This window comes from Pseudomonas sp. NPDC099000, assembly GCF_044759925.1.
GTDB lineage: Bacteria > Pseudomonadota > Gammaproteobacteria > Pseudomonadales > Pseudomonadaceae > Aquipseudomonas.
Genome location: NZ_JBIWAF010000004.1, coordinates 284,115 through 341,625, shown reverse-complemented (window position 1 = coordinate 341,625; position 57,511 = coordinate 284,115). Strand labels below are relative to the sequence as shown.

At 61.1% G+C, this 57,511-nt stretch carries 46 protein-coding genes and 1 pseudogene (2 of these 47 only partly in view); 27 read left to right on the top strand and 20 right to left on the bottom strand.

Annotated elements, in window-relative coordinates; translation table 11 throughout:
- From ACIQV9_RS08360 to ACIQV9_RS08330, 7 genes are all read left to right on the top strand, one after another.
- Nucleotides 1-1,112, top strand: the 3' portion of a protein-coding gene (locus tag ACIQV9_RS08360) for a DNA glycosylase AlkZ-like family protein (protein WP_403100008.1). It extends 7 nt beyond the left edge of the window; only the last 1,112 of its 1,119 coding nucleotides appear in the window; its start codon lies beyond the left edge, outside the window; the stop codon is at nucleotides 1,110-1,112.
- A 33-nt stretch (nucleotides 1,113-1,145) separates the two neighbouring features.
- Nucleotides 1,146-6,641 carry an amino acid adenylation domain-containing protein gene (locus tag ACIQV9_RS08355; protein ID WP_403100007.1) on the top strand — a complete coding sequence of 1,832 codons (5,496 nt, stop codon included), beginning with the start codon at nucleotides 1,146-1,148 and terminating at the stop codon, nucleotides 6,639-6,641.
- Nucleotides 6,638-7,963: a phenylacetate--CoA ligase family protein gene (locus tag ACIQV9_RS08350; protein WP_403100006.1), complete on the top strand. Its 1,326-nt coding sequence runs from the start codon at nucleotides 6,638-6,640 to the stop codon at nucleotides 7,961-7,963. The genes ACIQV9_RS08355 and ACIQV9_RS08350 overlap by 4 nt, the downstream gene beginning before the upstream one ends.
- Nucleotides 7,960-9,363, top strand: coding sequence for an anthranilate synthase component I family protein (locus ACIQV9_RS08345; protein ID WP_403100005.1), 1,404 nt, complete (start codon nucleotides 7,960-7,962; stop codon nucleotides 9,361-9,363). The genes ACIQV9_RS08350 and ACIQV9_RS08345 overlap by 4 nt, the downstream gene beginning before the upstream one ends.
- Nucleotides 9,360-9,944 carry an aminodeoxychorismate/anthranilate synthase component II gene (locus ACIQV9_RS08340; protein WP_134660331.1) on the top strand — a complete coding sequence of 195 codons (585 nt, stop codon included), beginning with the start codon at nucleotides 9,360-9,362 and terminating at the stop codon, nucleotides 9,942-9,944. The genes ACIQV9_RS08345 and ACIQV9_RS08340 overlap by 4 nt, the downstream gene beginning before the upstream one ends.
- Before the next feature lie 74 nt (nucleotides 9,945-10,018).
- On the top strand, nucleotides 10,019-11,443 hold the full coding sequence (locus ACIQV9_RS08335) for an MFS transporter (RefSeq protein WP_403100004.1): 1,425 nt from the start codon (nucleotides 10,019-10,021) through the stop codon (nucleotides 11,441-11,443).
- A gap of 9 nt (nucleotides 11,444-11,452) precedes the next feature.
- On the top strand, nucleotides 11,453-12,724 hold the full coding sequence (locus ACIQV9_RS08330) for a condensation domain-containing protein (protein ID WP_403100002.1): 1,272 nt from the start codon (nucleotides 11,453-11,455) through the stop codon (nucleotides 12,722-12,724).
- 72 nt (nucleotides 12,725-12,796) lie between these two features.
- On the opposite strand, the gene ACIQV9_RS08325 is transcribed toward ACIQV9_RS08330, so the two are convergent.
- Nucleotides 12,797-12,943, bottom strand: coding sequence for a hypothetical protein (locus tag ACIQV9_RS08325; RefSeq protein WP_248804211.1), 147 nt, complete (start codon nucleotides 12,941-12,943; stop codon nucleotides 12,797-12,799).
- A gap of 233 nt (nucleotides 12,944-13,176) precedes the next feature.
- Between ACIQV9_RS08325 and ACIQV9_RS08320 the strand changes: the two genes are divergently transcribed.
- From ACIQV9_RS08320 to ACIQV9_RS08305, 4 genes and pseudogenes are all read left to right on the top strand, one after another.
- Nucleotides 13,177-14,103 carry a LysR family transcriptional regulator gene (locus ACIQV9_RS08320; protein WP_403100001.1) on the top strand — a complete coding sequence of 309 codons (927 nt, stop codon included), beginning with the start codon at nucleotides 13,177-13,179 and terminating at the stop codon, nucleotides 14,101-14,103.
- Between the two features lie 106 nt (nucleotides 14,104-14,209).
- Nucleotides 14,210-14,836, top strand: coding sequence for a glutathione S-transferase family protein (locus tag ACIQV9_RS08315; protein WP_403100000.1), 627 nt, complete (start codon nucleotides 14,210-14,212; stop codon nucleotides 14,834-14,836).
- A gap of 63 nt (nucleotides 14,837-14,899) precedes the next feature.
- Nucleotides 14,900-16,930, top strand: a complete 2,031-nt coding sequence (locus ACIQV9_RS08310; RefSeq protein ID WP_403099999.1) for a pyridoxamine 5'-phosphate oxidase family protein — start codon at nucleotides 14,900-14,902, stop codon at nucleotides 16,928-16,930.
- Nucleotides 16,931-17,378: 448 nt separating this feature from the next.
- A pseudogene (locus tag ACIQV9_RS08305) lies at nucleotides 17,379-17,757 on the top strand (DUF6124 family protein).
- Nucleotides 17,758-17,857: 100 nt separating this feature from the next.
- Here the strand turns inward: ACIQV9_RS08305 and ACIQV9_RS08300 are convergent.
- The 8 genes from ACIQV9_RS08300 to ACIQV9_RS08265 are packed head-to-tail and all read right to left on the bottom strand — an operon-like array spanning nucleotide 17,858 to nucleotide 26,844.
- Nucleotides 17,858-18,988: a glycosyltransferase family 4 protein gene (locus tag ACIQV9_RS08300; RefSeq protein ID WP_403099998.1), complete on the bottom strand. Its 1,131-nt coding sequence runs from the start codon at nucleotides 18,986-18,988 to the stop codon at nucleotides 17,858-17,860.
- Between the two features lies 1 nt (nucleotide 18,989).
- The gene (locus tag ACIQV9_RS08295; RefSeq protein WP_403099996.1) at nucleotides 18,990-20,120 is read right to left on the bottom strand and encodes a glycosyltransferase family 4 protein; all 1,131 of its coding nucleotides are present in this window, start codon (nucleotides 20,118-20,120) and stop codon (nucleotides 18,990-18,992) included.
- Nucleotides 20,104-21,471, bottom strand: a complete 1,368-nt coding sequence (locus tag ACIQV9_RS08290) for a glycosyltransferase family 4 protein (protein WP_403099994.1) — start codon at nucleotides 21,469-21,471, stop codon at nucleotides 20,104-20,106. Before ACIQV9_RS08290 ends, ACIQV9_RS08295 begins: the two co-directional genes overlap by 17 nt.
- Nucleotides 21,468-22,718: an ABC transporter ATP-binding protein gene (locus ACIQV9_RS08285; RefSeq protein WP_403099993.1), complete on the bottom strand. Its 1,251-nt coding sequence runs from the start codon at nucleotides 22,716-22,718 to the stop codon at nucleotides 21,468-21,470. The genes ACIQV9_RS08290 and ACIQV9_RS08285 overlap by 4 nt, the downstream gene beginning before the upstream one ends.
- Nucleotides 22,718-23,515: an ABC transporter permease gene (locus tag ACIQV9_RS08280; protein WP_403099991.1), complete on the bottom strand. Its 798-nt coding sequence runs from the start codon at nucleotides 23,513-23,515 to the stop codon at nucleotides 22,718-22,720. Before ACIQV9_RS08280 ends, ACIQV9_RS08285 begins: the two co-directional genes overlap by 1 nt.
- The gene (locus tag ACIQV9_RS08275; protein WP_403099989.1) at nucleotides 23,516-24,958 is read right to left on the bottom strand and encodes a mannose-1-phosphate guanylyltransferase/mannose-6-phosphate isomerase; all 1,443 of its coding nucleotides are present in this window, start codon (nucleotides 24,956-24,958) and stop codon (nucleotides 23,516-23,518) included.
- 3 nt (nucleotides 24,959-24,961) lie between these two features.
- Nucleotides 24,962-25,933: a GDP-mannose 4,6-dehydratase gene (gene gmd, locus ACIQV9_RS08270; RefSeq protein WP_109626923.1), complete on the bottom strand. Its 972-nt coding sequence runs from the start codon at nucleotides 25,931-25,933 to the stop codon at nucleotides 24,962-24,964.
- Nucleotides 25,930-26,844, bottom strand: a complete 915-nt coding sequence (locus ACIQV9_RS08265) for a GDP-mannose 4,6-dehydratase (RefSeq protein WP_403099986.1) — start codon at nucleotides 26,842-26,844, stop codon at nucleotides 25,930-25,932. Before ACIQV9_RS08265 ends, gmd begins: the two co-directional genes overlap by 4 nt.
- A gap of 428 nt (nucleotides 26,845-27,272) precedes the next feature.
- Between ACIQV9_RS08265 and ACIQV9_RS08260 the strand changes: the two genes are divergently transcribed.
- From ACIQV9_RS08260 to ACIQV9_RS08235, 6 genes are all read left to right on the top strand, one after another.
- On the top strand, nucleotides 27,273-28,850 hold the full coding sequence (locus ACIQV9_RS08260; protein WP_403099985.1) for a glycosyltransferase: 1,578 nt from the start codon (nucleotides 27,273-27,275) through the stop codon (nucleotides 28,848-28,850).
- Nucleotides 28,844-30,142, top strand: a complete 1,299-nt coding sequence (locus ACIQV9_RS08255; protein WP_403099984.1) for a glycosyltransferase — start codon at nucleotides 28,844-28,846, stop codon at nucleotides 30,140-30,142. Before ACIQV9_RS08260 ends, ACIQV9_RS08255 begins: the two co-directional genes overlap by 7 nt.
- A gap of 52 nt (nucleotides 30,143-30,194) precedes the next feature.
- Nucleotides 30,195-31,352 (top strand): acyltransferase family protein, encoded by a 1,158-nt coding sequence (locus ACIQV9_RS08250; protein ID WP_403099983.1) that lies wholly within the window; start codon nucleotides 30,195-30,197, stop codon nucleotides 31,350-31,352.
- The gene (locus tag ACIQV9_RS08245) at nucleotides 31,346-32,173 is read left to right on the top strand and encodes a class I SAM-dependent methyltransferase (RefSeq protein ID WP_403099981.1); all 828 of its coding nucleotides are present in this window, start codon (nucleotides 31,346-31,348) and stop codon (nucleotides 32,171-32,173) included. The genes ACIQV9_RS08250 and ACIQV9_RS08245 overlap by 7 nt, the downstream gene beginning before the upstream one ends.
- A gap of 180 nt (nucleotides 32,174-32,353) precedes the next feature.
- Nucleotides 32,354-33,550 (top strand): DUF3142 domain-containing protein, encoded by a 1,197-nt coding sequence (locus tag ACIQV9_RS08240; protein WP_403099980.1) that lies wholly within the window; start codon nucleotides 32,354-32,356, stop codon nucleotides 33,548-33,550.
- Complete coding sequence (locus ACIQV9_RS08235; protein ID WP_403099978.1) at nucleotides 33,537-35,657, top strand: hypothetical protein; 2,121 nt, start codon at nucleotides 33,537-33,539, stop codon at nucleotides 35,655-35,657. Before ACIQV9_RS08240 ends, ACIQV9_RS08235 begins: the two co-directional genes overlap by 14 nt.
- On the opposite strand, the gene ACIQV9_RS08230 is transcribed toward ACIQV9_RS08235, so the two are convergent.
- A complete protein-coding gene (locus ACIQV9_RS08230) occupies nucleotides 35,658-36,287 on the bottom strand; it encodes a LysE family translocator (RefSeq protein ID WP_403099977.1) in 630 nt (209 codons plus the stop codon).
- Between the two features lie 145 nt (nucleotides 36,288-36,432).
- On the opposite strand from ACIQV9_RS08230, the gene ACIQV9_RS08225 reads away from it, so the two are divergent.
- The gene (locus ACIQV9_RS08225; protein WP_010465412.1) at nucleotides 36,433-36,906 is read left to right on the top strand and encodes an Lrp/AsnC family transcriptional regulator; all 474 of its coding nucleotides are present in this window, start codon (nucleotides 36,433-36,435) and stop codon (nucleotides 36,904-36,906) included.
- 134 nt (nucleotides 36,907-37,040) lie between these two features.
- Here ACIQV9_RS08225 and lpdA read toward each other — a convergent pair whose 3' ends face one another.
- Complete coding sequence (gene lpdA, locus ACIQV9_RS08220) at nucleotides 37,041-38,441, bottom strand: dihydrolipoyl dehydrogenase (RefSeq protein ID WP_403099975.1); 1,401 nt, start codon at nucleotides 38,439-38,441, stop codon at nucleotides 37,041-37,043.
- 217 nt (nucleotides 38,442-38,658) lie between these two features.
- On the opposite strand from lpdA, the gene hflK (ACIQV9_RS08215) reads away from it, so the two are divergent.
- From hflK (ACIQV9_RS08215) to cfaB, 5 genes are all read left to right on the top strand, one after another.
- Nucleotides 38,659-40,617, top strand: coding sequence for a protease modulator HflK (gene hflK, locus ACIQV9_RS08215; protein WP_403100026.1), 1,959 nt, complete (start codon nucleotides 38,659-38,661; stop codon nucleotides 40,615-40,617).
- Nucleotides 40,614-41,654, top strand: coding sequence for a protease modulator HflC (hflC, locus tag ACIQV9_RS08210; protein WP_403099973.1), 1,041 nt, complete (start codon nucleotides 40,614-40,616; stop codon nucleotides 41,652-41,654). The genes hflK (ACIQV9_RS08215) and hflC overlap by 4 nt, the downstream gene beginning before the upstream one ends.
- Nucleotides 41,651-42,709, top strand: coding sequence for a protease modulator HflK (gene hflK, locus ACIQV9_RS08205; RefSeq protein ID WP_403099971.1), 1,059 nt, complete (start codon nucleotides 41,651-41,653; stop codon nucleotides 42,707-42,709). The genes hflC and hflK (ACIQV9_RS08205) overlap by 4 nt, the downstream gene beginning before the upstream one ends.
- Nucleotides 42,706-44,616 carry a cation-translocating P-type ATPase gene (locus ACIQV9_RS08200; protein ID WP_403099969.1) on the top strand — a complete coding sequence of 637 codons (1,911 nt, stop codon included), beginning with the start codon at nucleotides 42,706-42,708 and terminating at the stop codon, nucleotides 44,614-44,616. Before hflK (ACIQV9_RS08205) ends, ACIQV9_RS08200 begins: the two co-directional genes overlap by 4 nt.
- Before the next feature lie 214 nt (nucleotides 44,617-44,830).
- Nucleotides 44,831-46,012: a C17 cyclopropane fatty acid synthase CfaB gene (gene cfaB / locus ACIQV9_RS08195; RefSeq protein WP_403099967.1), complete on the top strand. Its 1,182-nt coding sequence runs from the start codon at nucleotides 44,831-44,833 to the stop codon at nucleotides 46,010-46,012.
- Here cfaB and cls read toward each other — a convergent pair.
- Complete coding sequence (gene cls, locus ACIQV9_RS08190; RefSeq protein WP_403099966.1) at nucleotides 46,009-47,448, bottom strand: cardiolipin synthase; 1,440 nt, start codon at nucleotides 47,446-47,448, stop codon at nucleotides 46,009-46,011. The genes cfaB and cls overlap by 4 nt on opposite strands.
- Nucleotides 47,449-47,579: 131 nt before the next feature.
- Between cls and ACIQV9_RS08185 the strand changes: the two genes are divergently transcribed.
- On the top strand, nucleotides 47,580-48,101 hold the full coding sequence (locus ACIQV9_RS08185; RefSeq protein WP_403099964.1) for a DUF3617 domain-containing protein: 522 nt from the start codon (nucleotides 47,580-47,582) through the stop codon (nucleotides 48,099-48,101).
- 79 nt (nucleotides 48,102-48,180) lie between these two features.
- On the opposite strand, the gene ACIQV9_RS08180 is transcribed toward ACIQV9_RS08185, so the two are convergent.
- From ACIQV9_RS08180 to folE2, 7 genes are read right to left on the bottom strand one after another with little or no spacing between them, the layout of a single operon-like run.
- Nucleotides 48,181-49,086: a His/Gly/Thr/Pro-type tRNA ligase C-terminal domain-containing protein gene (locus tag ACIQV9_RS08180; protein WP_403099962.1), complete on the bottom strand. Its 906-nt coding sequence runs from the start codon at nucleotides 49,084-49,086 to the stop codon at nucleotides 48,181-48,183.
- Between the two features lie 30 nt (nucleotides 49,087-49,116).
- Nucleotides 49,117-50,454: a dihydroorotase gene (locus tag ACIQV9_RS08175; RefSeq protein ID WP_403099960.1), complete on the bottom strand. Its 1,338-nt coding sequence runs from the start codon at nucleotides 50,452-50,454 to the stop codon at nucleotides 49,117-49,119.
- Nucleotides 50,455-50,456: 2 nt separating this feature from the next.
- The gene (locus ACIQV9_RS08170) at nucleotides 50,457-51,017 is read right to left on the bottom strand and encodes a carbonate dehydratase (RefSeq protein ID WP_403099958.1); all 561 of its coding nucleotides are present in this window, start codon (nucleotides 51,015-51,017) and stop codon (nucleotides 50,457-50,459) included.
- Nucleotides 51,014-51,889 (bottom strand): metal ABC transporter substrate-binding protein, encoded by an 876-nt coding sequence (locus tag ACIQV9_RS08165; protein ID WP_403099956.1) that lies wholly within the window; start codon nucleotides 51,887-51,889, stop codon nucleotides 51,014-51,016. The genes ACIQV9_RS08170 and ACIQV9_RS08165 overlap by 4 nt, the downstream gene beginning before the upstream one ends.
- Nucleotides 51,890-51,900: 11 nt before the next feature.
- Entirely contained in the window at nucleotides 51,901-52,767 is an 867-nt protein-coding gene (locus tag ACIQV9_RS08160; RefSeq protein ID WP_403099955.1) for a metal ABC transporter permease, read from the bottom strand.
- Complete coding sequence (locus tag ACIQV9_RS08155; RefSeq protein ID WP_403099953.1) at nucleotides 52,767-53,435, bottom strand: metal ABC transporter ATP-binding protein; 669 nt, start codon at nucleotides 53,433-53,435, stop codon at nucleotides 52,767-52,769. The genes ACIQV9_RS08160 and ACIQV9_RS08155 overlap by 1 nt, the downstream gene beginning before the upstream one ends.
- On the bottom strand, nucleotides 53,432-54,328 hold the full coding sequence (gene folE2, locus ACIQV9_RS08150; protein WP_403099951.1) for a GTP cyclohydrolase FolE2: 897 nt from the start codon (nucleotides 54,326-54,328) through the stop codon (nucleotides 53,432-53,434). Before folE2 ends, ACIQV9_RS08155 begins: the two co-directional genes overlap by 4 nt.
- Nucleotides 54,329-54,577: 249 nt before the next feature.
- Between folE2 and zigA the strand changes: the two genes are divergently transcribed.
- Both zigA and ACIQV9_RS08140 read left to right on the top strand, forming a co-directional pair.
- Entirely contained in the window at nucleotides 54,578-55,786 is a 1,209-nt protein-coding gene (gene zigA, locus ACIQV9_RS08145; RefSeq protein ID WP_403099950.1) for a zinc metallochaperone GTPase ZigA, read from the top strand.
- On the top strand, nucleotides 55,786-56,436 hold the full coding sequence (locus ACIQV9_RS08140) for a DUF1826 domain-containing protein (protein ID WP_403099948.1): 651 nt from the start codon (nucleotides 55,786-55,788) through the stop codon (nucleotides 56,434-56,436). The genes zigA and ACIQV9_RS08140 overlap by 1 nt, the downstream gene beginning before the upstream one ends.
- Here the strand turns inward: ACIQV9_RS08140 and ACIQV9_RS08135 are convergent.
- Complete coding sequence (locus ACIQV9_RS08135; RefSeq protein WP_403099947.1) at nucleotides 56,433-56,789, bottom strand: NADH:ubiquinone oxidoreductase; 357 nt, start codon at nucleotides 56,787-56,789, stop codon at nucleotides 56,433-56,435. The two genes, ACIQV9_RS08140 and ACIQV9_RS08135, sit on opposite strands and share 4 nt — an antisense overlap.
- 27 nt (nucleotides 56,790-56,816) lie before the next feature.
- On the opposite strand from ACIQV9_RS08135, the gene ACIQV9_RS08130 reads away from it, so the two are divergent.
- Nucleotides 56,817-57,511: the 5' portion of a CobW family GTP-binding protein gene (locus ACIQV9_RS08130; protein WP_403099946.1), read on the top strand. The gene runs 271 nt beyond the window's last position; only the first 695 of its 966 coding nucleotides appear in the window; the start codon lies at nucleotides 56,817-56,819; its stop codon lies beyond the right edge, outside the window.

Genomic DNA, 57,511 nt, shown 5'->3' with positions numbered 1-57,511 from the left:
TTAGAACTGCCTGCAATGGCCTCACCGACACTCTCCTGCGGGAATGGATGGTGTCGGAACACTTCGAGCGCCTGGCACAAGCAACGGTGGCACAGATAGCACAGGCCTATGTCGGCGTTTATTCGGCGCGGCCCACCAGTTGGCTGGCAGTCATGGCACGCAATCAAAACCTCGATCGCAAGAGCGTACTGGCGAAAGAAAACGACAGCGAGTTGTTGCGTATCCCGGGTATGCGGCGCTCCAAGTTCCTGCTGCCCGGCGAGCTGGCAGGCAACGTCTTTGCGGCCACTCGCCTGCCGTTGGCCAACCACGAGTGGCGGCTACGGGACGTCGGGCTTGGCCTGGACGATTACCGACGCCTGCTGCCGGCGCTGATCACTTTGAGCACAGGCGCCGCCGTGCGTCTGCAAGACATCGCCAGTGCCCTCGAACTGCCGGCGCCCCAGGCGCGGGCGTTGACGTCAGTTGCGACCTATGACGGCGCGTTGGTTCGCATACCGGCGGCCAATCATTGGTCGAATCGCTGGCTGTATTCGGCTGCACCCGAAGGCCTGTTGCCGGGTGACGGTGTGCCACTGGACCGCGACTCGTTGCTGCGTGACATCGCTGGGCGCTACGTCGAGCACTACGGACCGGTCACGGTCGATGACCTCGCCTGGTGGCTCGCGGTTTCAAAGGACACCGCGCGCACGCTGCTTCAAGCCTGCGCAGCCTGCCAGGTCGCCGATCAGATGTGGCATAGCGAGGCCGGGAAAGCGCGTCTTGAGCAGTTCCTGCAACGCGAGCAGAAACCCGCGAGCAAGCAGATCCGCTTTCTGCCGGCCTGGGACCCGTTGGTCATGGGCTATGCGCCCGGTTCCAGGCAGCGCGACTGCCTTGAACTGGAACGCATCGGCGGCTACGACCCGGCCGGTAACGGCCGGCCGGTAGTGCTCATCGGTGGCCGGGCTGCCGCAACCTGGCACACGGCGGCCAAGGGCAGCAAACGCGTCATCGCAGTCGATGCCTCGACACTGACTGACCAGGAACGTGCAGCCGTGCTTGAGGCTGCCACGGTTCTGGCGGAGCAGATCGGGGCTATTCACCAGATCGAAAACGAACTCACAGCGTGAAAACAGGGAAGCATGAAAAAGATGAGGGACGACATGACATCAGTACCCCAAGCGCCACAGCTGTCAGGGAGTGAGCGCAGCCTGTGGGACGCGTTTGCGCAGCCACAGGCCGGGCAATCAGCGGACAACACCCGAGAACAGCAAGAGATCGTCTTGCCCGCTGGCCTGACGGCCACCATGAATGACCTGGTCACGGTCGCCGCGGTTCTGGGCTACCTGCTCAGTCCGGAAGGCCGGCTGACGTTGGCAATCCATGATGACGCCAAGCCGTCACTGCTCAGCGTCGATTGCATGACATTGAACCTTGCAGAAGACGCTCGCGACTACATCTCGCAATTGCGCAACAGTGCCGAAGCGTCCCATGGCGAGCCGCAATTGCGGGCCGATATCGAGATCAGCGATGGCAAGCACCTGCCAGCGGCGCAAACACCGGTCTGGCTGTTGGTGCACGAGGGCCGCTGCCAACTGTCGGTACGCAGCGATTACATGACCCCGGCGGTAAGCCTGGAATTACTGGAGTTGGTGGCCTTCGCCTGCGCCCGTGTGCTTGATTCCAAGGCCCTGCCGGCGCCCGCGCTCCAACCGGGCTGCCCGGCCCCGGCCGAAGCCGTCGAGCGCCAGTTTCTCGTGGAGCGCATTTACCGGCATGTGCAGAGCAAACCCTCGGCTGCGGCAATCGTCGATGACAACAGCGATCGCACCCTGACTTACGCCGAACTCTGGAACGCCTCCGAGGCATTGGTCCAGCACATACGCGAGCGCGTCACCTCCCGCCGTTCGAGCCCGCGCCTGGCGTTGTTCCTGGAACGCGGCTGGCAGCATCTGGCCGCGATCATCGCCGTGCAACGCATGGGCGGTACCTGCGTGCTGATCGACCCGGCGCATCCTGATGAACGCATCCGTGCCTTCATCGAAGAGTGCAGTCCGCATGCGGTGTTGACCGCCGGCAGCACCACCGAACGCGCACGCGAGCTGCTGACCTTTCCGCTGCTGGATATCGATAAGGTGCAGGTCCGTCCTACCCTCGTCGATTGGGAGCACGGCAAGTGGGTCGACAGCACCAATGAAGCCTGTTTTATCGCCGGGACTTCCGGCAGTACCGGACGGCCCAAAGCCGTTTGCCTGTCCTATCGGGGGATGGCCGCGACCCTCGACGCTGTCATCGAGCAGGCCGGACTTGGCGAGCATAGCCGCGGCTCATGGCTGTCGTCGCCCGGCTACGGGATGGTCGAAGTCGACCCGCTGCCGGTTCTGTGTGCCGGCGGCACGGTATGCATCCCTGCGCCCCAGGTGCTGCAGGACGTCAACCTGCTGGCACGCTGGCTGCTTGAAGGCGACATGAACCACACACTGGCCATGACTTCCATTGCCGAAGCATTGTGGGCCACGAGCACCCGAACCGGTCTGCGCACCATGCTGATCGCCGGTGAACGCTGCAAGCAATGGCCGCCGAGCGACCTCGGCTACCGGGTGATCAATGTCTACGGCTCCGCAGAAGCCGCCGTAGTCTCCATCGAAGACCTGAGCGCCCCGCGCCGCACCTTGCTGCCCTCGGTAGGCCGCGCGATTCCTGGCGCCCGGATGTACGTGGTCGACCGCAATGGCCAACAACTACCGGCCCGTTGTGTCGGTGAGTTGATCATCACCGGCGAAACGCTGTCGGTGGGCTATGTCAATCCCGAGGACACCAGGAAAGCCTTTCGTGGCAACACTCTGGACGCCACGTCGGCCTTGCAATACAGCACCGGCGACCGGGCGCGCATGGCGGCCGATGGCACCGTGGAAATCTTTGGCCGTACCGACTCCGTGGTCAAGATCCGCGGCCATCGGGTCGACCTGACTGAACTGGAGATCACCGCGCTGCAAGTTCCGGGCGTGGTGAAGGCCGCGGCCAATTGCTTGAGCAATGACCTCGGCGCGACGCTGGCATTGTTCCTGGAGCTGGCTCCCGGTGCCAAAGAAGTGGTCGCCCGGGTTCGCCAGCACTTGGCCGCGCGCTTGCACCCGGCCGCCCAACCCGGCCAGATCGTGACCGGCGCCCTGCCCCTCGGGCGCAATGGCAAGGTGGACTACAGCGCGTTGCAGGTCAGCCCGATCGAGCGCGATGCGAACCAGACCGTTTTTGTCCCGCAGAGCCCGGCAGACCACGCGGTACGTTACTGCTGGCTGGCCTGGACGCTCTGTGACGAAGCCATGCTGGAGGCGAGCTTCTTCGACGCCGGTGGCGATTCCCTGCGCGCCTTGCGCATGGTCGGCGAAATGGCCTGCAAGCATGGCATTCATGTGCAAATGGGGGCGTTCCTCGAGGAGCCGGTTCTGGCGAATCTGGTGCGCCTGGCCAATGCCTCGCACAACACTCAGTTGCCGACGTTCGAGCACTTACCGGCAGAGCAGCAATGGCTGCCGTTCGAGCTAAACGAAAGCCAGCAGGCGCTGTGGATCGGTCGTGGTTCGTTCTACGACTACGGCGGCGTCGGCTGCCAGGGGTATTTCGAGTGGGAAGTGCAAGCCCTCGATAGCGAGCGTTTCACCCGTGCCGTGGGATTGCTAGTGCAACGCCATCCAATGCTGCGCATGACCATCGATGCCAGCGGCCGCCAGAGCATCGGCGACGTCGACGGCACGCAAGCGGTGAAATATGTCGATCTCAGTGCTCTGGACGGCGCGCAGATCGAGCGCGAGATCGATGCGGTTCGCGACCGCATGGCCAACGAAGAAATCGGCACCACGCAATGGCCGCTGTTCCAGTTCCGCATCAGTCGCATCAGTGCCAGCGCCAGCCGGGTGCATCTGTGCATCGACATGTTGATCGCCGACGCCTGGTCGATTTTCCAGGTGATCATTCCCGACCTGATCGATCTGTATCTGGAAGATGATCCACAACTGCCGGTGCTGCAGACCAGCTTCCATGACTACGTCGCCTATCGGCAAAAAGTGCTCAAGAGCGCCCAGTACCAGGCCGACCGCGAATACTGGCTGGAGAAGATCAATCACCTGCCGGCAGCCCCGCGCCTGCCTCAACTGGAGCCTGGAGAGTTCAGCGGCACGTCGCACTTCGAGCGACACGAAGGCACCCTCGCCGTCGATGCCTGGGAGCGACTGCAGGCCCGGGCGCAGGCGCGCAACATCTCTCCGTCCGGCGTGGTCGCGCTGGCCTTGTGCGAAGTGTTGCGCTGCTGGGGCGAAGAAGACCGCTTCACCCTGAACTTCCCGGTCTCCGACCGGATGCCCGTCACTGCCGATATCGACCAGGTTGTCGGTGACTTCACCAACACCTTGCTGGTGCCCTATGAAACCGCGGCCGCCGACACCCTCGAGGTTCGTGGCCAGCAACTGCAGGGCGCCATATGGCAGGCACTGGATCATCGCCTGTTCAACGGTGTCGAGGTGCTGCGCGAGCTGGCCCGGGTCCGGCGCAGTGGCGGCGCGCCACTGATGCCGATCGTCCTCACCAGCCTGCTCGGGCACCCAGGACGCCATGATGCGGCGCTGCTTGGGCCAGAGGTTTACGGCGTCTCGCAGACACCGCAAGTCACCCTCGATGTGCAACTGCGCGAATCCGAAGGCACGTTGTACTTCAAATGGGATTACCTCACCGGGGTCATTCGTCCCGAAGTCGTGGAGTCGATGTTCGGCGCATTCAGCACATTGCTGCAGCAACTGGCCGACGACAGCGAGATCTGGCAACGCACCTGGCTTGACCTGCGCCCCGCCGCGCAGATTGACGTACGCCGCGCCGTAAACGCGACTCAGGCCCCCGTGCCGCAGGTTCACTTGCGTGACCTGCTACTGGCACGGATTGCCGAGCGCGCCAGGGAAACCGCAGTGATCGATACCCGGCGCAGCTACAGCTGGGGTGAAATCGGCCGGGCCGCAGCACGGATCAGCAAGATGATCCAACACACCCGTAACCCTGATGAACGTTTTGTCGGCATCGTCCTGCCCAAGGGCAGCGGCCACTACGCGGCTGTCTATGGCTGCCTGCTGGCCGGGGTCGGTTATGTGCCGGTGGATATCGATCTGCCGTCCGAGCGTATTCGTTCAGTGCTGTCGCAGGCCGGAGTGCACACGGTTATCGCCGGTATCGATACCCCGTTGCCGGAGCAGATCCAGCGGCTGGTACTGACCGATGAGGACCTGCATTACTGGACTGCCGAGCACACGGAGCTGACTCTCGCACCTCTGGCTGCGGACTACTCGCCGTATGTGATCTTCACCTCCGGCTCTACCGGTAATCCCAAGGGTGTCGAGATCCCGGAGGCCGCAGTAGTCAACCACGTTTATGACGTCGTCGAGCGCTTTGGCCTGGATGCCTCCACTCGCCATCTGGCCACTGCCGCCCTGCATTTCGACATGTCGGTCTTCGATATCTTCGGCCCCCTGCTGCACGGCGGCTCGGTGGTGGTGGCAGCTCAGGCGGCGGGCCCGGACCCCGATGCCTGGCTACGACTCCAGCGGCGTCACGGCGTGACCTTCTGGGCCTGCGTTCCGGCGATCATGGACCTGCTGTGCAGTGTTGCGGAAACTGCACGGAGTTTCTGCGCGGTGGATTCGCTGGCCAACATCGTCATGGCGGGCGACTGGATTCCACTGCCACTGTTGCCACGCGCCAGGGCGCTGTATCCGAACGCGCGATTGTATTCCTGCGGAGGTCCCACCGAGACCACCAACTGGTCGGTGCTGCACGAGATCGACGAACAAGAAGGCCAGCGAGTGCGTTCGGTGATCTACGGCGCGCCCATGCGTAACTCTGCCTACCACATCGTGGCCGACGACTGGACCGATTGCCCGGATTGGGTGCCCGGGGAAATGCTGGTGGAGAGCGATGTTTCCCTGGCCTGTGGCTACATCGGCCAGCCGGAACTGACCGGCAAGGCCTTTGTCCAGCACCCGCGCAGCGGGCGGCGCATGTACCGCACCGGCGACCTTGGGCGTTACCTGCCTAACGGCGAAATCGAGATCCTCGGACGTATCGACAACCAGATCAAGCTCAATGGTCTGCGCATCGAGCTGGGAGAAATCGAGGGCGTCGCCGAGTCCTGCGCCGGCGTCTCGCGGGCCTGTGCGATAGCACTGCCGGGGCCCGACGGGCATCCCAAACAGATTGCCCTGGTGTATGTCGGCGAGCCCGGACTGGCGCCTGCAATCACGTTGACCTTGAGCCAACGGCTGCCCGCGTACATGGTGCCGAAAACTGTCCAGTCGTTGCCCCGCTTGCCCCTGTCGAAGAACGGCAAGGTGGATGTGCTGGCCCTGCGAGAAACCATGAGGAATGACATGAAAGAACCCAATGGCAAGGCTTCGCAATCCACCCTGCGCATCGTGATTGGTGTGATCAGCCAGCATCTCGGACAGCCAGTACTGCCCGACGACAACTTCTTCGACATGGGCGGCGACTCGCTGTCGGCAATGAAGATCAAGGTCGAACTTGGCTCCAGGTTGTCACAGCCCATTGAGCTGGAGGACCTCATGCTCACCGAGACCATCGGTGAGTTCGCCAAGTGCCTGAACGCGGAGACCCAGTCATGATCAGAGACAACCTGCACCAGCAATGGCTGGATGATGTGGACGCCTACCTGGATGGACGCACGACGCCGCAGACGCTGCAGGCCAACGGGCAGCAACGGGCCGGGGAAGTCTTGCGCTATGTCGCGCAACGCTCGGCGTTCTATGCCGATCACCTGCGCTCGCAAGCGGGCAGTCCGAGCGCCTTGCCGGCGCTGGACGGCGTACCGTTCACCACTAAGGACGACCTGCGCGCCGTGGGCCGCTCGGTCTGCAGCCTGCCGTTCGACCAGATCGCGGTGTACTACGAGACCACCGGGACCACCGGGCTGCCAACCCCCTGCCCGCGCGCGGCGATCGATGTCGAAACCAGCGGCGCCTATGTGCAGAAGGCTGTTGCCGACCTGTATCAGTCGACCTTCGGCACCACTCATGCCCTCACCGCGATCATGGGGCCGTCGGAGCTCTACGCGTTCGGCGATACCTATGGCGAGGTCTGCCGCAATCTGGGCATTCCTTACGTACGGCTATGGCCGGAAAGCCCTCGGGTCGGCCTGGTCAAAGCCGCCCAGTTGATCAACGACCTCGGTGTCCGCTCGCTGATCTGCTCACCCGCCGTCGCGCTGGCCCTGGCCCGCCTCTATGTGAGTCAGGGGATCGATCCGCGCGCGACAGCAGTCGGGCAGATCATGGTGTTGGGCGAACTGTGCACGCCGCAGATGCTGAGCAATATTGCCCGGGTCTGGGATGCGCATTGCACCCATGGCCTGTATGGCTCTCAGGAAGCCCACGCGGTGGCCACCGGTTGCCCGAACGGCAACCTGCACTTTTCCGAGACCAACTATCTGGCGGAGATTCTTCCGGTGCCCGGGATGGACGGCGATATCGGCGAGCTGTGCCTGACGATGCTCGTACCCGGCGCCAAACCGCTGATCCGCTACCGCACCGGCGACCTGGCGCGCCTGCATTCTGCCGAAGAATGCGGATGCGGCAATCGTTCGCGTTGCCTGCGGGTCTTTGGCCGGGTGAGTGATGTGATGACCCTGGCCGGTCGCCAGGTACTCCCGGCTCTGATCGAGTCGGCGGTGCTGACGGCGGCCGAGTGGGTCTCCGGCTACGAGGTCAGGATCTGTTCCGCCAGCGACGGCAGCGACCATGTCGAGGTGTCGATGGTGGCAGGGATCGGTGAGCGTTCGCTGGCCGAGGTACAGGAGCAGATGGCCGGCCATTTCGGCACCTCGGTCCAATTGCAACTGGCACAGAACCTGGACCCGAGGACCGAGACCGGTGCCTACATTTCCTGGAAGCACGCACGTATCCGCGATCAACGGGAGCCCGCCCTGTGAGCTCATTACAACCCATCCCCCTGTGGAGCGTGGAGCACCACGAAATCAGCGATGCGGCGCCGCTCGCCCAGGTGCGGCGAGGCCTGCTGGGGCTGTATCCGTGCCCGGCATTGTTCGAGACCGGTGCGGGTTTTCTGCCGGTCGACGGCAACCAGACCACCTTCATGATCGACCTGTTGTTGGAGTTGAAACTGGTCAACGACACCTGGCACTTGTCGACCGGTGCGCCGTTCCAGTGGGCCCTGGCCGCGTGCGAGCAGTTGCTGAACAATTCGCAGGCGAGCCTGTGCGAACGCCTGCGACGCGTCACTCAGACGCTGGCCCTGCCGGAGGGCTTTCCGCTGGTGCTGGCGCTGGGCTACAGCGCCGCGCGGTTTGTCGAAAACCTGCCGGAGATTGCCATCGAGCCAGATGTCCCGGAGGTGGTGGTGCGGGTCTATCGGCATGTCGTCCGCTACGAAGCTCCCGAAGGTCCGGCGCGGATCGACGTACTCAATGCCGGCGACAACGCGGCAGCGCAACTGGATGCCCTGCTCGCCGTGCTGCGCAATCCGCCGGTGACGGCACCTGTTGCAAGACTCGGCACTGAAGTCGCGGTGATCGAGGACGTCACTGATCGCGAGGACTTCTGTGCCGCCGTTTTAAGGGCCAAGGAGTACATCCGCGCCGGTGACATCTATCAGGTGCAGTTGTGCCGGCGTGCCGTGTCCAGCGCGACGATTGCTCCGGTCGATCTTTACGAGCGTCTGGCAACGGTCAATCCGGCGCCCTACATGTACTACCTCGACCTTGCCGACCTGCATGTCGTGTCATCCAGTCCTGAACTGATGATCCGCCTGCAGGACGGCGTGGCCCAGGTCCGGCCCATCGCCGGCACCATGAGCCGGGAGGATCAGCGCGGCAGTCCGCTGGACAAGATTCCCAAGGAAGCCGCCGAGCACTTGATGCTCGTCGATCTGGCGCGCAACGACCTGGCCCGGTGCGCGGTTCCCGGGGGCGTCCAGGTGAGTTCGTTCATGCAGCAGGACACTTACGGGTCCTTGCTGCACCTGGTGTCCACTGTGGAAACCAGGGTACGCGAGCAATGCGATGTCTGGGATCTGATCGTGGCCAATTTCCCGGCGGGAACCATGACCGGCGCACCCAAGGTCCGCGCAATGGAAATCATCGCCGAGCTGGAAGGCACCGCACGCGGGCTGTACACCGGTTGTGTCGGCTATATCACCGGGCCCAACAGCGCGGTGCTGGCACTGACGATCCGCACCATTGTCGGCAACGCCGGACGCTATGTGTTGCAGTCGGCGGCGGGAGTCGTCGCTGACTCCGAGGCCGAGGATGAATGGAATGAAGCGGGAGCGAAGATCAAGTCGTTTTCCCGAGCGATGGGAGCCTGCGCATGAAAGTGATGTTGATCGACGCCTTCGACAGCTTTGTGTATGTCATCGAGCAGTATTACTCGGCCGTGGGTGCAGAAACCCGGGTCGTTCGCGTCAACGATGATCCGATCGCCCAATACCGACAGTGGCAACCGCAGTTGTTGGTTCTGGGTCCAGGGCCGGGCACTCCCGAAGATCATGGCTACCCGCAGATCATTCGCGCGATGGATGAGCAGCAGGCCATTTTCGGTGTCTGCCTGGGGCATCAGGCACTGGGCGAACATTTCGGCTGGAAGCTCAGCCGTGCACCGACCACCCAGCATGGCAAATACGCCCAGGTGCATCATGACGGCCGCGGCGTTTTCCAGGATGTACCGTCGGCCGTCACTGTGGTGCGTTACCACTCGCTGGCCATCACCGAGCCGCAAACATCAAGCCCATTGGTGGCCACGGCGTACTCGGACGATGGCGTCAACATGGCGGCGCGGCACCGTACCCGGCCGATCGAAAGCGTGCAGTTTCACCCCGAGAGCGTCGGCACCGCCCACGGGATCAAAATGATCCGTAACTCATTGGCGTTGGCCAACGTCCACGCCATGGGCTGATCGCTCAAGAAGAAAGCCCTGGGTGCCGACCGGAAGCCGGTCGACACCTCTTTAAATCTAAGGATTGGATAAACATGATGCACACACCAACCAACACAACGCTGCACGAAAAACGATGGCAGGCACTCGCTGTCATCTCGATCATCCAGTTGATTCTGCTGCTGGATGCCACCGTGGTGAACGTCGCCCTGCCACGGATCAAACACGACCTGGGACTTACGGACGGATCCCTGACCTGGGTCGTCAATGCCTACCTCATTACCGCAGGTTCGCTGTTGCTGCTGGGCGGACGGATCGGCGATGCCTTCGGGGTGCGCCGCACCTTTCAGGTCGGCGTAGTGATTTTTGGCGGATTTTCCTTACTGGCAACCTTCGCCCAAGACGCCACCGTGCTGATCATCAGCCGTGCCGGTCAGGGGCTCGGTGAAGCCCTGGCGTCAGCCACCGGACTGGCAATGGTGTCACTGCTGTTTCCTTCCGGCCCCGAACGCGGCAAGGCGTTTGGCATCTGGGCAGCACTGGGCGGCCTGGGCTCGATCATCGGCGTATTGCTCTCCGGTGTACTGACGCACTATCTCTCGTGGCGCTGGGTCTTCGGGATCAACGTACCGATTGTCATGCTCCTGATCGTGGCTGCCGCCGTCATGATTCCCAAGTTCAGCCACCGCAGTTCCACCTCTCTGGATCTGGGCAACGCGCTGATCCTGGTCGTGGCCGTCGCCGCGACCGTCATGGCCGTGATGGGTTCTGGCATTGAGCATCTTCCTGGCCAGCGCATGGCGCTTCTGCTGCTGGGCGTTTTGGGCATCGCGGTGGTACTGCGTCGTTGCAAGCGTTCGGAAAACGGCATTATTCCGGCACGCCTGATGACGCGCTCTCCGCGCATGGCTGGTTACGCCATCGTCGCTATTCTCGCAGCGACCTCCGGCGCCCTGTTCTATCTGGGCGTGCTGTTGCTGCAAGACTATCTCGGCCTGACGCCGATGCAGACGGGCCTGGCGTGGCTGCCCTTCTGCCTGGGTTTCTTCCCTGGGATCTTCCTTTCGCAGTTCGTCATGCAGCGCTGGAATCCGCAGGCCGCCGCCGTGGTCGGCCTGGCAATTTCGGCTATGGGTTTCGCCTTGTTTGCCTTCGGCGTGCCCCTGCACAGCTACTGGCTGGGAATGCTTCCGGCGATGCTGGTGACCTCCATCGGCTTCGGCTGTGTCGCCCCGGTCGCCCAGTCGTTGGCCACCAGCGACCTTAGCGAGGCCGACGCCGGTGCAGGGTCGGGCATCACCACCACCCTTCAGCAACTGTTCCAGGTGTTCGGGGTCACCCTGCTGGCAGCCGTGGCGCTGGCGGTCTCTGACAACAGTGGCGTGCCGACCATCGCCGCGAACGGTTTCGTGGCCGCCTTCGCCGTGTCGGCGCTGGCCATGCTCGGGGGCGCCTTGCTGATATGGGCCGGACGCAATGCCCTGGCGCTCGAGCCAGCCCCGTCGAGCCCCCAGCCTTAGGAAACCGTCATGCATCAGAACTACCTGATCCCGCCCTTCAAGGGCCCCCTCACGACGCTGTCCAGCGTCGCGGGACTGCGGGAAAAATGGACCGGGGCGATGCTTGACCAGACAGGGCGCGCCTATTGCGGCGCCCTGCGTCTGGACTTCAGCGCAGAGTGTGACCAGGCACAAGTATTCGATGCCGTGGCCCAGACCCTGGCGCGACATCCAATCCTCGCGGCCCGGTTCGAGCTGGAACAGGAACACCTGATCGGCCGAGCCCCCACTGAGCAGGCATTGCGTCAGGCGTTGCGTGAGCAATTGGGCCAGGTGCAGGCCACGCTCAGCGATCAGGACTTCCTCGCCTATCGCGCCCGGCACGCCGGCGAACCCGGGCTGCGCATCGCCTCGGCGGTCGACGCGGCTGGCATGCATGTCTGGATCGGTTTCTGGATCTATACCTGCGATGGCGCGTCGATTGATCTGTTGATCAACGACATCACCCGGTATTACCGGGGCCTGCCCCCGGTTTCCTGCACGAAATGGAACGACTATTGCCAGGGGCTGCACCTGCCGGAGCAGCCCGTGACCACAGCGCAGCAGCTGGAGATCTACCCGGGAACAGGCCCCTACGGACTTGATGCAGTGCGCAGCAAAAACACAAGCGGCAAGGGGCGCATGCAGAGTCTGAAGTTCACCGCCCCCGTTGCCCGCAGCCGGGTGTTGGACTATGCCAAAACCTTGCGCGTGACGCCGTTTGCGCTGCTGCTGGCCATCTATCAACGGGCAATCAGTGCCGTCAGTGGGGTCGCGACCGTGGTGACGGGAGTGCCCTTCGCCAATCGCCCGGATGCTGCCGCTCAGACTGCGGTGGGGCCGTTGTCCAATACCATCCCGGTCAGTACCCGGCATGAACCCGACGAACCGCTGGCAACAGTGGTCAAGCGGGTGCAGCGGGCGGTGATCAATGCCGCGACGCGGCAGCACATCGAACCGGCAGCGTTGTATCCCGAAGGCATGTCTACGCGTACCGCCGGCTTCGAACTGCCGTTTCCCCAGTTGTTCAACGCCTGGAACTCACGCAGCGAAGGCAGTCGCATCGACCTGGGTGACAACCAGTGGATGAGCCTGCAGCTATTGCCGAACGATACCTGCCGGGTCGCTTTCGAGATCACTCTGGATGAGCATAACGAGCATATTTCAGGGCGGATCGACATGGACGCCGATGGCTATGGCGAACACGCAGGACAGGTCATCGAGCAGATGATCCGCGACCTGCAAAGCATCCCCGAAGCTTGATCGGTAACGCGTGTAAAGCAATCAGGGCGGTGTCACACCGCCCTGATTCAATTGCCGATGTAACTTGCTTGCTCAGAAGTCCACAGTCGCCGACAGCAGATAAGTCCGAGGTGTAGACAGCGTCAACCCCGGTTCGCTGTCATCGGAAGCGCCGGCGGAACTCCAGTAACGCTTGTCCAGCACGTTCTCGACATTGGCGCGCAAACGCCTGGGTCGCATTGGAGCCTACACGCGAAAGCCGCGTCGTTACTGGCTGAGACAGTTTTAATTCTCTATCGTATCCGTCCGGATCGGCATTTTAGGTGGTCGCGACAGTTTTGCGATTCCTCTCAACGAGGCTGCAGGCCGCGAAAACCGTGATGCTCCCGCGACAGTTTTAATGCTCTAAAATCACACAAAAAATCGCAGCCTATGGTTGCGATTTTTTTTATCCGAATGAAGGACATTGCCCAATGGACAGATTCCAGGAAATGCAGGTATTCGCCGCCGTCGCCAAGGAGCAAGGTTTCTCGGCGGCGGCGCGGCGTTTGGGGATGTCGGCGGCTAGTGTCACTCGAGCGGTCGCGGCGCTGGAGAAACGCATTGGCACGCAGTTGCTGACGCGCACCACTCGCAGCGTGTACTTGAGCGAGGCGGGGCAGCGTTATCTGGAAGATTGTCGCAGGATCCTCGCCGAGGTGCAGGAAGCGGAAGATTCGGCGGCGGGCAGTCACGCACAACCTCGTGGGCAATTGACGATTACCGCGCCGGTATTGTTTGGAGAGTTATTTGTCACGCCAGTGATGGTTGATTATTTGGGGCAGTTCCCTGAGGTCAGCATCAATGCGCTGTTGCTTGATCGTGTGGTCAGTGTCGTCGAAGAGGGAATCGATGTGGCGGTGCGCATCGGCGATTTGCCTGACAGTAATCAGCATGCGATTCGGGTTGGCGAGGTGCGGCGGGTGATTTGTGGTTCGCCAGCGCTGATCGCGGCCCATGGCCGGCCTTTGCATCCGCAGGAGCTGGTGCAGGCGCCGATTATTGCGACATCAGCCACGGGCCAATTACGCAACTGGCCGTTCCTTGAAAATGGCGAACCGCTGACGGTGCGCACGGAGGCTCGGTTGGTGGTCACCGCCAATCAGGCTGCCATCACGGCCGCCTGCCTGGGGCTGGGGTTTACCCGAGTGTTGTCTTATCAAGTCGCGGGAAAGGTGGCGGCGGGTGAGTTGCAAATCGTCCTGGCTGAATTCGAACTGGCGCCGTTACCGATTCACGTGATTTATCAGGGCGGGCGCAAAGCCCCTGCGCGGGTGCGCAGTTTTGTCGACTTCACGGTGAAGGCCCTGCGCGAGCATCCAGCCTTGAAGAACGAGGCACTATTGCTCCAGATGAAATAATTGATTGCGTTTGCTGGTTATTCTTTTGTTTCGGTAGCAGGTGGAAGATGACAACCCATCGGCGCCGACTCTTTCCAAATGGCGCCTCCACCCAGCGGAGTCGACCATGCAAGCCATCAAACTCTACAACTTCCCTCGTTCTGGCCATGCTCACCGTGTCGAGCTGATGCTGTCCCTGCTGCAACTGCCGACCGAGCTGATCTTGGTCGATCTGGCCAAGGGCGCACACAAGCAGCCGGATTACCTGGCGCTCAATCGCTTTGGTCAGGTACCGGTGATTGATGATCAAGGAGTGGTGCTGGCCGATTCCAACGCGATCCTGGTTTATCTGGCGCAGAAATACGGCAATGGTCGCTGGCTGCCAAGCGATCCGGTCGGTGCGGCCAAAGTGCAGCGCTGGTTGTCGGTCGCCGCCGGGCCGATTGCCTTTGGCCCGGCAAGAGCCCGGTTGATCACCGTATTTGGTGCGCCTTACAACGCTGAAGAGGTGATCGCTTATGCCCACACCGTGCTCAAAGTGATCGATCAGGAACTGGCCGCCACCCCATACCTTGTCGGCAACGAGCCGACCATCGCCGATGTCTCGGCCTACAGCTACATCGCCCATGCACCGGAAGGCAATGTGTCGCTGGACGACTACGCCAACATCCGCGCCTGGCTGGCACGCATTGAAGCCTTGCCTGGATTTGTCGGCATGCCGCGCACCGTCGCCGGTTTGCAAAAAACTGCCTGATGCTCACGGCCCGATTCAGTCGGGCCGTTCTTGTTGCGCGATCAGCGCAGGGGAGAAGCCGTTATGGACCGTTCACCGTGGCACGCAGGCGAGAAACAGTTGCAGGCCCACGTGGGTGTGGCCGAGCGAATGGACGTATTAGGTCGTAGGGTGATTCGCGGCGAGATGCCGGATCAGCACCGCCAGTTCTATCAGCAACTGCCGTTCATGCTGTACGGCGCGGTGGATGCTGATGGCAACCCTTGGGCCAGTATTCTTGAAGGGCCGCCGGGTTTTGCTCATTCCCCTGCGCCTGCGCTGTTGCAGTTCGACAGTCTGCCCGGCAGCGGCGACCCTGCGCAGTTGCAAGAGGGCGCGGCGATCGGTCTGCTCGGCGTCGAGCTGCACACCCGGCGTCGCAACCGTATGAATGGACGGGTCGGCGCTGTGACATCGAGCGGCTTCGGGGTGGCGGTGGAGCAATCGTTCGGCAATTGCCCGCAATACATCCAGTTGCGCCAGTTTCGCTCGGTGCCCCTGGCGGATCCGGCAACCCGTATTGCGCAGCACCTCGATGGGCTGGATGACGCGGCCCAAGCCATGATCGCCGGCTCCGATACCTTCTTTGTCGCCAGTTATGTGGACGTCGACGGCCAACGCTCGGTGGACGTTTCTCATCGCGGCGGCCAGGCCGGTTTCGTACAGGTGGAAGGTAATCGCCTGACCATCCCGGACTTCGCCGGCAACCTGTTCTTCAACACCTTGGGCAACCTGCTGATCAATCCTCGGGCCGGTTTGCTGTTCATCGATTTCAACTCGGGCGACCTGCTGCAGCTCAGCGGCCGCGCGCATGTCATTCTCGAAGGCCCGCAAGTCGAAGCCTTTCAAGGGGCCGAGCGTCTGTGGACCTTCGACGTGGAGCGCGTGGTGCGTCGGCCTGCGGCGCTGGCCTTGCGCTGGCGCTTTGACGGCGTGTCGCCCACCAGTTTGCTGACCGGCACCTGGGCGCAGGCAAACGCACGCCTGCAAGCCAAGGCTTTGGGCGATCACTGGCGGCCGCTGCGGGTGGCGCGCATCGAACAGGAAAGCCGCCACATCCGTTCGATCTATCTGGAGCCTGGCGATGATGCCGGGTTGCCGGTGTTCCAGGCCGGGCAGCATTTGCCGCTGCGATTCAACATTGCTGGCGAAGTGCATATCCGCACGTACAGCCTGTCGAGCGCGCCGTCCGATGACTTTTTCCGTATCAGTGTGAAGCGTGAAGGGCTTGTGTCGTCGCACCTGCATGAGCAGATCCGTGTTGGCGATGTGCTGGAAGCCCGCGCGCCCCAGGGGCATTTCACCGTGGCGGCCAATGAGCGGCGACCGCTGGTGCTGTTGGCTGCTGGCGTCGGTATCACGCCGCTGCTGTCGATGGTGCGCGAGGTGGTTTATCAAGGGCTGCGCACGCGGGGCATCCGCCCGACCTGGTTTTTCCAGAGTTCGCGAACCTTGGCCGATCAACCGTTTCGCCCGGAACTGGACCGCTTGCTTGATGGCCTCGGTGACGCGGTGCGCGTGCGGCGGTTGCTCAGTCAGCCGGAGCCGGACGCCCGCGAGGGGGACGATTTCGACCTGACCGGGCGCATCGACGCCGACCTGCTCAAGACGATGCTTGAGGTGGAAGACTACGACCAAGTGGACTTTGTCCTCTGCGGCCCGGGCAGTTTTACCCAAGGGCTGTACGACACCCTGCGGGAGCTGAACATTCGCGACTCAAGGATTCACGCCGAAACCTTTGGTCCGTCGACGTTGCGTCGCACGCCGGACCCGGATGCGGTGGTCTTCGAGCAGCCACCGGCCGCTACGGTTTCGGTGCCGGTGGTGTTCCAGCGCTCGGCCAAAGAGGCGCGCTGGCAGCCGGACGGCGGCAGTTTGCTGGAGTTGGCGGAAAGCCGCGGTTTGCGCCCGGAATTCAGTTGTCGCGGAGGTTCGTGTGGCACCTGCAAGACCCGCCTGATCAGCGGCGAGGTGAGTTATCCACAGCCCCCGGCGGAAGTGCCTGATGCGGGAGAGGTGCTGATTTGTTGCGCAGTGCCGGCGCAGGGTTCGCAGCCGTTGGTGCTGGATTTGTAACCAATCCGGAAAGCACAGGCGACCCTCTGTAGGAGCGAGGCTTGCCCGCGAAGGCGGTGTGTCATTCAACATTGAGGTCGACTGACACGCCGCCTTCGCGGGCAAGCCTCGCTCCTACATTGGGGCCGATGTTGGCCTGAAATTTACTGCGAACGTCCTACAGACTTGAGCGGTCCGGAGGACGATTCCGACACGTTCTAGCGGTTGTCGTGTCGGAAGTCGGGGGGATAGGCTTTGGGGGTCGCTGCACATCAGCGATCGGGCGTCGCAGTCCGTTCAGTTCATTTGGTGCATAATCGCCGGCCCCGCTTGATGGCGGCTGTGCGCGGGATACCTTCGGGTATGCCGAGTTTCCGAATGGCTCGGTCTGCGACCCCGCGTACAGCTGCCTCCTTTACATCGCGTCGCAGCGATCAGTGGCAGCCACCCTCTCATTCGGAGTGTCACCATGATTAAAGAAACACCAAATCCCCCGGAAACCGACGACGTTTCCCCCTACGAATCCATCGATTCCAAAAAAATTGAATGACGCCGCCGAGCGCGCGCTGGATCACTACCTCAACCCCTCCGCCCTCAAATCTCCCGCTACCCGCAAACCCAGCACGATGTTCATGGTTGCGCCGGACATCAAAGACGAAGACCTGCTGGCCCACACCTGTGAATCCTTGGCCCAGGCCAATGTGATGGCGAGTGATTTTGCGGGGTATCTGGAGGGGCCGCACCGGCATACGGCGATGGCGATTCAGCAGATCGTCATGCTGGCGGAACTTGCGGTGAACCGGATGCTGGATAACGTCGCCGTACCAAATCCCGCGCCGCACTGCTGATCCTCTGTAGGAGCGAGGCTTGCCCGCGAAGGCGGCATGTCATTCAACATTGATGTCGACTGACACGCCGCCTTCGCGGGCAAGCCTCGCTCCTACAGGTTCAGGCGTAGGACAGGGATTTTTCTTCCAGCAGTTCTTCGTACAACGCCGTCCACTTGCGGCCCATTTCGTCGGCTGTGAATAACTGCCGATACCGTGCCTCAGCCTTCGCGCCCATCTCCGCCGCACGTGTCGGGTTTTCCCACAGCGTGCGCATCGCTTCACGGAATGCCTGTGGATTACTGGGCGGCACCACCAGCCCGGTCTCGTTGTGGATGTTGATGTAGCTGGTGCCGGTGCCGATTTCGCTGGAGATCATCGGTTTGCCATACATCGCGCCCTCAAGCAGCGAGATACCGAACGCTTCGGAGCGTAGATGCGACGGAAACACCACCGCGTAACTCAACTCCAGCAACGCTACCTTGTCCTCGTCACCCAAGCGCCCCAGGAAGTGCAGATTCTGCAAATCCAAGGCCTTGGCCTGGGCATGCAGTTCGGCTTCCAGCGGCCCGGCGCCGACGATCACCACTGGATAATTCAGCCCTTGCATCGCTTCGAGCAGAATGTGCAGCCCCTTGTAATAGCGCATGACGCCGACGAACAGGAAGAACCGGTCTCCCACCTGTTTACGCCAGCGTTCAGTACGTGCTGCTTCGGGCTGTGGATAACCTGACTTGTCCAGCCCGTAGGTGATGACTCGAGTTTTCTCGCGGTAGTCCTGGAGCACATCACTGGTGTGAAAGTAGTTGGGGGAGGCCGCGACGATTCGGTCGGCGCTGTCCAGAAAACGACGCATCAAAGGACGGTAGAGTTTGAGTAAATGGCGCTGGCGAATGATGTCCGAGTGGTAGCTCACCACGCAGGGTTTTTGGGTGGCGCTGAAAAAATGCACCAGGTCCATGAAGGGCCACGGGAAGTGGTAGTTGACCACGTCGGCCTCAGCCGCCAGCTCACGAAACTGCTTGAAGACGCTGTAGGAAAAACCGGTGGAGGCCATCTGAAAATCCATCCGGGCCTGATGAACCTGGTGCTGGCCGATCTGCAATGCGCCAGGTGCCGGGTCGTTGCTCAACGTCAGTACCGTGCTGTCGACCGAGTGCCGCGCACCGCTCTCGCAGAGTTGAAAAATGACCTGTTCGATGCCACCCATCGAATCCGGCAGATAGGTTTTATAAAAGTGCAGTACGCGCATTTTAGTCTCCCATAGCCTGGCGGTAAGCGCGGGCCGTGGCCTTCGCGCAACGCTCCCAGGAAAAAAGCTTCGCTTGTTGCAAACCGGCTTCGCGACAGACCTGCCAATGCAGCGGGTCGTCGATGAGCCGGCTCATGGCATCGCGCAAGGTGTCTGGATCGTCCGGTGCTATGTAGTTGCCGGCTGCGCCTGCGACTTCCGGCATGGCCGAATGCTCGGTCAGGATCACCGGGGTGCCGCTGGCCATGGCTTCCAGGACGGGCAGGCCGAACCCTTCGTACAACGAGGGAAAGATCAATGCCCGGGCGCCGGCCAGCAGTTGTGCAAGCGCTTCATCGGGCAGATACCCGAGCAGGCACACATCGCCGGTGGCCAGGGCTGCGCGCAATTCATCACTGAACTGCTCGCCCTGCCAACCGGCCATGCCGGCGATCAGCAGTGGAAAACGCTGGCGCACGGCTTCCGGCAATCGGGCGTGGGCACGCAGGGCCAGCGTCAGGTTCTTGCGCGGCTCCAGGGTGCCGACGCACAGGAAGTATTCCCGCGCCTCGACGCCGTGGGTCTTGAGCACCGCGTCGATGGCTTCAGGTTCCCGAGGATGGAAACGTGCGGCCACGCCCAGCGGTGCGACGACAAAGCGTTCGGCCGGCAGCGCGAAATACGCCTGGGCTTCGTCGGCAATGTACTGCGAGTCGGTGAGAATCAGACGCGCCCGCTGCACGCCGTCGGCCAGCCGGCGCTCAATTTCCCGCAGACGCGAAGGTGGCTGCGTCTCGGGGTAGTGCAGGTGCGTCAGGTCATGCAGGGTGATGACCGTTGGGCCGTCGAACGACAGCGGCCACAGGCTCGGTTCGTGATAGAGGTCGATGGTCTTCAACCGACCCTGATCGAAGCGTTTCTGCTCCAGCCAGCGCCGTGCCTGATATGCCCCCGGAATCTGTCGCAGCAACGGCGTCAGTCGCGAATATCCGGGCATCGCTGCTTCCGGCAAATCCGAACTCCAGCCCCAACCGTGGAACAGCGTCAGTTCGACATCGGGTTCATCAGCAAGGGCGTTCGCCAGTTCGGCGACGTAATGGCCGATGCCGGTGCGCGGGGCTTGCAGGATCCGGGCGTTAAGGGCAATTCGCATGTTGCCTCTCTTCCACGACCGGCGCGTCTACCAGATTGCGCAGGGTTCGTTCGGCCAGTTGCGCACTGGCTTCACGCCAGCCGATCCACTGCCAGTCCGCCACGTGGCGAGCTGCGGGGAATTGCCCGGAGCGTTCGAAACCGGTGACCAGGTCTGCCAGGCTTTGCGGTTCGGCAAGGTCAAAGTACGCCATGAACTCGCCACCGATTTCGCGAAAGATCGGAATGTCGCTGCCCATGGCCGGCAAACCGCGCTGCATCGCTTCGACCAGGGGCAGGCCGAAGCCTTCGACCCAGGACGGAAACACCAGTGCGCTGGCGTGGGAATAGGCGTGTTCGAGGCTGGTGTCGCTCAGGTCGTTGAACATGAAAAGGTGTTGGTTCAATTGCGGATGATTGCGCACGCGGGCGAGCAGGGCGTCGCACTTCCAGCCGATGCGCCCGGCGATGCACAGCCGGGCTTGCGAACCTGAGGCCCAGGCGCGTTCGAAAGCGTCGAGCAGGTAATCGTGGTTTTTACGCGGCTCGATGGTGCTGACCATCAAAAACACCGGTTCCGGTGTTGTGAACACGCGCGTCAGTCGTGGCTCGACGGCGGCAGTGGCTTCGCTCAGGTCCAGCTCGGAGCCGAGGTGAAAATAGTCGAACCACAGCGCATCGGCTTTGGCCGGGCCCAGCCTACGCTGCAATTCTTCATGCACCTGATCGCGCACCGTGGCGGAGATCGCCACGTAGCCATCGGCGGTTTGGGTGATCCAGTTGAACCACTCGTTGAAAATCTGCACCAGCCGCCTGTCGTAGAACTGTGGGTGAGTCAGCGGGATGAGGTCGTAGATCACCGAAACGATGCCCACGCCTTCACGCTTGAGCTGTTCGGCAAACGGGAAGAAATCGCTGTGCCAGGAAGAGTCCAGCAACACCAGTTGATCGCCCGGCTGATGCTGCAGCGGCGAGCACCGTTTGGGCAGTTGATACTGGTTGATGGCCTCGATCAGACGTATCGGCAGGCTGAAACAGGTAATGGCGGTGAGACGGTAGGCCACGTGCAGCAGACGCTTGATCACTCGCGAGTTGCTGCGATTGTGCAAGCGTTGATGCAGTTGCCAGAAACGATGAGCCAGCCGTCCCAAGCGTCCGCCGAAGGTCATCAAGCCATCGAAAAACGGGATGTTCAACGCGCCGAGTTTCAGCACCCGATAGAGCTTGCCCTTGAGCATCACCACCGGAATGCACTCGACACCGTCGACAGTCTCCGGCAGCTGATTGATGACGTTGCGCACCACTCGCTGAATGCCCGAATTGACTTTGGGGTGCTGGAATACGTGGGTGCATTCCACCAGAAGACGGGTCATGGCGTGCGCTCCGAAACAGTCGACCCGGAGCGGGTAATGGTGGTTTTCGCCGCGAGCCACGAGCAGCCGACGAAGTCTTCATGCCGGTTGTTGATCACATGGAACACCAATCCGTAATCGCGCCATTCGTAGTTGCGATCCAGGTGCGAGTCAAGCCGAGACAGGCTCAGGGACACGGAATAGTTGCCCTTGCCCAGGCCCATGACGAAGGAAAAACGGTACGTGTAGCGTTCCCCGGCGTGCAGATCGGTCAGGGCCTTGTCCTGGCGATGGGTGTTGATGCCATACATCATCTGACCCAGGCGGTCCTTGAGGATGAAGCCGAGCACCAATCGCTCGATGTCCTGACGGACTTCGACCTGGACTTCCAGCACCACGGCCTGACCGACCTCGGCGGCGTCGATGGAACGTTCATTCTCGTCCAGCAACCGCACACTGAGGATGCCCGCTTCACCGGTGCCGGAAATCGTTTGCACTTCCCCGTCCGCGAGCATTTCCTGACGCACGATCTGGCCTTCACGTTCGGCCATCATGGCGTTGTAATAGTCTAGGACCGCTTCGGGTTTGCCGTGCATGGCCATGCGGCCGTCTTTGAGCAGGATGGCCGAATCGCAAATCGCCTGAATGGCCGAGCGGTCGTGGGACACGATCAGCAGGGTGGTGCCGGCCTTGCGGAAGCTGCGGATGCGTTCGAAGCTCTTGTGCTGGAAGTAGGCATCGCCCACGGACAGCGCTTCGTCGACGATCAGGATGTCCGGACGCCGTGCGGTGGCCACGCTGAACGCCAGGCGCATCTGCATGCCGCTGGAGTAGGTACGTACCGGATGGTCGATGGCTTCGCCGATTTCCGCGAAATGTTCGATCTCGGGCATCAGCGCTTCAATGTCATCGACCTGCATGCCCAGCAATTGCCCGGCCATGATTGCATTCTGTCGACCGGTAAAGTCCGGGTGAAACCCCATGCCCAGTTCCAGCAGCGCCGCCACCCGGCCTTCGAGTTCGATCTTGCCGCACGTCGGTTGGGTGGTGCCGGTGATCATCTTCAACAACGTGCTTTTGCCCGCACCGTTGACCCCGACGATGCCCACCGCTTCACCGGGGGCGATCTCGAATTCGACGTCTTGCAGCACCCAGTGCTGGTGGTGACGCTTGGGCGAAAACGGAATCAGCCACTCGGCCAGTCGGCTCCAGCGGTTCGGGTATTGCTTGTAGGCCTTGCCCAGGCCGGTGACGCGAATATGCCCCATCAGAGTTCATCCACCATTTCGCCGACGCGCTGGCGAAACAGACGCAGCCCGATCAGACAGAACACCACGCCGGTGACAAAAATCGGCAGCAGCGAACTCCAGACCGGCCATTGCCCATAGAGAAACATGTTTTGATAGCTGACGATCAGGTTGGTCAGGGGGTTGAGTTGCAGCAGGCGCTGAACCCAGTCCGGCAGAATGCTCATCGGGTACACAATGGGCGTCAGCCAGAACCAGAATTGCAGGCAGATGCCGAAGAGTTGCCCGACATCACGGAAGAAGACGTTCAACACGCCGAGTATCATTCCCAGCCCGGCACAGAACATCATTTGCAACGCCATCAGCGGTATCAACGCCAGCAACGCCATGCCCGGCCAACGTCCCGTGAACAGCAGAAAACCCAGGAACAGGCCGATGATGATCGCGAAGTTGATGCCGGCGTTGATCAAGACAATCACCGGCAGGCAGACCCGCGGGAAGCTTATTTTCTTCAACAGGTTGGCGTTTTCCAGAAACATGTTCTGGCTGCGCAGGGTGATTTCCGCAAACAGTCCCCAGGCGAGCAAGCCGCCGCACAGGTACACGCTGTAAGCCATGCTGTCATCCACACCCGGCAGGCGGGCGCGCATGATGTGAGAAAAAATCACGGTGTAGACGATGATCATCGACAGCGGATTGAGCACGGGCCACAGGGCACCGAACAGCGAATTGCGATAACGCGCCTGAAACTCTCGCTGGACGCTACCGAGGATGAACCCTCGATGGCTACACAGCGAGCGGTAAAGGGAAAGCAGCATTCAAACCGTCCTGCCGTATTGGTCTTCGAAGCGAACGATATCGTCCTCTCCCAGGTATTCGCCGCTTTGCACTTCAATGATCACCAGGTCGATCACCCCCGGGTTTTCCAGGCGATGCTTGTGGCCGGCGGCAATGAAAGTCGATTCGTTCTTGGCCACCAGGTGAGTGCCGGAGCCGTTGTTGGTGACCTTGGCCATGCCTTCGACGACCACCCAGTGTTCATTGCGGTGATGGTGCATTTGCAGCGACAACTTGGCGCCGGGCTTGACCACGATGCGTTTGATCTTGAAGCGCGGGCCTTCCTCGAGCACGGTGTAGGTGCCCCAAGGTCGGCTGACCGTGCGGTGCAGGCGATAGGCCTCGTGTTTTTTATCCTTTAGCTGCTTGGCCACCCGGCGCACATCCTGCGCGCGATCGGCATGGGCCACCAGCACCGCATCGGCGGTGTCGATAATGATCAAGTTATCCACACCCACCGCGGCCACCAGCCGGTCTTCGCTCTGGACGAAGTTGTTGTGGCTGTCGACGAACACCGCGTCGCCCGTGGCGCGGTTGTTTTGTGCATCCGCCGGCACCAGCGCGGCCACCGCGCCCCAGGAGCCGATGTCGCTCCAGTCGAAACCGGCGGGCACCACGACCACTTTGTCGGAACGTTCCATCAAGGCGTAGTCGATGGAAATGTCAGTGATTTCGGCGAACAACGTTGGGGACAATTCCTGTTGCAGGCACCCGGCCGTTTCCACGGGGGCGCTTTGTGCCATGCAGGTTTGCGTCTGCTCCAGCAACTCGGGGGCATGAATCTGCAATTCGGCCAGCACGGTCGCGACCGAGAAGCAGAACATCCCCGAGTTCCACAGGAACTTGCCGCTTTCCAGGTAATGCGTGGCGGTTTGCAGATCCGGTTTTTCGACAAAGCGCAGGACCTTCGCGGCGCCTTTTCCGTCCAGCGCCGCGCCGGTTTCGATGTAGCCGAAACCGGTCTCCGGGGCGGTCGGCACCACGCCGAACGTCACCAGGAATCCATCCTTGGCCAGTGCCACGGCGTGTTCGACCGCAGTCTTGAAGGCGTCTTCGTTGAGGATCAAATGGTCGGCGGGCATCACCACCATGATCGCTTCATCGCCGTGCAGGGCTTGCAGCGACAGGGCCGCGGCAGCGATGGCCGGGGCCGTATTGCGGCCCGTTGGCTCCAGCAGAAAGTGCCCGCGATGGCGACTTAGCTGCGCCTCCTGATAGTGATCCTTGCTCTGGAAGTAGTAGTCGCGGTTGGTCACCGTGACGATATCGCCCCAGCCATCCAGCAGGCCGGCCGCACGCCGATAGGTCTTGCCCAGCAGCGACTGGCCGTCGGGCAGGGTCATGAACGGCTTGGGATGACCCTCGCGGGACACCGGCCACAAGCGAGTACCGGCACCGCCGGAGAGAATCACAGGAATCAGCATGGCCTACTCCTTGGCGACGCGTTTCATGTCCGCATCCATCATCATGCGGATCAAGGTATCCAGATCGGTTTTTGGCTTCCAGCCCAATACACGCTGGGCTTTGGCCGGGTTGCCGAGCAGCACTTCGACCTCGGCCGGGCGGAAGAACGCCGGGTCGATCTTGACGAAGTCGCGGTAGTTCAGGCCCACGTGATCGAAGGCGATGCGGCACATCTCGCGCACGGTGGTGGTCACGCCGGTGGCGACCACAAAGTCGTCAGGCTTGTCCTGTTGCAGCATCAGCCACATGGCTTCGACGTAGTCGCCGGCAAACCCCCAATCGCGTTTGGCGTCGATGTTGCCCAGACTCAGTTCCTGCTGTTTGCCTTGCTTGATGCGGGCGGCAGCGTCGGTCACTTTGCGGGTCACGAACTCGATGCCGCGCAGAGGCGATTCATGGTTGAACAGGATCCCGCTGCTGGCGTGCAGGTTGAAGCTTTCGCGGTAGTTCACGGTGATCCAGTGGCCATACAGCTTGGCGACGCCGTAAGGGCTGCGCGGGTAGAACGGCGTGTTCTCGTCCTGCTGCTCGGCCTGGATCAGGCCAAACATTTCGCTGGTCGACGCCTGGTAAAAACGCGTGTGCGGACTGAACTGGCGAATCGCTTCGAGCAGGTGAGTCACGCCCAGCCCGTCGACGATGCCGGTGGTGACCGGTTGATCCCAGGAGGCCGCGACAAAGCTTTGCGCCGCCAGGTTGTAGATTTCGTCCGGAGCGGACTTGATCACCGCGCGCTGTACAGAGCAGGCATCGGCCATGTCACCGTCCAGGTAAACGATGTCGCCCTCGACCCCCATTTCACGCAGACGCCAGCGCGCATCGCTGCTGCGCCGCGCCACCAGGCCGTGGACTTTATAACCCTTGTCGAGCAGCAGTTTGGCCAGATAAGCGCCGTCCTGACCGGTGATCCCTGTGATCAATGCACTTTTTGTCATTCTTCTTTTACTCGCTTCTCCCAGTCGGACAGGATCGCCCGCAGGGATTGTTGTGTTGTGATTTCAGGCGTCCATCCTGTGGTCTGGGCGAGCTTGGCAGAGCTGCCACAAACGCGACGCTGATCCGCGCGGCGAAGACGCGCCGGATCCTGAATCAATTGCATGTCGACCTGGGCGAGGTCCCCCAACTGTTCGATCAAACTGCGGATGCTCTGCTCGCGCCCCGAGCAAATGTTGTAGACCTGCCCCGGCGCGCCCTTTTCCAGCAGCGCCAGATAGGCCGACACCACATCGCCGACATCGAGGAAATCGCGTGTGACGTCGATGTCACCGACTTCCAGTTGCGGGGCTTGCAGGCCTTGTTTGATGCGGTTGATCTGGCGCGCGGCGCTGGCGATGACAAAGCTGTCTTTCTGGCCGGTGCCGATGTGGTTGAACGGGCGGGCGACCAGTACCGGCCAGCCTTCGCTCAGGCCCCATTGCAGGCTGAGGAACTCGGCTGACAGTTTGCTCACGGCATAGGGGTTGCGCGGGCAGGGTGGCTGGAGCTCGGTAATCGGCAGGTCTGATTCGATCACTTGCCCGTAGACGTCGCCTGAGCTGACGTACAGAAAGGTCCCGTTGAAACCGCGGGCCTTGAGTGCCTGAAGCAGGTTCAAGGTGCCGAGCAGGTTGATAGTCAGCGTGCGCGCGGGATCGCGGAAGGCTTCGGGCACGAAGGTCTGGCCGGCCAGGTGAATGACCGCGTCGGGCATCTCGGGCCAGAGGCCGTCGAGGGTGCCTGGCTCAGCGAGATCGTAACGGGCGGCGACAGGCAGAAGCGCCCATTCCGAGGCGTCAGCCTTCAGGCGAGACTGGATGTGTTGTCCTACGAATCCACTGAGACCCGTAACGAACAGACGCTTTTTCAAACAGCGGCCCCTTGGTCATGCATTTCGTCCATTCCCCACAGGCTTTATGGAGATGTCTGACAGACCGGGTGGATTCCTTGGTCGAAAGACAGGCGAAACGTTTGTTGTAGTTGTTTGGTAGCCAATCTGTGCCAATTGCGCGGCGATTTCAACAGGTCCCACCGTGACTGGTCAGTTCTCGTTAGCGTAGCCCGATTTATTCTCGCCGGGCGGTTCACGAATCTTCAGCGGATGTGTTTAGAATGCCCCTCGTCACGATTACCCAGGGTTCGGCCGGGTGGTATTCACACCCCGCGAAACTGACCATTAAAACAAGAACGTAGACGGGCAAGAAGACGATGGACGACGACCGGCAAATACCGGGTCGATCCGTGGCTTTGCCGTCATAGAGTGAGGCTGCCGGGATGGCGGCTTCATCGTGGGATGCCATGAACTTCATTCTTTACTCGGACGTCAACGACAACTCCATCAGCCAGAGCCTCGGGCGTCCTGAATACAGTTATTACTTCGTGCTCAAGGCTTATCGCCCGGTGCTCGAAAGCCTCGGGCGAGTGCATGTGGTGTCCTCCACCGCCGAGGTCGATCCTCTCTATCGACAATTGCTGGCCGCTGGCGAAGACAGCCTGTTCCTGTCGTTCACCCCGCCGCAGAAAACCCCGAACGACCTTGAATGCCCGACGATCTGCGTGGTGGCCTGGGAGTTCGACTCCATTCCCGATGAGCAATGGGACAACGACCCACGTCAGGACTGGACGCAGATGCTGGCGCGCCAGGGACGGGTCATCACGCTCTCCAGCCACACGGCCCGGGCGATTCGGCGGGCCATGGGCGAAGACTTCCCCGTGCTGGTTTTGCCCACGCCGTTGTGGGAGAACTTCGCGACCATTCGCAACAACCACACCAGCGTCCCGGTCAATGCCGGTTCGACACTGGAGATCAAGGGCTGCATTTTCGACACCCGTACCCTCGGGCTCAGCGCCGACGCACTGATCCCGGTTTTGCCCACGGCCGAAGAAATCGCCGCGCGAGAGGCTGAAGCGGAAGCCGCGAAGCCACCGCCGCTCACCTTGAAACGCCGCTTCGTCATCGCCCGCCATTACCTGCACATGTGGCGCCGGGACATGGGCAAAACCTTGCCTGTCCCGATGCATCGCACGCACTTTCTGAGCCAGTGGTATTGGGAAGGCATTCGCGACCTTCTTTCGGACACCGCTCATGCACGGCTTGCCGGGTTTTTGCCGACCATCGCTGGCCCGCAGACGATGGCAGTGCATGAGCCTGAACCGCGCCAATGGCCGGACACCACCACCCAGGTCGACACCCAGGTTGACGGTGTGGTGTACGTCACGGTGTTCAACCCCCGTGACGGTCGCAAGAACTGGCATCAATTGATCACCGCCTTCTGCTGGGCCTTCCGCGAAACGGAGGACGCCACGCTGGTGCTGAAAATTACCCAGAGCGACCTGTCGTCCTACTACGACGAGCTGATGACTTTGCTCGCGCAACTTTCGCCGTTCGCCTGTCGGGTGGTGGTGATGCACGGTTACCTGGACGATCCGCAATACGCGCGGCTGTACGAAGCCGCCAGCTATTACGTCAACGCGTCGCGCTGCGAGGGTTTGTGCCTGCCGCTGATGGAGTTCATGGCCAGCGGCAAACCGGTGATCGCCCCGGACCACACCGCCATGGAAGATTACATCGATGAGCGTGTGGCGTTTGTGGTCAAGTCCAGCGAAGAGCTGACCATCTGGCCGCAAGATACCCGGATCATCTACCGGACCCTGCGTTATCGACCGGACTGGGGCTCGCTGAAAATCGCCTACGAAAACAGCTACCGGATGGCCAAGGAGCAACCGCTGGAGTACCGGCGCATGTCTGCCGACGCGGTCGAACGCATGCGCGACTACTGCGCCTTCGCTCCGGTGCAGAAGCGCCTGGCGGATTTTTTCGGGCTGACGCCGCAGGCTTTGCCGGCAGCGGCCGTGACGGATAACGCCTCATGCTGATCATCATTCATTCGGAAACCAACCAGCACACCATTGCCCAGAACCTCGGCCGTTCGGAGTACAGCTATTACTTCGTGCTCAAGGAGTACCGACCGGTGCTCGAACGCCTGGGGCGCGTGGTGGAAGTCAGCGACCCGCAGACCGAAGTCGACGCCTTGTACCTCGACGCGCTGTCCCGTGGGGAAGACTGCGTGTTCCTGTCGTTCTCGCCGCCGCATTGCACGCCCGTGCACTTCGCCTGTCCGACCTTGCCGGTGTTTGCGTGGGAATTCAGCACCATTCCCAACGAACCCTTTGCCGGTGAGCCGCGCAATGACTGGCGCACGGTTTTGCGCGCTTCAGGCGCGGCGATTACCCATTCCGGCTACACCGTGAATGCCGTGCGCGAGGCGATGGGCGCCGACTATCCGATCGTCGCGGTGCCGGCGCCGGTGTGGGACCGATTCTCGGCGCGTGGCGCCCAGTTGCAGCGTCAGCCCGTGGCCAGCCAGGTGCGACTGAAGATCAAAGGCCTGGTGGCGGACAGCCGCACGCTCGACTTGCGGGCCTTTGGGCCGGCGCAGTTACGCGAAGGTGAAGGTATCGATTTCGAGGCGCCACCCCGTGAACACGAGATGGTGCTCGATGGTGTGATCTACACCTCGGTGTTCAACCCGGGAGACGGGCGCAAGAATTGGGAAGACATGCTCAGTGCCTTCTGCGTGACCTTCCGCGAGGTGGATGATGCGACGCTGGTGCTCAAACTGACGCACCACGATGCCGAAGAAGCGCTGACCGATATCCTTCACCATTTGTATAAAAACCAGTCTTACCGCTGCCGCATCGTGCTGATTTACGGCTATCTCGCGGATGCGGACTACGAGCAGCTGGTGCAGGCAACCAGCTACGTGGTCAACACCTCCTACGGCGAAGGCCAGTGCCTGCCGCTGATGGAGTTCATGTCCTGCGGCAAACCGGCCGTGGCGCCAAGGACCACGGCGATGATCGATTACCTGGATGCCGATAATGCGTTCCTGATCGACTCCACCGATGAGCTGACGGCCTGGCCTCACGATCCGCGCAGGGCGTTCCGAACCCTGCGTTACGTCACGAATTGGGCGTCGTTGTGCCGCGCTTATCGGGCCAGCTATGACGTCGCCAAAAACGATGCCGAGCGTTATGCGCAGATGTCTGCGCATTCCGTGGCCAGTCTGGAAAAATTCTGCAGCCAGGCCATCGCTGAGCAACGACTGAAAGTCTTCTTCGCGCAACTCCTTGAACCCAGCGTCGCCTTGGACACCCCCGAGGCATGACCCGCGCAGCGTTGAATGAGATGGATAACGCAGCAGCGTCCAGGAGGACGACATGACTAACGACAGACGAATCATGGACATCGAGTTGTTGCGCGGCATTGCGGTGCTCGGCGTGTTGTTCCATCACCTGCAAGACAGCCTGTTTGCAGCCCAGGTGCCGCTGTTGCAAGCCATCACCGCGTGGGGGCAGCCGTGGTGGGGCGTGGATCTGTTTTTCGCCATCTCCGGGTTTGTCATCGCACGCAGCCTGATCCCGGCGTTGCAAGGTTGCAGCACGCGCCAGGAATACTGGCAGCAGACGCGCAACTTCTGGCTGCGCCGGGCCTTTCGCTTGCTGCCGTCGGCGTGGTTGTGGCTGGCGCTGATGTTGCTGGGCTGCATTTTCCTCAATCGCTCCGGGGCGTTCGGCACGCTGCATGCCAACCTGCAAGCGACCCTGGCCGGGATCGCGCAGTACGCCAATTTCCGCTTCGCCGACAGTTTCTATAACTATGAGTACGGCACCAGTTTCGTGTACTGGAGCCTGTCGCTGGAGGAGCAGTTTTACCTGCTGTTTCCGCTGTTGATTCTGATCTGTCGCAAGCACTTGGTCTGGGCCTTGCTGGCGTTGGTCGCGGTGCAGTTGTTCACGTTGCGCACACCGATCCTGATGGTGGTTCGCACCGACGCGCTGGCACTCGGTATCTTGTTGGCGATGTGGAGCGTGCAACCCTCGTACCTGCGCTGGGAGCCGACGTTCCTGCGCCGTCCATGGGCCGGTGCGACGGCGCTGGTCGTGCTGTCGCTGGTGCTCAGTTTCATGGCGACGGATCGCTTCACGTTTACCAACTACCGCATCGGCACGATTGCCGTGTTGTGCGCGGTGCTGGTCTGGATCGCTTCCTACAATCGCGACTACCTGCTGCCACGGGGCATGTTCAAGAATCTGATGACGTGGGTCGGCAGTCGCTCCTACGGGATCTACCTGATCCACATACCGGCTTATTTGCTGGTGCGCGAATTCACTTTCCGCTTGCAGGGTGCCGGTCTGCCCAATCCGGCGGGACATCCGATCCTGACGCTGATGATGGCTGGCGGGTTGATCGCCTTGTTGAGCGAACTCAACTACCGCTTCATCGAAATGCCCATGCGTAACCGCGGTGCCTCGCTGGTCAAACGCCTGGGCACGTCCCGAACAGCCGCCCAAACCTCTGGAGCTACCTCATGCTGAGCCTTTTGAAGAAACTCACGGCGGGTACGCCCGCTCCCGCGGCGCCTGTGGCGGACAAGGTCGAGAAGGTCGATCCATACATGCTCGGCCTGCACGACGCGATGCTCAGCGGCTGGTTCAATCAGCAAACCGGTGAGCTGTTCACCGGGTTCCCGGTGACCGCCGAGGACACGCTGCTGGACGTCGGCTGCGGTGATGGCGGCAACGTGCATTTCTGCGGCATGCGCGGGGCGAAGATCATCATCGCCGACATCGATGCGGCCAAGGTCGAAGCCACCCGTCAACGCCTGGGCGACACGCCGGCGCGCGAGGTCGAATGCCACGTCACCGACTGCAATCCGCTGCCGATTGCCGATGCGACGGCCACCCGCGTGGTGTCCACCGAAGTCATTGAACATGTGGACGACCCGGCGCAGTTCCTTGCTGAACTGGTGCGGGTTGGCAAACCGGGCGCGTTGTATTTGCTCAGCGTCCCGCACCCAAGCTCGGAAGACCTGCAAAAAGACATTGCCGCGCCCGAGTATTTCCAGAAGCCCAACCACATTCGCATCATCAGCGAAGAGCAGTTCAAGGCGATGGTCAGCGACGCCGGCCTGGAAGTGCTCAGCCACAGCCAGTACGGTTTTTACTGGTCGATGTGGATGCTGTTGTTCTGGGAAGCCAAGGTCGATTTCAGCAATCCCGACCACCCGTTGCTCAATCACTGGGCCGATACGTGGCAGGCCATCCTCGCGTCGCCCCGTGGTGCGCAGATCAAGCAGGCGCTGGACGCGGTCGTGGCGAAAAGTCAGGTGATCATTGCCCGCAAACCATTGGTGTAGGCACTCTCTGTAGCAGCTGTCTTGTGGCGAGGGGCTTGCCCCCGTTGGGCTGCGAAGCGGCCCCCTGCATTCTTTCAGAAACACAGAGTTTTCAGGACTGACGACTGCTTCGCAGCCGAACGGGGGCAAGCCCCTCGCCACAACGCGCTGCTCGTCAGCTGCTACTTAGAAAGGGGATTCATGGGTTTTTTTGTTCGACTGGCGGCGTTGCTTGCGGCTTTGGTGCTGCTCAACGGTTGCGAGCAACACGACGCGCCACCGCTCGATCAGCAACTCTACGTCTGGCAACGGCAATGGACGTCGGCCCATGACGCCGCCCTGCAAGACAGTCGCGCGGACTTCTCGACTTTGCGGGTGCTGGCCTTGCAGGCGTTTCCTCAGGCGGGCTGGAGCCGGGCGCGAATAGATCCGGCGCTGCTCAAGCGCGATGGCCGACCGCTGATTGCGGTGATTCGCCTCGATGGCCAGCTCAAGGCGCTGGATCAGGACGACGTCACGGCGCACATCCAGCAAGTGCTCAGCGATTGGCAAGGGCAGGGGCTAACGCTCTCCGGCGTGGAAATCGACCACGACGCCGGTAGCGCCCGGCTACCGGCTTACCGCGAATTTCTCACGCACCTGCGCGCGGCTTTACCCGCCGCTTTGCCGTTAAGCATCACCGCGTTACCAGCCTGGATCGACAGCCCTGAATTGCCCGCGCTCTTGGCGACCGTCGACAGCAGCGTGTTGCAGGTGCACGCCGTGAGCGATCCGCGTCGCGGCTTGTTTGACCCCGATCAAGCCAGGCAATGGGCCAAGGCCTGGGGCCGCATCACCTCGAAACCCTTTTACCTGGCGCTGCCCGCTTATGGCGTGGCCCTGTTGCCGGGCACCAGCGGTGCGCCAGTCGTGGAAAGCGAAGTGCCCATCGAGCGCACCGGTAAACGTCAGGAATTGCTGGCGGACCCCTTGCAACTGAGCACTCTCGCCGCCGAACTGCGCGCCGATCCACCGGTGCATCTTGCCGGCCTGATCTGGTTTCGCCTGCCGCTGGCCGGTGATCGCCGGGCCTGGAGCCTGAACACGCTGAGGGCCGTGGTTCGCGGAGATTCCCTCGACAGTCGCTTGAGTTTGAAACTCATCGCGCAAGACGACCTCTATGACATCAGCGTCAGCAATCAAGGCAATCTCGACAACGCCTGGCCCGAACGCGTGACGCTGGCGGTTCGCGGCTGCGATGGCGCCGACGCGCTGGCCGGTTATGCATTGCAACAAAGCCCGGATCTGCTTACCTTCACCCGCTTGCGCGACGGCCGGATACCGGCCGGCGAGCAGCGCGCCATCGGTTGGGCACGCTGCGCATACATTGATCAAGGAGGTTCGAATGTTCACCCGTAACTGGCCCCGCCATTTGCTTTGCCTGGGCCTCAGCCTGCCGCTGGGTTCGGCGCTGGCCTGCGGGCCGGACTTCCCGATGCGCCTGCTGGACAACCGCGCCCAGTCACTGGCGGAGCTGCCGGAAGGCAACTTTCAGTTCGAGATCAACCGCCTCGGGCATATGATCGCAGGGCTCAAGAACGTTGAGACGTCCTCTTACAGCCTGGAGGCGACCGACTACGCAGAGCAGCGGGACAAGGCCGAGCAGGCCGGTTTGACGGTGGAGCAGCAAGCGCTGGTCAAACAATTGCGCGCGCTGACCGATGCCCATCAAGTCGACACCCAGGGCGCGAGCCTGCCGGCGGAGCTTCGGTTCTATCTGGCGGGTGCGGTGGCGTTCAACGCCGGTGATCACGCGCTGGCCGCCGAATACTTCCAGAAAGTGCTGGCGCTGCCAGCGGATCAACGCGCATTGCGCAGCACCTGGGCGGCTTATTCGCTGGGTCGGACGCTGTTTGCCATGAGCGCCGAAGCGGACGCAGCGCCCGACCTGTTGGCGCAGGCGCGAAAAGCTTTCGAGCAGGCCCTACAGCTGAGCGTCGAGGGCTTCAACGACCCGCTGGAACTCGGTGTCGCCAGCCTCGGCGAACAAGCCCGCGTGGCGCGCACCGCTGGCGACTGGAACAACGCCATCAACCTGTACGCGGCGCAAAATCGTCACGGCTCGGCGGTGGGATACACCTCGCTGAAGCTGTTGATGGCGGATCTGCTGGCGATGCCTGAAGCTCAGTTGACCGAGTTGCTCAAGGGCAAACCGGTGCAGCAACTGGTGACCGCATCGCTGATCAGTCGCCTGGGCTGGTCTTTCGGTGAGCAACCGCCGAACGAACTGAAACTGATCAAACTCCTGCAAAGCAGCACGCGCGGCAGTCTGGACAACGCTGACCGACTGGCGGCGATGAATTATCAACAGGGCGATTACGCCAGCGCCAAAGCGTTCCTTGAACATGCCGGGGACGGCGGTCTGGTGTGGTGGCTGCGGGCGAAATTGGCTCTGCGTGACGGCGACAAAAACGCAGCGGCTGCGGCGTACGCCAAGGCAGCCCAGGCCTTCCCGCAGAACGAGTCGTGGGGTGAGCGACGCACGCCTGACTACGATTTCGAAAGCCTGCAGCCCAAGTGCCGGGTTGAGGGTGAAAGCGCGATCCTGGCGCTGCAACGCGGGGATTACCTGCAAGCGTTCGATCAGCTTTATCGCAGCCAAAGTATCTATTGGTTCGATGCCGCGACCGTTGCCGAGCGGGTGCTAACCGTCGATGAACTCAAGCATTACGTCGACACCCAAGTGCCGGCACCGCCAGCGCTGAGCCAGCAGGATCGTGACAACTACGTGCCGTTGCCGGTGGCGGCGCAACTGCGCAATCTGCTCGGGCGTCGGTTGCTGCGCGAAGGACGTTATGACGAAGCGACGGGGTACTTCGACAATGCCGAATTGCAGGCCAAGGCCAAGTGGTACGGTCAATTGCGCAACGATGCGGAATCGAAATGGTGGCCGACCCAACGGGCATTCGCTTACTACCATGCCGCGACACTGGCCCGTTACGATGGAATTGCATTGCTGGGTTACGAGATGGCCCCCGATTTCGCGACGTTTGGCGGTAACTACAGCCTCGAAAGCAATGAACTCAATGTCGGTCCTTTGGTGGCCGAAGGTGAAGTCCAGCGCCAGCAAGCCAGCGTCGCGAAGCCCGATCAGCGCTACCACTATCGTTACGTCGCCACCGCATTGGCCAGTCGTGCCGCCGATAACTTACCTCATACCAGTCAGGCCTTTGTCGCTGTTTTATGTGCGGCAGCGGGGTGGAACACCAGTCTTGAAGAAGAAAGCGCCTTCTATCAACGCTATGTGAAAGAAGGGGCGTACGTGTATTGGGCGGTGAACTTTGGTCACCAATGTCCCTATCCGGATTTTCAGAATGCGGACAAGCGTTATGTCACCCAAGTGGTGGACCCTGTCCGCTCCGCATTGCGACCCTACAAAAAATGGCTGCAAGTGGGCGCAGTGGTAGTTGTAACGGCGGTAGCCCTGGTGCTGATCAATCGTCGCAAGCGCAAAGCACGCGCTTAATCACGCCTGTTGAACAAAGGTCAGCCGCACCGCGAAGCCGATCAACAGGCTGCCGAACAACCACTGTTGCAGGCGCTGGGCCGAGGGACTGCGTTGCAGCCAGCGACCCAGTGCGGCGCCGGTCAAGGCGTAGGCGCTGTCGAACAGCAAACCGACGCCGACCAGCAGCATGCCCAATACCGCAAATTGCGCGAGCACCGGGCCGGCGTGAGGGTTGATGAACTGCGGCAGCAGCACCGAGCAGAACAGCAACGCCTTGGGGTTGAGCAGGTTGGTCAGCAAACCGCGCTGGATGGATTCGCGCCAGCACGATTTTTCGGCGGTTGCATCTGAGCCATTCAGGTTCGGCAACATCGTGGTTCGCAGGCACTGAATGCCGATCCACAGCAGGTACGCGGCCCCCGCCAGACGCACCACGTCGAAGGTCCACGGCGCAGCCTTGAACAGCGCCGCCAGCCCCAGCGCGGCCAACGCCACGTGGCAGCCGCGAGCAATGCCCAGACCCACCGCCGTCGCCAATGCCGCGCCTTTGCCCTGACGGGCACCGGTTTGCAGCAGCAGAATCATGTCCGGGCCGGGCAATAAATACACCACCGCCAATGCCATGAAAAACAGCCAGAGTCCTTCCACGTTGCACCCCATTCGTTGTCGATTCGGTACTGCCAGTCTAGGGCTCAAGGGAGGGGCAGGTGCTTGCGTAGTCAGCTTCTAAAGGATCAATAATTGGCATAACCTGCCACTTCATGACGATCAAACCATCAGGATCTGCCAAACCATGAAACTCGACGCCTACGACCGCAAAATTCTCGCAGCCCTGCAACGGGACGGTCGCCTGAGCAACGTGCAATTGGCCGACGAGATCGGTTTGTCCGCTTCGCCGTGTTTGCGCCGGGTGCGGATGCTGGAGGAGGCCGGTGTGATTCGCGGTTATCAGGCCAATCTTGATCGTGACGAAGTGGGGCTTGGGCTGACGGTGTTTGTCGGGGTCAAGGTTGAGCGCCACAACGATGAACAGGCCGAAGCCTTTCGCCTGGCCGTCACGGCATTGCCGGAGGTGATTTCGGCATTCCTGGTGTCAGGGGAATCGGATTTTCTGCTGCAAGTGGTGGTGCCGGATTTGCGCGGGTATGACCGCTTTCTCACGGAGCGACTGCTGAAATTGCCGGGCGTGAGCGACATCCGCAGCAACTTTGCAATACACACGGTGAAGACGCCGGGGGCGTTGCCGTTGGGGCATCTACCGCTCTAGACCGATCAGGATCGTTCCCACGCTCTGCTTGGGAATGCCTCCGCGGACGCTCTGCGTTCGGCTTTGGATGTGACGCGCAGCGTCACGGGCTGCATTCCCACGCGGAGCGTGGGAACGATCATCACTCTCCAGGCTTACATCTGCGTCGCCATCCCCTCCACATTCATCGCCGCCTGACGCAACGCCTCGGACCGCGTCGGGTGCGGATGGCACGTTAACGCAATGTCCTCAGCCGAAGCGCTGAACTCCATTGCCACACAATATTCACCAATCATTTCACTGACACTCGGCCCGACAAGGTGCACGCCGAGAACTTCGTCGGTGCGCTCATCAGCCAGCACTTTGGCGAAGCCTTCGGTCTCGTGGTTGATCTTCGCCCGGCTGTTGGCGGTGAAAGGAAATTTACCGACTTTGTACGCGCGACCTTCCGCCTTGAGCTGCTCTTCAGTCTTGCCGACGCTGGCCAGCTCGGGTTTGGTGTAAATCACGTTGGGAATCAGGTCGTAATTGACCTCGCCCGCCTTGCCGACGATCTGTTCGATGCAGGCCATGGCTTCATCTTCGGCCTTGTGGGCGAGCATCGGCCCGGACGTGACATCGCCGATTACCCACACGCCCGCAGCTTCGGTGCGGTGACCCTTGTTGGCGAGCATGCCGCGCTTGTCGGTGGCGAGGCCGACGTTTTCCAATCCCAGACCTTGGGTATAGGGGCGGCGACCGATGGAGACCAGCACGTAATCGGCCTCAATCGTCTCGGCCGTGCCACCAGCAGCGGGTTCGACGCTGAGCTGAACGCCGGTTGCCGATGGCGTTGCGCTGGTGACTTTCGAGCTCAACTTGAAGCTGATGCCCTGTTTGCTCAGCGAGCGCTGCAGGGTTTTGCCCGCCTCGCCGTCCACGCCGGGGCAGATCCGTTCGAGAAATTCGACCACCGTCACCTGAGCGCCCAGGCGCCGCCACACCGAGCCCAGTTCCAGGCCGATGACGCCGGCACCGATCACCACCAAGTGTTTCGGCACTTCGGCCAGCGACAACGCTCCTGTGGAATCGAGGATGCGTTTGTTATCGATCTCGACACCGGGCAGGGGAGTGGGCTCGGAGCCGGTGGCGATGATGATGTCCTTGGCACTCAGTTCGGTCTTGCCACCCTGGCTGTCGGTGACCGTCACTTTGCCCGGCCCGTCGATATGGCCCCAGCCTTTGATCCAGTCGACTTTGTTTTTGCGAAACAGAAATTCGATGCCCTTGGTCAGCCCGGTCACGCTTTCATCTTTCTGCTTCATCATCTGGGCGAGGTTGAGGGTGGGTTTGACCTCGATGCCCAGGTTGGCGAATTCCGTGCCCATGGCGGCGTCGTAGAGTTCCGAGGCATGCAAGAGCGCCTTGGAGGGCATGCAGCCGACGTTGAGGCAGGTCCCGCCGAGCGTCGCGCGACCTTCCACGCACGCCGCTTTCAGGCCCAGTTGACCTGCGCGGATCGCTGCGTTGTAACCGCCGGGGCCACCGCCCAGTATCACGACGTCATAAGTGCTCATGGATGTACTCCTGGACTGAAAGGCAAATGGGCTGGGTAAACGTAGTCTTTGATTAAAATTACGGGCGTAATATGTGCGTTTGCAGCTATTTCGGTCAAGGCTTCAACGTAACGACAGGGTAGGCATCTCTGGATAGAGCGATTTAGTACAAAAATTTCACCTATTTCGTTATATCGTAACGAACTACGATGTGGCCAATGATAAGCACTGGGGTGGTATGCAAGTCGATCTCGAAGTCGATGGAACGCAGGTAGCCTCGCTGCCGCGCTTTCAACAGGCGGTCTTTCAAGGGCGGCGATTGCGGCAGTTCGCCATCGGCTTGAGTGCCTTGGCGGCGGTCGGGTTGGTGTTGGCGTGGTTCGTCGGGTTGTTTGCGCCGTTGTCGCTGTGGGCCCCGTTGCTGGTAAGTCAAAGTGCCGGTTTGCTGGTGCTGATTGCCGGTCTGCAATCGGCGTGGTGGGTGACTCTATGGCGCGCACGGGCGATGAACCCGACGCTACCGATTGTGGTCGCGGACGATACCGTTACTCCCGAAGGCTGGTATGAACGATTGCTGGAGCGACTCAGTCAACGCTGGGTGCGCATGCTCGGGCTGATCGGCGCACCGACCCTCTGGCTCGCCGGTTGGGCGCTGTTGACCATCTTTAGCATCAGCCAGTTCTGGAACCTCGCGTTGCCGCCCGCTGCGTTGGGATTGTCGGCGAGCGTCGGCGCGGTGCTGTCGTTGTTGCTGGCCTTCGGTTTGCTGGTGCTTGAGCGTCACCTCGCCCAGGAAAACGTCGCCCAATGGCCAGAAGCGGGGCAGTTGGCGCAGCTGAGCCGGGTCGCGATCATTTGCCTGGTGTTAAGCGCTTTATGTTTGTTGTTCGGTAGCGAAACCTCGGTCTGGCCGGTACGCCTCGCCGTGTTGATCGGCTTGCTGCCGGGGCTGGTCGCGGTCGAGTTGCTGCTGCGCGCCGTGCTGTCGTTGTTCAGTCCTCGCCGTGAACAACTTGAGCCGACGTTGCTGGCACGAAGTTTTGTCGCCGACATGCTGCGCTGGCCGCCACAACCGTTGCTGGCGTTGCAGCACGAACTGCACAACCGCTTCGGCATCGACCTGCGGCAGGTTTGGGCCTTCACCTACATGCGCCGGGCGTTTTTGCCGGTCATGACGGTAGTGGCGATCGTCGGCTGGTCGCTCACCGGCATTCACGAAATCCCACTGCAAGGACGGGGCATCTACGAGCGTTTCGGCAAACCGGTGGAGGTGTTCGGTCCGGGTTTGCACGCCGGTTTACCGTGGCCGTTGGGCCGGGTGCTGAGCGTTGAAAACGGCGTGGTTCACGAGTTGGCCACCAGCGTTGGCGAGACATCGGCGCCGGTTGTTCTGGAACCGGCGGAAGGCCCGGCGCCGGCGATTGCCAATCGCTTGTGGGACGCCAGTCATGTGAACGATAAATCCCAGGTCATCGCCAGCAGCCGTGCCGACAAGCAGAGCTTTCAGATCGTCAACATGGACGTGCGTTTTGTCTATCGCATCGGTCTGACCGATCAAGCGGCGTTGGCCGCGACCTACAACAGCGCCGATGTACCGACGCTGATTCGCAGCACCGCCAGCCGGATTCTGGTTCACGACTTTGCCTCGCGAACCCTCGATGGTTTGCTCGGCGAAGACAGGGTAGGGCTGGCCGAAGAGATTGGCCGCGCCGTGCAATCTGATTTGCAGAAACTCGACAGCGGCGTGGAAATTCTCGCCACGGTGGTGGAGGCGATCCATCCGCCGGCCGGTGCGGCGAATGCCTATCACGGAGTTCAGGCGGCGCAGATTGGTGCCCAGGCGTTGATCTCACGTGAACGCGGGGCGGCAGCGGAAGCGACCAATCAGGCGCAGTTGCAGGCCAGCATCGCCCGCGATCAGGCGACGGCCAGTGCGCATGAAATCAATTCCACCGCGCAGGCGGCTGATCTGAAATTCACCGCCGAACAAAAAGCGTATGCCAGCGCTGGCCAGGCGTTCGTGCTGGAGCAGTATTTCAGCCAACTGACCCAAGGGCTGGCCAACGCCAAATTGCTGGTGCTCGATCATCGTCTGGGCGGCAGCAGCAATGCGCCGACTATCGACCTACGTACCTTCACGCTGCCGGCCGATCCTGCGTCGCCGCGCACCAGCGCTCAGCCAGGAGCTGCCCATTGAGCCAGTCGCACACTCACGATCATGACGAGCACGCCGGCCACGATCACGGCCATGGCGGACATCACCACGGTCACCATCACCATCATCACGGTGAACCACAAGAAGCCGGTCCATTCCCGTGGCGGCGCATGGGTTGGGCGGCGTTGCTCGTGGCATTCGCCATCGCGGCGGCGAGTCTGGTGCAAGTTCGTTCGGGGGAGGCCACGGTGATCACGCGCTTCGGCAATCCGTCGCGGGTGCTGCTGGAGCCGGGCCTTGGCTGGCGCTGGCCGGCACCCTTTGAAGCGGCCATTCCTGTCGACTTGCGGCTGCGCACCACCTCCAGCGGTTTGCAGGATGTGGGCACGCGCGATGGTTTGCGCATCATTGTTCAGGCCTACGTGGCGTGGCAGGTACAGGGTGACCCGGACAGCGTGCAGCGCTTTATGCGCGCCGTGCAGAATCAGCCGGACGAAGCGGCGCGGCAGATTCGCACGTTTGTGGGGTCTGCACTGGAAACCACCGCGAGCAGTTTCGATCTGGCTAATCTGGTGAACACCGATGCCAATCAGGTGCACATTGCCGATTTCGAAGCGCAGCTGCGTAAACAGATCGATCAGCAGTTGTTGACCACGTATGGCGTCCGAGTGCTGCAAGTGGGCATCGAGCGTTTGACCCTGCCGTCGGTGACGCTCACCGCCACCGTCGATCGCATGCGCGCCGAGCGTGAAACAATTGCCACCGAACGCACCGCCATCGGCAAGCGAGAAGCCGCGCAAATCCGATCCGCTGCCGAGCGTGATGCGCGAATCGTACAGGCCGATGCGACGGTCAAAGCGGCTGATATCGAAGCTCAATCCCGCGTCGAAGCTGCACAGATTTACGGCCGTGCCTACGCCGGTTCACCGCAGCTTTATAACTTGCTGCGTTCCCTCGATACCTTGGGCACGATCGTCACCCCGGGCACCAAACTGATATTGCGCACCGATGCCGCACCTTTCCGGGTGTTGGTTGACGGTCCGCCGACCCTCGAAAACAAGTCCGGGTCGCAGCCATGAATTTAGTTCCACGTGGAACACATGAGTTAAGTAGCCCCTGGATTCAGGCCGGGCGACTGGCTTTTTTGGCCTTGTACGGCGTGACAATTCTCGCCGCGTTAGCCTGGGCATTCTCCAACGTGAGGCAGATTGATCCGCAGAATCGCGCGGTGGTCCTGCACTTCGGCGCGCTGGATCGCATTCAGAATGCCGGCTTGTTGTTGGCCTGGCCGCGCCCCTTTGAACAAGTGATCTTGTTGCCGGCAGCTGATCGGGTGATCGAGCGTCGGGTGGAGAATCTGCTTCGCAGCGATGCCGCCTTACAGGCAGACCGGCTGGCGTCTTTCGCGACACCGCTGAGCGATGCGCTCGCTGGCTCGGGTTATTTGCTGACCGGTGATGCAGGCGTGGTGCAACTGGATGTGCGGGTGTTCTACAAAGTCACCGAACCCTACGCCTTCGTGCTTCAAGGTGAACATGTGCTGCCAGCACTCGATCGGCTGGTCACTCGCAGTGCCGTTGCACTCACCGCCGCGCGAGACCTGGACACCATTCTTGTGGCGCGACCGGAGCTGATCGGCAGCGACAACCAGGCGGCCGAACGTCGCGAACGTCTGCGCGGTGATTTGGTACAGGGCATCAATCAACGACTGGCCGAACTGACCGCGACGGGGCAGGGATTGGGTATCGAAGTGGCGCGAGTCGATGTGCAATCGAGTCTGCCCGGCCCCGCAGTGAATGCGTTCAATGCGGTGCTGACCGCCAGCCAGCAAGCGGACAAAGCCGTCGCCAATGCACGCACCGAGGCCGAGAAACTGACCCAGACCGCCAATGAACAAGGCGACCGAACGCTGCAAGTCGCTCACGCTCAAGCGAGTGAACGGCTGGCCAAAGCTTCGGCTGATACGGCCACGGTGTTGAGCCTGGCCCAGGCGCAACAACAGGGCACTGACCCGCAAATGTTGCTGCGTATTTACCGTGAACGGCTGCCGAAGATTCTCGGCCAGGCCGGCTCGGTGACGACGGTCAACCCGAAAGACGATTCCCGCCTGATCATTCAGGGAGCAGCGCAATGACCACCTCAACCGCCGCGGCACCGAGCCTGTTGTCCTCGGCTGAACAACGCAGCGCTGCACGCCAATTGACCCTGGCCATGCTTGCCCTTGGCTTGCTCAGCCTCGGTTTGATCTGGCGCTGGCTGTCGCCGGAGCAGACGGGCGTCAGTCAATTGCTGTTGGGTTTTGCATCGTTGCTGGTGGCCGTGCCGGTGATGCGTTCAGCGTGGTACAGCCTGCGGTATCCAAGCCTGCACGGGATCACCGATCAGTTGATCGCCCTCGCCATGCTCGGTGCGTGGGCGACGGGTGATTTGCTGACTGCTGCGTTGCTGCCGATCATCATGATCTTCGGCCACGTACTGGAAGAGCGCAGTGTGATCGGTTCCCAGGAAGCGATTCGCGCCCTCGGCAAATTGACCCGCAGTCACGCTCGCAAGGTTCAGGCAAACGGTGCCATCGTCGAAGTCGACAACGGCACACTTAAAACCGGCGACATTGTCGAGGTACGTGCGGGTGACCGGGTGCCGGCCGATGGTCGAGTGTTGTCCGGTCAGGCGAGCCTCGACACGGCATCGATCACCGGCGAGTCGGTGCCGATAGAAGCGGGCGTCGGCATGCAGGTCTTTGGCGGTGCGATCAACCTCGACGGCCTGCTGCGCATCGAAGTGACACGCACCGGCAACGAATCGACCCTCGGTAAAGTCATCGCGCTGATGCAAAGCGCCGAGCGCTCCAAGCCGCCAATCACCCGTTTGCTCGAACGTTACGCCGGTAGTTATATGGTGCTGGTGTTGCTGTTGGCCGCGGTGACCTGGTTTGTCACCAACGATGCCCAGGCGATGCTTGCGGTGCTGGTGGCGGCGTGTCCTTGCGCGTTGGTGTTATCGGCACCGGCAACGGCAATTGCCGGCGTGGCGGTGGCGGCGCGGCACGGGATTCTGATTCGCAGCTCGGCGTTCCTGGAAGAGTTGGCGGACCTGACGTCGCTGGTGGTCGACAAGACCGGAACCCTGACGTTTGGCACCTTGCGCTTGCAGTCCATCGATAGCCCGCTGGAGGATCGCAGCCATGTGCTGAAACTCGCCGCCAGCCTCGGCTCGGCCAGCAGCCATCCGGTGAGCCGTGCGCTCGCCGGGTTGGTCACGCAGGAACATTTTCTGCTGCTGTCAGACATCCGCGAGCGCCAGGGTCTGGGCGTCGTCGCGATGACGGAGCAGGGTGAAGCGGCACTCGGTCGCCCGGAGTTGTTCGCGCAACTGGGCATCGCCACGTCGGCCGTTCCCGAGCACGACGGCCCGATCGCCGGGTTGGCGCTCAACGGTGAATTCCTTGCCTGGCTGTTGCTGGCCGACAGCGTCAAACCTGAGGCGCGTTTTGCCTTGAGCGAATTACGGGAGCTGGGGTTGGGCCGTCAGTTGTTGCTCACTGGCGATCGGCACAGCGTGGCGCACACGCTGGCGCGCGATGTCGGCATCAGCGACGTTGAAGCGCAGGCCTTGCCCGAGGACAAACTCAACCGCGTGCTGACGGAAATCGACAACGGTTTCCGGCCGATGGTGGTAGGGGATGGCATCAACGATTCACTGGCACTCAAGGCCGGCGTCGTGGGGGTGGCCATGGGCGCGGGTGGCGCGGACATCGCTTTGGCATCAGCGGACATTGTGCTGATCGGCAGCGACCTGCGCCGGCTCGGGACTTGTGTCCGGTTGAGTCGCCAATGTCGGCAGACTTTGCAGGTCAACGTGATCATCGGTCTGGGCTGGACCCTGGCGATTGTTGCCTTCGCAGCGTTTGGCTGGCTCGGTGCGGCGGGGGCGATGATTGCGGCGTTGCTGCATAACCTCAGTACGTTGCTGGTGCTCGGTAACGCGGGGCGTCTGCTGCGCTTTCAGGAGCCTTTGCTGAAAATCAAAGACGAGGCTTGAAAGGCTCTAAACCAAAGAGATGAGAGCAAAACCAACTTTTTAGAACTGTGCATCAAGTTTGTAGTCATCTAGGGTGAGGACCATCAGCTTTGTGGACTCACGATGGCTGGTCGAAGCGCTGCGAGTTGTAGAAAACGCTATTAAATCGATAGCCAGCTATTTTTTCAGGATGGTCTACCCTCACATCAGACGTCTGAAACAAGGGGGACTTTCCATGCTCGCGCAACTTCCACCGGCCTTACAGAATCTGCAGTTACCGTTACGCCTGCGACTCTGGGACGGCCATGAATTCAATCTGGGGCCGACGCCCAGCGTCACAATTGTGGTCAAGGACCCACAAATGGTTTCCCAGTTCACTCATCCAAGCCTGGACGCGCTCGGAGCGGCGTTTGTCGAAGGCAAGCTTGAACTCGAAGGCTCCATCAGTGAGGTGATCCGCGTCTGTGATGAGTGGAGCCAGGCATTGCTTGGTGACCAAGACAGTCAACCAGTGCGCACCCTCCACGACAAGGAAACCGACGCGAAGGCGATTTCCTACCACTACGACCTTTCCAACGCGTTTTATCAGCTGTGGCTCGACAGCGACATGGCGTATTCCTGCGCCTATTTCGAGACCGGCAGCGAAACGCTGGAGCAAGCCCAACAAGCAAAATTCCGTCACCTGTGCCGCAAGCTGCGGCTGCAACCAGGCGAATACCTGCTGGATGTCGGGTGTGGTTGGGGCGGGCTGGCCCGCTATGCGGCCCGTGAGTTCGGCGCGAAGGTGTTCGGGATTACCTTGAGCAAAGAGCAACTGGCATTGGCCCGTGAACGGGTTACCGCCGAAGGCCTGGATGATCTGGTCGAGCTACAACTGCTCGACTACCGCGACCTGCCGCAGGACGGGCGCTTCGACAAAGTGGTCAGCGTCGGCATGTTCGAACACGTCGGCCACGCCAATCTGGCCGAGTACTGCAAGACCTTGTTCGGCGCAGTGAAAGAGGGCGGTCTGGTGATGAACCACGGCATTACGGCCAAGCACACTGATGGCCGTCCGGTTGGGCGCGGTGTCGGGCATTTCATCGAGAAGTACGTGTTCCCCAACGGCGAGCTGCCGCACCTGTCGATGATCTCCGCCGAGATCAGCGAAGCGGGGCTGGAGATCGTCGACGTCGAGAGTCTGCGCCTGCACTACGCACGCACCCTGGACCATTGGAGCGAACACCTGGAGGACAATCTGGAAGCGGCTTCCAGACTGGTTCCGGAGCAGGCGCTGCGGATCTGGCGCTTGTACCTGGCTGGATGCGCCTATGCATTCGCCAGAGGCTGGATCAACCTGCACCAGATCCTCGCGGTGAAAGCCCACCCCGATGGCAGCCATGAACTGCCATGGACGCGCGACGATATCTACCTTTAGAGAATCGGTGAAATAAGCCGGGCGATCCGCATGCCGACCTGTTGCAGGCGGCGGGTCTCCCGGCTTTCTTCTTTGGCGATCTCGTGGGCCTGGGCGAAGTCATCATTGAGCATCTGTTCCACCTCGGCGGCAAACGCACTGTCGACGGTCAGCAACATCACTTCGAAATTGAGCCGGAACGAACGGTTGTCCAGATTGGCGCTGCCTATCGCGCTTATTTCACTGTCGATCAACACCACCTTCTGATGCAGGAAACCCGGCGCGTAGCGGAACACTCGCACGCCTGCGCGCACGGCTTCGAAGGCATAGAGGCTTGAGGCCGCGTATACGATTCGGTGGTCCGGTCGTGAGGGCAGCAGCAGCCGCACATCCACGCCTCGAAGAACGGCCAGTCTCAACGCGGCAAACACGGCTTCGTCGGGGATGAAGTAGGGGCTGGTGATCCACACCCGTTCTGTCGCGGCGTGGATGGCTTCGACGAAGAACAACGAACAGGTTTCGTAGGAATCGGCCGGGCCACTGGCGAGTAATTGGCAGAGCACACCGTCGTCCGGATACACGTCCGGCAGGATCAGCGGAGGCAGTGATCGCGCCGCCCAGAACCAGTCTTCGGCAAACGATTCCTGCATGCAGGCCACCACCGGCCCGCATACGCGGACGTGGGTGTCGCGCCAGGGCGCCAGCGGTGGTTTCTCGCCCATGTATTCGTCGCCGACGTTATGCCCGCCGACAAAGCCCAGAATACCGTCGACCACAACGATCTTGCGGTGATTGCGGAAATTGACCTGGAAACGGTTGAGCCAGCCGCTGCGGGTGGCGAAGGCTTTGACCTCGACGCCGGCGTCACGCAACGGCTGCACGTAATTGTGGGGCAGGGAATGGCTGCCAATGCGGTCGTACAGCAAGTGTATCGCCACGCCTTCGGCGGCTTTCTTCAGCAACAAGGTTTGCAGGCGCTGGCCGAGACGGTCGTCGTGGATGATGAAGAATTGAATCAGCACCGCTTCCTTTGCGTTGTCGATGGCTTCGAAAATCGCGTCGAAGGTGGCTTGGCCATTGATCAGCAAGCGCACTTCGTTGTTCGCCAGGCACGGCATGCGCCCCAGTTTCGGCATCGCCCGCAGGGACGCGTAGGCGTTGGAGGCGCGTGCGGTCAGTGCCTCTTCTACCCAAGGCCGCCAGTTGAGCTCGGAGATGGCCTTGCGCATTTCCTCGTTGGCCTGGCGCCGCGCCTTGATGTAGCCATCGAAGGTGCTGCGGCCGAAGACCAGATACGGAATAAGCGTGAGGTAAGGCATGAAGATCAACGACAGGGCCCAGGCGATAGCTCCCTGGGCGGTCCGGACGGTGAGTACGGCGTGGATGGCTGCGATCAGGCCCAGCGTATGAAGCAGTGCAATCATGTAGCCGAAAATGTGCGGTCCAAAGTAATCCATGGGGCAGCCTTGCTCCTGAAGATTCAATGCTTAACAGACCATGTTCCGTGCAGAATGTCGCTATTTAATTGGCCCATGAACTGAAGCCAACGGCTGACGTCTAACGGCCACTACTGATCAGGAGTTACTCGATGAACGTTCGTCTGCTGGGTTTGGCCGTGGCTTTAGGTTTGGCACTTCCTGTGGCCGCTCAGGCGCAGATGCTGCAGCCAGGTTTGTGGGAGTTGACCACCAGCAACATGAAGGTCGATGACCAGAACCTGCCGGACCTACAGCTGATCCTCGGCCAGTTGCAGGGCCAGATGACTCCGGAACAGCGCGCGCAGCTGGAGAAGCAGGGCATTACCATGGGCGGTAAGGGGATTCGGGCGTGCCTGACGCCGGAGCAAGTGAAGTCAGACAATATTCCACTGACGGATCCGCAATCAGGCTGCAAACAGGAAATCACTGACCGCAGCGGCAATCAGTGGAAATTCCGTTTCAGCTGTCCAAAAGCGCAGGGTGCGGGTGTCGCCACCTTCCTCAGTGATCGTGAGTTCACCACCAAGGTCAACGGCACGTTCAACGCGACCGGCATTCAGCAGAAGGGTAGCCTGGATACTCGCGCCGTGTGGCTGGGTCAGGATTGCGGAACGGTCAAGCCGAGGGCTTAAAAGCTTCGCGGGCAAGCCTCGCTCCTACAGGGTCGATGTAGATCCTGTGGGAGCGAGGCTTGCCCGCGAAGAGGCCGGCTCAGACACCCTCAATACCCGTTGACCTCAACCACTCACACACCGCCTCCACAGCCATCCTGCCGAAATCTTCCCCGGTGCGGCTGCGCACACTGACAAACCCACCCGCTTTTTCTTTCTCGCCGATCACCACCAGATACGGCACTTGCTGACTGTGTTCGCGGATCTTGTGGCGGACTTTCTCGTTGCGCAGATCAGCACGAGCGCGCACGCCACTTCGACGCAATGCCTCGGTCACCGACTGTGCGTAATCCGCCTGACGATCGTCCATGCTGACGATGATCACGTGCGGCGGCGCCCGCCAGTCTTCCAGTTCCTGTTGGCACGACCAGCAAGTGCCATAGATCCGCTGTGGCGCCGTGCCGCTGATGTGATCGAGTGCGAATGCCTGCAATACCCGGGTTGCCGGAACATGCGGGCCTACTGACAGACACTCGAAATCTCCAAGGAGGTAGGGCAATGACCTTCCCGAGGGCGTCGATCCGAATGATGGCTTGCGGCGCCGGATCGAATGGTTGGTGGCTGCCAGGGTCCTCATGCGCGCCTCGATGCTGGCAAGGTCGACCAGGTTTAACGGACGCTCAAAAGCAAACTCATAAAAGAAGCCGTCACCCAGCGCCGATCCGGTCTGCAAGTGCGCTTTTGGATACAGTTGTTTGATGGCCACCGCCAGCATCAAGGCGCAGGAGCGTCGCAAGATCTCCAGCCCATCGGGCTCTTGAGGTGTGACGATGTTGACCCGGGCATCGGCCTCGATCATGAATTCACAGTCCACAAGAACACCGTCCACCCGACCGGCCACGGCCGCTTTGGCCAGCCCGGCACCGATGCTTGCGGCGAACTCATACACCGACAACGGTTGGTCGTATTCACGCAATGAACCATCGCTCAGGGTGATGTGAATCATGTCGGTGCTCTCGAGTGCAACAAACGCGCGTTAGCGCATAAACCGTATAGGTAAACCCTGACAGTTGTCATTAAGACGTTGGTCGTGCCAGGCGATTTGCCCCGATACGATCGTGGTGCTGACGCTGTGGCGAAACCGCTGCCGGGAGAAGGGTGTCCAGCCGCATTGCGACAAAATCGGCTGCCTGGAAACGGCAACGCCTTCTGGCTCGGGTTTGATCAGAACGAGGTCGGCCCAGTAGCCTTCGCGCAGATAGCCGCGGTCGGGAATGGCAAACAGATCAGCCACGCGATGACTGGTCTTGGCCACGAGGGTAGTTATCGGCAGAACTTCGTCGATCACCAGTTCCATTAACGCGGGCAGGGCGTGTTGCACCAATGGCAAACCGGACGGGGCCTGGTGGTAGGGCCGTTGTTTTTCCGCCCACGTGTGCGGCGCGTGATCGCTGCCGATGACGTCCAGGCGATTGCTCATTAAGGCTTGGCGCAAGGCATCACGATCAGCCTGGGTCTTGATCGCCGGATTGCACTTGATCAGGTTGCCGAGGCTCGCGTAGTCGCGATCATCGAACAGCAGATGATGCAGGCAGACCTCCGCGGTAATGCGTTTGTGTGTCAGCGGTTTGTCTTCGAACAGCGCCAGTTCGCGAGCGGTGGTCAGGTGCAAAACGTGCAGTCTCGTGCCATGACGTTTAGCGAGGTCCACGGCCATTGAGGAGGAACGAAAGCAGGCTTCGGCGTCGCGAATCTGCGGGTGGACGGCGGCGGGAATGTATTCCCCGAAACGCTCAAGCACCTTCGCGGTATTGGCTTCAATGCTGGGCGTGTGTTCGCAATGGGCCAGCAGAAGGGTTGGCACTTCGGCGAACAATCGTTCAAGCGTCTGCGGATCGTCCACCAGCATGTTGCCCGTCGAGGCGCCCATGAACACTTTCACGCCAGCCACTTCGCAGGGATTGAGCGCCGCGACGGTGTCGAGGTTGTCGTTGCTCACACCAAAATGGAAGCCGTAGTTGGCGACGGAGTTAATCGCCGCTCGGCGCTTTTTGTCAGCGAGTGCCGCGAGGGTCAGGGTTGCCGGGTTTGTGTTGGGCATGTCCATGAAACTGGTGATGCCGCCCGCCACGGCCGCCCGCGATTCGGTGTAAAAGCTACCCTTGTCCGGTGCTCCGGGATCTCGAAAATGCACTTGGTCGTCGATCATTCCAGGCACCAGCCACTGCCCTTGTGCGTCGATTTCGACGTGGGCATTTTCTCCGTGGATACTGCCCGCGATCTTCACGATCCGGCCGTTGCTCACCAGCAGATCGCCATCGAATTCCCGACCTTCGTTCACCAATCTGGCATTGCGAATCAGCACGCTGCTCATGGTCAAAACTCGTTCTGCAGGGCTTTGTAGCCGCGCACCAGATCGACGTTGGTGCGCGCCACATCCTCGGAAAATTCCGAGGCGCTGACGCTCACCGGTGGGAACTGCGACAGGTCGGTGTTGGGGCCGATGCGGGTGGTGGAGGGCACGTAGAAGTCCTCGGGCAAGTCACGACCGTCGACCACCGAGTTGTGCCGCACCACGCAGCCATCGCCGACCGCACAGTTGAACAGCACGCTGTTGAAGCCGATGAACACCTGATCGCCAACCGTGCAAGGGCCATGAACGATGGAGCGGTGAGCGATCGAACTGAACTCGCCGATGGTCACCGCTGCGCCGGACTTGGAGTGAATCACCACGCCATCCTGAATGTTCGAATTGGCGCCGATGGTGATCGGCTCCATCTCGCCCGACGCATCGACTTCGTCGGCCCGAATGACTGCGTAGGGACCGACGAAGACGTTTTCGCCGATCACCACTTTGCCGCAGATGATTGCAGTTTTATCCACGTAGGCAGACTCCGCAATCAGTGGCAAATCGCCTGAGGGGTTCTTGCGGATCATGGCTTGCTCAATGCGTCGTAGAGGGTGTTGAGGTTGTATTCGAACAGTCCGGTGAAGGTACTCGCCTGACCAGTCGCGGCGAGCGCATCGGAGTACAGCGTGCCACCGATGTGCGCGCCGCTTTCATCGGCAATCTGCTTGAGGAGACGGGCATCCTTGATGTTTTCCATGAACACTGCTTTGACCTTGGCCTGGCGAATCTGGGTGATCAATGCGGCGACCTCGGCGGCCGATGGCTCTCGCTCGGTGGACAGGCCTTGCGGTGCCATGAAGTCGATGCCGTAGGCCTGGCCCAGATAACCGAACGCATCGTGAGAGGTGACGATCTTGCGATTGCCCGGTGGCAGCGAACCGAGCTTGGCCTTGGCTTCGGCGAGCAGTGCGTAGATCTGTTTCAGGTAGGCCTGGCTGTTGCGTTCGTAGTCGGCTTTGTTTGCCGGGTCGGCGGCGATCAGCGCCTTGGTGATGTTGCTGATGTACAGCTCGGAGTTGGCCAGGTTGTGCCAGGCGTGAGGGTCGGGCACGGTCTCGCCGTCTTCATTGAGGGAGCGCGGGATGACGCCATGGCTCGCGCTGATGACCTGGGCTTTGGTCTCGGTACTGGTCACCAGACGGTCCAGCCAGGGTTCGAAACCCAGACCGTTTTTGATGATGAGTCTGGCCTTGAGCAAGGCTTTGGCATCGTCCGGGGTTGGCTCGTAGGTGTGGGCATCGGCGTCGGGCCCGACCATGTTTGTGATCTGGATATGGTCGCCACCGACCTGATGGGTCATGTCGGCGAGGATGCTGAAACTGGTGACCACCTGAAGTTTTTCCGCAGCAGACAGCGACATCGACAGCATCAGACTGAACAGCACGAGTAAAGCGCGCATCGGAAAGCACCTCATTGGGATGTGAGCAAAGGCGGGCGGCGCAGTAAGCCATGCACCGGCCCGAATACCACGGACAGCATGTACAAACCGCCAGCCACCAGCACGATCGCCGGGCCGCTGGGCAGCGAGTAGTAGAACGACAGCAATAAGCCGAGCCACACCGATAGGCAGCCGAGTAGGGCTGCAATGGCAATCAGCACGGGCAAACGGCGACTCCAGAAGCGCGACGCGGCGGCCGGCAACATCATCAACCCGACCACCATCAACGCACCGATGGCCTGGAAGCCGATCACCAGGTTCAGCACCACCAGGGTCAGAAATACGCCGTGGGCCAGCGGACCAAGACGGCTGACGGTTTGCAGAAAAAGCGGATCGAGGGTATCCAGCAGCAACGGCTTGTAGATGAGTGCCATGGCGATCAGGCTGAACCCGGAGACCCACAGCATGCCGGTCAGCGTCGGCCCATCGACCGCCAGTGCCGAGCCGAACAGCAGGTGAAGCAGGTCCAGGCGTTTGCCGGCGATGCCGAGGATCAGCACGCCGCTGGCAAGAGAAATCGGATAGATCGCGGCGAGGCTCGCGTCTTCGCGTAACCCCGTCCTGCGGGTGATCCAGGCCGCGAGTCCGGCCATGCTCAGACCGGCGCCGAGGCCACCGAGAGTCAGTGCCGGCAGACTCAAACCGGCGAACCAGAAACCCAGCGCGGCACCCGGCAGGATGCCGTGAGCCACTGCGTCGCCGATCAGGCTCATCCGGCGAAGGATCAGAAATACGCCCAGCGGTGCCGTACTGCAGGCCAGAACCAATCCGCCAAGCAGCGCCCGGCGCATGAATACGAACTCGAGGAAGGGTTGCCAAAGATGAGCGGCCGCGAGCATCAGTCCACCTTCGTTTGCGGCTGTTGGCGGATCAATTCGGTACTGGGCCCTAGAACGCAGCCGCTGCTTTTGATCAGCAAGCTCTGAGGAATGTGTTGGCGAACCGCGGCCAGGTCATGGCACACGATCAGCAGGGTTCGACCTTCGGCGTGCCAGGCGTGGAGGTGTTTCCAGAGCAGCGATTGGCCCAACTCGTCGAGCGCGGCGTGGGGTTCGTCGAGCAACAGCAACGGCGCTTCGGTGAGACTCAAGCGGGCGAGCAGGGCGCGCTGTAACTCTCCGCCGGAGAGGGCCATCAACGGGCGCCGTTCCAAACCGCTCAGACACCAATCTTCCAGCACGGCTTTGAGGCGTTGGCGGCGTACCTCTGGCGATTGTTTGCTGCCCCAGAAACCGGCAGCCACCAACTCCTCCAGGCTGATAGGGAACTGCCGGTCGAGGTGTTGTTGTTGGGGAAGAAAAGAAAGCGAGCTCTTGCGTGGAACATCAAGGCTGACTTTTCCGGCCAGGGGTTTTTGCAGCCCAGCGATGACTTTCAGCAGACTGCTTTTACCTGAGCCATTAGCGCCGATCACGGCCGTCAGACTGCCTTTGGGCAACTCGAAATCCACGGGCGGTGTGAGCGGTTGACCGGGGGCACCCCAGCGCAAAGCTTGTAAGCGGATCATGAAGCTTCCCAATTCCACCGGCTTTCTGCGACAGCATCGTGGGCATGAAGGCTTTCGGCGTGAACGACGCGTATGTGGAACGCGTTGATACCGGGGGAGCGTTTCAGGGCCAGATTCAAGCGGCGAGCGGCGTCCTCGCAGAACATCAGATTCTGACCATTGGCCAGGGCGAAGGCTTGTTCATCAGCGCGTTTTACGGCGGTTTGCACAGCGGTTCCGAGAGCGGCTTCGGCGTCGTTAATGAGTGCAATCAGCGGCAGATCATCCAGATAATCGTCCAGTCGCAACCGTAAACGTGCGTTGCTGCGTTGGCTGTGAGGTGTCGCCACGATGCCTTTTGTCGAGCCAAGCCACGCCAATACGTCGGCGTGTTGCAGTGACTTGTTGGCGAAGTCGTCGACGAATTGTTGCTGAATCAACTGCCGGGAGAGTGCGGCTGAACACGGGCAGGTTGAGGAATATGGAACGTCCATTTTTAGTTCCACGTGGAACATCGCGTTTTTCAACCGCGCTTCGATACTCACTGGATAGGTTTTCCAGCCGGCCAAAGGGCTGATGAGCGCGGGCCTTTTGAGCAGCAAATCAACGTTAATTTTCAAGTAGGCGGTGTTGGATAGTCCTTCATGACTGTCGAGAAAACGTTGTAAAACTCGCCGCAGCAGGGCGGGTGTCAGATTTTCCTGCTCAAGCATTTCCAGCGCCAAATACAGCCGCGACATATGAATACCGCGCGCTTCTCCATCATCAAGGCTCACACCTGCGTCAGCCTTTGCGCTTAGCCGTTGGCCATCGAACAAAACAGGAAGAGCGATGCCGCACATGCCCACCCATTCGAGTGGCAGGGCTTGGCGTGAAGCCTGCGCAGCGATATCCGGCAGAGTCAGCGCATTCATGAGCAGGTCCGTCGTGGAGTGGAGTTACATATGTTATGTTATTACATATGAATCGACCACGCCTTTTTCACGAGCGGCTTTCAACATGCACAGACGTCACTTGCTCAACTGATGCTGGCCAGCGTTGTCCATCGCCATCGTGCGCTTTGCCCGTTTTGGGCAAGAGAGGGCTGGCGTGGTTGAGTTGTTATACTATAACATTTGAATCAGCCCGGCCCTGCGATCGGGCATCTCTGTGAGGAATTCCTGATGCCCAATCGTCTCCCCGTGACCGTCCTGTCGGGCTTTCTCGGCGCCGGTAAAAGCACGCTGCTCAACTACGTGTTGCGTAACCGCGAGAACCTGCGAGTCGCCGTGATCGTCAACGATATGAGCGAGATCAACATCGATGGCAGCGAAGTCCAGCGCGATGTCAGCCTGAATCGCGCCGAAGAAAAACTCGTGGAGATGAGCAATGGCTGCATTTGCTGCACGTTGCGTGAAGACTTGCTCGAAGAAGTCAGCAAACTCGCCAGGGATGGGCGTTTCGATTACTTGTTGATCGAATCCACCGGCATCTCCGAGCCATTGCCCGTGGCCGAGACCTTCACTTTTCGTGATGAAAAGGGGCAGAGCCTGGCCGACATCGCGCGGCTCGACACTATGGTCACGGTGGTCGACGGCATGAACTTCCTGCTCGACTATCAGGCGGCCGAAAGCCTCGCTTCCCGCGGTGAAACGCTGGGCGAGGACGACGAGCGCTCGATCACCGACCTGTTGATCGAGCAAATCGAATTTGCCGACGTGATCCTCATCAGCAAGATCGATTTGATCAGCCGCTACGAACGCGAGGAGCTGATCGCGATCCTCGAACGCCTCAACGCTCAGGCGCACATCATCCCGATGGTCATGGGTGAAGTCCCCCTGAAGGAAATCCTCAATACCGGGCGTTTCGACTTTGAAAAGGCTGCTCAAGCGCCAGGCTGGCTGCAGGAGTTACGCGGCGAACACGTGCCGGAAACCGAGGAATACGGCATCGCCTCGACGGCCTACCGAGCCCGCCGACCGTTTCATCCGCAACGTTTTTTCAGCTTCATTGATCGACCGTGGGTGAACGGTAAACTGCTGCGCTCCAAAGGCTTTTTCTGGCTGGCCAGCAAGCACACGGACGCGGGTAGCTGGTCCCAGGCCGGTGGCTTGATGCGCCATGGTTTCGCCGGGCGCTGGTGGCGTTTCGTGCCGAAAACCCAGTGGCCCCAGGACCAAGAAAGCACGGCTGGGATCATGGAAAACTGGACCGCCGCCACCGGCGATTGCCGCCAGGAACTGGTGTTCATCGGTCAGAACATCGACTTCGCGCAACTCACCGCCGAACTAGACAGTTGCCTGCTGAGCGATGATGAAATGGCGTTGGGTGTCGAAGGCTGGCGCTTGCTGTCCGATCCGTTCGGCCCTTGGCACGAAGAGGTGACCGCCTGATGTTGGCGCCCAGCCTGAAGCCGAGGCCGATCGTTCATCAGGTTCAAGGCGAAACGCCGCAAACCTTGACTCGAATTCTAGAAGACGGCGTAAACCTCGCCGTCTGGCAGCGCCAGCTCCCGGCGCACATTGATGATTTTGGGTACTTGCTGCTGTCCCGGAACGAACCGCTGGCCGAGTCGCTGGTTCTGGAATTGTCCAGCGATGACGCCGAACCCAATCTGCATGGGCTGGCCTCAGGATTCAGCGATCTCGAAGGTTATGCTGGTTTCATTGCCGACGTGTCCTGGCTGGTCAGCGCATTCGCCTGTCTGTTGGGCGCCAAGCGCATCGGCCTGCGTGTGCGCGTTCTGGACAAGGCCATGTGCCCACGCTTTCACGTCGATCATGTGCCGGTGCGGTTGATCACGACGTATTCCGGAGTTGGTAGTCAGTGGCTGAAAGAAGGGGTGATAGATCGCCGGCAATTGGGCAAGCCTGAGGCCGAACCCACAGAAGATTCGCTGATTGAGCAAATCGCCAGCGGCGAAGTGGCACTGCTCAAAGGCGAGAAATGGCACGGCAACGAAGGTTTCGGCCTGATCCACCGTTCGCCGCAACTCGCGCCGGGCGAACGCCGTTTGATTTTGACCCTGGATTGGCTGGCTTAGGGCTTGAGCCAGTTGCCCTGGCTCTGGCCTTCGCAAAACGGCTTCAGATACGCCGCATCGGTGGCCACGCCGTAATAGTGAATATCCTGGCGGTAAGGCATATTGGCGACTTGGGCGTTGCTGCACACGCCGAACGCGCCGGTGGGGCATTGGTCGACGTACTGCACCTCGACTTTCTGCCCGGGAAGGTTCGGTTGGCAGAATCCGTCGGCGAAGAGCTTTTCCGGGATGTTGCGGTTCTGCTGGCAGACTTTCACGTCAAGTCTCTCGGCCGTGCTATGTACCACGCATGCCTGGGCCAGCGCCTCGCCGGAACACAGCACCAAGAACAACGAAAATCCCATCAACCGCATCCATTACCTCCTCAGAAAACATCGACCATGTTGCAGAACATTCCCACTCACGTCATTGCCGGCCCGCTGGGCGCCGGCAAGACCAGCCTGATCAAGAACCTGCTGATACAGCGACCGATCGGTGAGCGCTGGGCGGTGCTGATCAACGAGTTCGGCCAGATCGGCCTCGATGCAGCGCTACTGACCCAGGACGCCGATGGTATCGCACTGGGGGAAGTGGCCGGGGGCTGTTTGTGTTGCGTGAACGGTGCGCCGTTTCAGATCGGCCTCGGGCGGTTGCTGCGCAAGGCGCGGCCGGATCGGCTGTTCATCGAGCCTTCAGGGCTGGGCCACCCGGCGCAGTTGCTCAAGCAATTGAGTGAAGCACCGTGGCAAGGCGTACTGGCGGTACAACCTTGTGTACTGGTTTTGGATGCCCAGGCGCTCGCTGTCGGCAAACCATTGCCCGAGGCGCAACAGGAGGCGTTGAGCAATGCTGGTTTGTTGTTGCTGAACAAGGCGGAAGGTCTCGACGTCAATGATCGCCAGCAAATCGCCGCGCAACTGCCTGCTCGTCCTTTGTACTGGACGCAGCAAGCGCGCCTGCCGTTGCGCGAATTACCGGGCCTCGGCGCTCAGGCGGTGGCGGGTGTGGATAACTTCATCGTGCCCAAGGGATTGGCGCAGATGCCGGCCATCTGGACCGATCCTGCGCTGCCGATTTGCTTGAGTCAGGCGCAAGA

What these genes read in the sequence shown, in the direction of transcription:
- ACIQV9_RS08330 (WP_403100002.1), top strand. Translation starts at nt 11,453, where the DNA reads ATGCATCAGAACTACCTGATCCCGCCCTTCAAGGGCCCCCTCACGACG.
- ACIQV9_RS08160 (WP_403099955.1), bottom strand. Translation starts at nt 52,767, where the DNA reads ATGCTCGCGGCCGCTCATCTTTGGCAACCCTTCCTCGAGTTCGTATTC.
- ACIQV9_RS08295 (WP_403099996.1), bottom strand. Translation starts at nt 20,120, where the DNA reads ATGCGAATTGCCCTTAACGCCCGGATCCTGCAAGCCCCGCGCACCGGC.
- ACIQV9_RS08165 (WP_403099956.1), bottom strand. Translation starts at nt 51,889, where the DNA reads ATGCGCGCTTTACTCGTGCTGTTCAGTCTGATGCTGTCGATGTCGCTG.
- ACIQV9_RS08320 (WP_403100001.1), top strand. Translation starts at nt 13,177, where the DNA reads ATGGACAGATTCCAGGAAATGCAGGTATTCGCCGCCGTCGCCAAGGAG.
- zigA (WP_403099950.1), top strand. Translation starts at nt 54,578, where the DNA reads ATGCCCAATCGTCTCCCCGTGACCGTCCTGTCGGGCTTTCTCGGCGCC.
- ACIQV9_RS08325 (WP_248804211.1), bottom strand. Translation starts at nt 12,943, where the DNA reads ATGCGACCCAGGCGTTTGCGCGCCAATGTCGAGAACGTGCTGGACAAG.
- ACIQV9_RS08135 (WP_403099947.1), bottom strand. Translation starts at nt 56,789, where the DNA reads ATGCGGTTGATGGGATTTTCGTTGTTCTTGGTGCTGTGTTCCGGCGAG.
- cfaB (WP_403099967.1), top strand. Translation starts at nt 44,831, where the DNA reads ATGCTCGCGCAACTTCCACCGGCCTTACAGAATCTGCAGTTACCGTTA.
- ACIQV9_RS08170 (WP_403099958.1), bottom strand. Translation starts at nt 51,017, where the DNA reads ATGATCCGCAAGAACCCCTCAGGCGATTTGCCACTGATTGCGGAGTCT.
- ACIQV9_RS08335 (WP_403100004.1), top strand. Translation starts at nt 10,019, where the DNA reads ATGATGCACACACCAACCAACACAACGCTGCACGAAAAACGATGGCAG.
- ACIQV9_RS08285 (WP_403099993.1), bottom strand. Translation starts at nt 22,718, where the DNA reads ATGGGGCATATTCGCGTCACCGGCCTGGGCAAGGCCTACAAGCAATAC.
- ACIQV9_RS08225 (WP_010465412.1), top strand. Translation starts at nt 36,433, where the DNA reads ATGAAACTCGACGCCTACGACCGCAAAATTCTCGCAGCCCTGCAACGG.
- ACIQV9_RS08200 (WP_403099969.1), top strand. Translation starts at nt 42,706, where the DNA reads ATGACCACCTCAACCGCCGCGGCACCGAGCCTGTTGTCCTCGGCTGAA.
- ACIQV9_RS08290 (WP_403099994.1), bottom strand. Translation starts at nt 21,471, where the DNA reads ATGACCCGTCTTCTGGTGGAATGCACCCACGTATTCCAGCACCCCAAA.
- ACIQV9_RS08300 (WP_403099998.1), bottom strand. Translation starts at nt 18,988, where the DNA reads ATGCGCGTACTGCACTTTTATAAAACCTATCTGCCGGATTCGATGGGT.
- ACIQV9_RS08255 (WP_403099984.1), top strand. Translation starts at nt 28,844, where the DNA reads ATGCTGATCATCATTCATTCGGAAACCAACCAGCACACCATTGCCCAG.
- ACIQV9_RS08175 (WP_403099960.1), bottom strand. Translation starts at nt 50,454, where the DNA reads ATGAGCAGCGTGCTGATTCGCAATGCCAGATTGGTGAACGAAGGTCGG.
- ACIQV9_RS08245 (WP_403099981.1), top strand. Translation starts at nt 31,346, where the DNA reads ATGCTGAGCCTTTTGAAGAAACTCACGGCGGGTACGCCCGCTCCCGCG.
- hflK (WP_403100026.1), top strand. Translation starts at nt 38,659, where the DNA reads ATGCAAGTCGATCTCGAAGTCGATGGAACGCAGGTAGCCTCGCTGCCG.
- ACIQV9_RS08280 (WP_403099991.1), bottom strand. Translation starts at nt 23,515, where the DNA reads ATGCTGCTTTCCCTTTACCGCTCGCTGTGTAGCCATCGAGGGTTCATC.
- folE2 (WP_403099951.1), bottom strand. Translation starts at nt 54,328, where the DNA reads ATGAATGCGCTGACTCTGCCGGATATCGCTGCGCAGGCTTCACGCCAA.
- ACIQV9_RS08185 (WP_403099964.1), top strand. Translation starts at nt 47,580, where the DNA reads ATGAACGTTCGTCTGCTGGGTTTGGCCGTGGCTTTAGGTTTGGCACTT.
- ACIQV9_RS08240 (WP_403099980.1), top strand. Translation starts at nt 32,354, where the DNA reads ATGGGTTTTTTTGTTCGACTGGCGGCGTTGCTTGCGGCTTTGGTGCTG.
- ACIQV9_RS08275 (WP_403099989.1), bottom strand. Translation starts at nt 24,958, where the DNA reads ATGCTGATTCCTGTGATTCTCTCCGGCGGTGCCGGTACTCGCTTGTGG.
- ACIQV9_RS08155 (WP_403099953.1), bottom strand. Translation starts at nt 53,435, where the DNA reads ATGATCCGCTTACAAGCTTTGCGCTGGGGTGCCCCCGGTCAACCGCTC.
- hflK (WP_403099971.1), top strand. Translation starts at nt 41,651, where the DNA reads ATGAATTTAGTTCCACGTGGAACACATGAGTTAAGTAGCCCCTGGATT.
- ACIQV9_RS08180 (WP_403099962.1), bottom strand. Translation starts at nt 49,086, where the DNA reads ATGATTCACATCACCCTGAGCGATGGTTCATTGCGTGAATACGACCAA.
- gmd (WP_109626923.1), bottom strand. Translation starts at nt 25,933, where the DNA reads ATGACAAAAAGTGCATTGATCACAGGGATCACCGGTCAGGACGGCGCT.
- ACIQV9_RS08355 (WP_403100007.1), top strand. Translation starts at nt 1,146, where the DNA reads ATGACATCAGTACCCCAAGCGCCACAGCTGTCAGGGAGTGAGCGCAGC.
- ACIQV9_RS08340 (WP_134660331.1), top strand. Translation starts at nt 9,360, where the DNA reads ATGAAAGTGATGTTGATCGACGCCTTCGACAGCTTTGTGTATGTCATC.
- cls (WP_403099966.1), bottom strand. Translation starts at nt 47,448, where the DNA reads ATGGATTACTTTGGACCGCACATTTTCGGCTACATGATTGCACTGCTT.
- ACIQV9_RS08235 (WP_403099978.1), top strand. Translation starts at nt 33,537, where the DNA reads ATGTTCACCCGTAACTGGCCCCGCCATTTGCTTTGCCTGGGCCTCAGC.
- ACIQV9_RS08310 (WP_403099999.1), top strand. Translation starts at nt 14,900, where the DNA reads ATGGACCGTTCACCGTGGCACGCAGGCGAGAAACAGTTGCAGGCCCAC.
- lpdA (WP_403099975.1), bottom strand. Translation starts at nt 38,441, where the DNA reads ATGAGCACTTATGACGTCGTGATACTGGGCGGTGGCCCCGGCGGTTAC.
- ACIQV9_RS08350 (WP_403100006.1), top strand. Translation starts at nt 6,638, where the DNA reads ATGATCAGAGACAACCTGCACCAGCAATGGCTGGATGATGTGGACGCC.
- ACIQV9_RS08260 (WP_403099985.1), top strand. Translation starts at nt 27,273, where the DNA reads ATGAACTTCATTCTTTACTCGGACGTCAACGACAACTCCATCAGCCAG.
- ACIQV9_RS08140 (WP_403099948.1), top strand. Translation starts at nt 55,786, where the DNA reads ATGTTGGCGCCCAGCCTGAAGCCGAGGCCGATCGTTCATCAGGTTCAA.
- ACIQV9_RS08250 (WP_403099983.1), top strand. Translation starts at nt 30,195, where the DNA reads ATGACTAACGACAGACGAATCATGGACATCGAGTTGTTGCGCGGCATT.
- ACIQV9_RS08315 (WP_403100000.1), top strand. Translation starts at nt 14,210, where the DNA reads ATGCAAGCCATCAAACTCTACAACTTCCCTCGTTCTGGCCATGCTCAC.